Below are 56,245 nucleotides of genomic sequence, written 5' to 3'. Positions count from 1 at the left end.
TTTTGAAGCAATTGTCAAACCGCCGACACCATCGGTCAAAGCATGGGGGCATTGCGGCTGGGGTTGTCTCTTTCATCGCTGATCTTTCAACGTAAAGTGCTTACTCTTTAACGATTATACTCGATTTGATCTTTATTTGGCGTTTAAGTCCCAATAAGGCCTCGAAGGTCTGTTCGATCGCCACCCGATCCTTCTCGAAATTATAATCAGCGATGATCTGCTCGTAATGCTCTTGAAAGTTCGTCCGTTGCAGATTCTGCTCGAGCATTGTTCGGAGACGGTTTTCGATGGCGTTTTTGAGAGTTTGGACGGTGGTATTCTTACGATCGCTATTGGCGAATTCCTGTTTCAGACGCTCGAAGTTGATTTTACTGATGTCGTACAGTGGGGTATCATCGGCCCTCGCTTCGGTGGTTACATCGATCGCCCCGTCGATTACCGATCGCATTTCCAAGAGAATTTCCGCGATGTCTATTTTCTCCCGATCACCTTGAATGCATTTATAGATCAGTTTAATCGTGTCGTGAGCCGGACGGTAGTGATTAACCGATGGCTGATTAAGACAGGCCTTAAAAAGATGGAAGACCTCTTGAGAGAGGAGTCCAAAATTTTGTCGGGCCTGATCACTTCGATTGATCGCTTCCTTCGCGTCGTTAATAGCTTTATTGAAGGCAAAACTAGGTATTTTATATTCGAGGAGCGCGTCTAGGGATGCGTTACTTTCCCCCAAAAATTCTTTAACTGCCTCGATCGGGCCAATTCATCCAGTAAATTTTCTGGTGGTGATTCTGTAGTAGTGATGGCGGCTTAATCCTTTGCCAGGTGTGCATTGTAGTCATGGATAAAATACCAAACAGCCCCAACGTGATTCTCCATTTTTTTAGAGAAAGATAGACTCTCTCTCACCAACCGAGAAATCCTTTGTCGAAAGGTATTATTTAATCTTTCAATAGGATTAGTTTGACCAGTTTCTTTCCCGACTGGTCGATGACGTTTACTGGGAATTACTGTCTTATATGACTCCCAAAAGTCTGTGTAAGCAACTGCACATTGTCGGTAAACACCTGGTAAACTAGCCCAAAGTTTTTTGGCTGATTGACGACTCCTATCTCCGCGCATAGCAACCAATAATTTCCCTTGCATTTTTATCAATTAACCGCCAAATATAGACCTTTATCGTCTTAGAAAAAACAAAAGACCACATTTCATCACATTCTCTAACCAATTTACCTTTTGGTTTGTCCGAAACCTTTATTTGACGGGGGACAGCCGCCAGTTTATTGTTGACATAATTTTGTAACCATGACCAACTTACCCCTGTTACTCTAGCAATTCCTCGTCAGGAAATTCGTTCGAGCAAGAGTTTATCAATTAATTGTTTGGTTTCGTCAGAGACGGTTTTATTAGTGGGATTGATCACCAACTGACGACCACATTCTTTACCTTGACGTTTGGGTTTTCCATTATGAATAGAACCATTCTTGATCGTATGGTGAGAACCACAATTAGGACAGGGGAACGGAGGTGAAGGGGGTACTTTGTTCGGTGCTAGACTGATATTTCAGTAAGCCAGACAGGAGCCAGAAAAAGATATTTATCAGAAAAGTCATGATCAAGCTAGAGGTTTAAAGACTGATTCGAGCCAATTATTTTTATTAATAAATATTTTACACAATTCATACCAGGTAAGCAAGAGAGCTACGCCACTACTACCGAATCATTACCAATTTTCTTGCGGTTTCGTGGGGTCGAGACTAAGATGGTCTTCGCCACGTCCCTGATCGGAAATTTGGGCGAGATCGGCGAGAGCTTGACGGAGATTTTTGAGGATTCCGCAGTAATCCACGATTAAACCGTTGGTTTTGCCCTCGTTAACCCGGTTAGCACGAGCGATCACTTGCATGAGCGTATGAGCTTTCAGGGGTTTATCGAGGTAGAGGGTGGAGAGGGAGGGAACATCGAAACCGGTCAACCACATGGCGCAGACGATGGCGATCCGAAAGGGGTGATCGGCTTGTTTAAAGGCATTTTCTGGGCTGATCCTTTTACCGTCCGCCAGTTGAAAGCCGTTTTTGATCACACTGCGATGGCTGGTAATATCTAACCCGTGTTTCTGGAATTTGTCGATCTCTCCCTGTTCCTCGCTGACGATCACGGCCGTTAGCGTTGCTTCCATCCATTGAATCTGACGCTGACGATAGTTTTCCTCTTGGTCATCGGTAATTTTTTTGAGGTCTTTTTTCAGTTGTTGGATTTTTTCGCTCCAGTAACCCCGCATTTCTCACAAAAAGTACGATCACCAACCCCCGAAGCCTTACAAAATCTGGGTTTTGACTGGGTGATCGCCTTGTAGCAAAAACGACAGTGTGTTGTTAGGATTCAACTTAAGCTCATCATCAATTAGACCTTGAAAAAAGAACAAATTTAAAATGCGTATTTTTAGGTTAATTAGTTGATAAAGTCTCAATTTTAAGTAGAGAATGAAGTCAAAAGCTTGCTATAATTTAATCATTAAAACTATTTAAAGTATGTCAAGTTTATGACTCCTAGTTCAGACCAGTCTCGACTCAATCAATTAAATTTTGGAAACCTCAATGGAAGACAAGTAATCGCTAATTTTGAGGGAGGAAAAATCACCTCAGATGCAGGAATTATTTTGATGGCAGAGTTAGACCAAAAGCTAAAAATAACGGCTCGGTTTGCCGAATGTTTTCGAGATTATCGAAATTCATCATATCTAGATTATTCAGTTCATGAACTACTCGCACAAAGAGTTTATGGGATATTTTTGGGATATGAGGATGTCAATGATCATGATAAATTACGTCATGCTCCAGCTTTAGCAATAGCATTGAAAAAACTAAATTTTATTGACTCAGCCCAAGCAAATTTAGCGGGAAAAAGTACAATTAATCGACTAGAATATTGTCCGGAAACAGTCATCAATCAAGAGAACAGTCGTTACCATAAAATCGAGCCTAACCCCAAAGAAATTGAAAAAGCTTTTGTGGACATCTTTCTAGAATCCTACAAAAAGCCACCGAAACCAATTATTTTAGACATGGATGTCACCGATGACCAAGTGCATGGAAATCAAGAGGGAGCGTTTTTCAATACTTATTATAAAGGAGTGTGTTATGCTCCTTTGTATATTTTCTGTGAGCATCATTTATTAGTAGCTAAACTCCGGTCTTCTCATGTAGATACTGCTGGGGGAGCATTAGAAGAATTGCAGCGAATAATCGGTATAATTCGAGAAAAATGGTCAGATACGCAGATATTAGTACGAGGAGATAGTGCCTATTCCCGTGAAGATATCATGAAATTTTGCGAAAGTCAAGCAGGAGTTGATTATGTTTTAGCAATGGCAACGAATAGTCAATTAAAATTACGAGCGACCGATGTAATTGAGAAAGCTAAGGCAGATTACGAGCAAAGACTTCAGCCAGTTACTGAATTAATGGAGACGTTATTTTCTCCCGATGAAGAGTTAGGAGAATTGGCGAAATTGGTACCAGAATCGACTTGGTATCGTTCCCTATGTTATCAAACCCAAAAATCCTGGAGCCGTTCAAGAAGAGTGGTGACAAAAGTTTGTCCTGGTAGTGAGGGCGTAAAAATTCGCCACGTTGTGACTTCTTTACCTGCATCAAAGATTCCCCCATCTAAACTTTACACTGAAAAATATTGCCCCAGAGGTGAGAGGTCAAATCGAATTAAAGAGCAACAATTAGACTTATTTGCTGACCGGAATTCGACACAGACATTTGAGAGTAATCAATTAAGACTTTGGTTGTCATCAATGGCTTATGTTTTAACCCACATTCCGCACCCTCAACTGTCACATAAGCTGTCCCCCTCCAGAGACTTGAGTAAAAATACCTAGCTGGTGAAGGTTTTCTCGGTGGCCGCTAGGGGGGTCTTGAGACCCCTAATTATGAAAAAATAGGAATTGTTGGAAAACTGAGGCGAGTGGACTGTTCGACCATGAATCAATCAACAGAAATTGAAGTCAAAAATCTAGACCATCTGGGATTAGTAGCCGGAATTATCGATGAAATAGGAATCGTTGAAATTATCAACGAACAAGTCTCAATTGAGCGAGGAGAAATTGTCACAGCTGGGCAAGTCGTGAAAGCAATTATCCTGAATGGATTGGGATTTGTCTCCCGAGCCTTGTATTTATTTCCTCAATTTTTTGAAGATAAAGCAACCGAACATCTGCTGGGAGAGGGCATCGAACCAAAACACCTGAATGATGATAAAATTGGTCGAGTAATGGACAAACTTTATCAACTTAATGTTTCGGTCATTTTCCTACTGATTAGTTTAGCGGCCGTGAAAAAATTTGGTGTAGCAACCGAGAACTCCCATTTAGATTCGACTTCTCTATCAGTAGAAGGAGAATATAACAAGGAATACCCAACAGTAGAAATCCTGAAATCAGGAGCAGTGGGAGAAGAAATTGAAACCAGACAACAGCCAATAAAAATTACCTACGGATACTCCCGCGACCGAAGACCTGACTTAAAACAATTTATGATTGACTTAATCGTAAGTGGGGATGGAGATGTACCTTTATTCCTGAAAGTAGGGGACGGAAATGAAGCGGACAAAGCGGTTTTTGGTCAAATCGCCCGAGAATTTAAAAAACAAGTTGACTTTGACAGTTTAATAGTCGGCGATAGCGCCCTCTATAGCAAAGAGAATTTAAAACTAATGAAAGAAATGCGTTGGTTGTCTCGAGTACCATTAAGCATTAAAGAGGCTCAAGAGTTGGTTGATAGCATCTCAGAAAAAGAGTTAACCGATTCAGAAATACCGGGTTATTCCTGGCGGGAAACCATCTCTAACTATGGGGGGATAGAACAAAGATGGTTGCTAGTTGAAAGTCAAGCTAGACAAGAATCAGACTTGAAAAAATTAGAGAAAAAAATCGAGCAGGAAAAGAATTCTGCCCAAGAAAAAATCCGGCAACTATCCCGAAGAGAATTTGAGAATAGAGCGGTGGCGTTGGCGATAGCCAAAGGATTATCTGACTCCTTAAAATCTCATCAGTTAACGGAGATTAAAGTCAATCTCATTCCGCCTGAGTCCCAGGGGTCAAAACTCAAATCAAAAGACGATTTACCCTCTCAAAGCTATCAAGTTCAAGCCGAATTAGAGTTGAATTTGACCGCCATTGAGAGGCTAAAGAAACGAGCAGGACGATTCGTTTTAGCAACTAACGATTTGGAGAAACAACGATTAAGCAGTGAGGATATACTCAAAAAATATAAAGGGCAACAAGCTCCGGAAAGAGGATTTTCTTTTCTCAAAGACCCCTGCTTTTTTGCCCACAGTGTCTTTCTCAAATCTCCCCATAGAATCGAGGTCATGGCCATGCTCATGGGCTTGTGCCTGCTGGTTTATACTATTGGTCAAAGACAACTTCGTTTAAGTTTAAAACAGCAGGAGACGGGACTGAAAAATCCGTTGGGTAAGTTAACTGACCGACCGACGTTACGCTGGATATTTCAGTGCTTTCAAGGGATTCATCTCGTCCGTATTCAAGACAATCAAAAGATTAGCAACTTAACGGATGAGAGGCGCAACATTTTGAGATTTTTTCCCAAACCTTGCCAGGAATATTATCTCTTATCTTGACCAGATGGATTGACTTCAAGGGGTGACAAAACAAAGCGAGCAACTGGAACATCTCCCCCTAGATGTTAAGTCTGATTGCCTAGTCATTCTCAACAAGCACTGTTTATTGAGAATGACCGGGGGAACTCTGAAATTTTCGGCTTAGTTGCCGGCAGCTTGCCGCCAACTCACTCCTCTAGATAAGTATTTTGACTCGCGCCCCTTCCTCTTTTGAGACGTTGTGACACTTAGGGTGCGGAATGTGGGTTTTAATGCAAGCTTTTCGTCAAAATTGTTTGGCTAAAACTTCTTTTGCCAAAGCGACAGTGGGAACAATTCGCCTTAATTTCCTTAAATTAGGAGCTAGAATTACTGTTAGTGTCAGAAGAATTTTAATCGCAATTGCCAGTTCTTGTCCCTATCAAGATATTTTAGCGATAGCTTACTCTAGAATTCAAGCGATAGCGGGAACTGGATAAGTTGAAGAGTTTTCAAAGATCATTAAATAGTCTTAAAAATGGCTGCTTATAAATTCAGCTAACTTTGTCGTGAACATTTTCCCTAATTGACGGAATTTTTCCAGTAATTCAGGAATTTTTTGATTAGTTTATAGCAATTCTCTGACTTATGAGGTACAGTAGCAACAGTGAGTAAACCAATTGCGAATATCTTTTTGAGTAACTTCTAACATAGCCAATTCAATCCCTTCTATTAAGTCTTTGTAAGTTCTCGCCTTCAGTTTTCTTAACGTCGCTTTCACTTTTGACCAAAAGTTTTCAATAGGAGAGAATTCGGGAGAATAAGGAGGTAAATAGATGAGTCTAGCTTTTTCTTGTTCGATTATTTCTCTGACCATTTCTCCGAGATGAATCTTGGCGTTATCCATGATCAGACAGTCTCCTTCTTTAATTTTTGGCAGCACTTCCTTTAGAATAAATCCTTCAAATGTTACCGCATCCACTGCACCGTATATGTTGACTGATGCGACAACTTTTTCTCAGCTTATAGCACTAATTATTGAAATATTTCTCCCTCTTTTTTGTGGTTTTCTTCCCCGAGCTCTTCGGCCAATTAAGGCTCTAGCATAGAGTCTCAAAAGGGCTAAATTTACCCCCGATTCATCGATGAAAATTAGTTTTGATGCCTCAATTTCCCGAACTTCTGACCAGTATTCCACTCTTTTTTGCTGTACCCTGTCACTTTCTTTTTCCGCCGCGTGTAGTGTTTTTTTTTGAAACTGTAATTGAGTTTTTGCGTAAGCCGCCCCAGGGTGGCTCTACTGACTTTCACCTGTGTCTTTTCATACAGTAAGTCCGATAATTCTTCGAGAGTTGCATCATTGTTAGCTTCGATGATTTCTATTAAAATTATCAGTTGTTCACTATTTAACTTGGTTGGCGGACTTCCCCCTTGCGGACGAGGACGGATATCTCCTGTTTCTTTATGTTGCTTCAATAACTTCTGAATAAAGCTTTTAGCCACGTCAAATCTCTGGGCTAGTCCTCGAATGGAAATTTTTTCTTTCTTCCAGACATCGATAATTTTTTGGCGAAAATCTACGGAATAGGGTCTCATAGGAAGCTGGTAAGTTCTATTATTTGTCTATTTACTTTCTATTGTACCTCATAGCTCCAAGAATTGCTATATTCAGATTATTCCTTGATAACTAAGCGGGTTTCTCTTATTTTTGAAAAACACCAACTTTTAACCTCCAAATTAGGTTCTTAATTCAGTTTGTGAGAAATGCGGGATTAACTACAGGAACAGGTGAAGTAACGATTGGAATAGGGTTAGTAGGAGGCACAAAACTCCATTTAGCTCCTGTGTAATTGTTGACTAAATTTTCAAGAGGTTGTAGGTTTTCAATATTTGATTGTTGACAAAATTTCTCTAATTCTTGGGTAAAATACACAATCTCAGGAGAAAGATTTTTAAGTTCTTTAAAAATCTTGGATGAATTAGGTTTAATTAGGTCTTTTTCGGAAAATAGTAGTCTTTCCTCTGGTTGTATTTGTTGCCAATAGTTGGGATTTTCTGATAGAACAAGCAATGATAAATAAATTACCATTTCTGAGAAATAGTCAGCTTTTGGACTTAATTTAGATAACTTATTTCTGTTAGGATGTTGATAACCAGGGAGTCCTTTAATATTGTCGGTTTCGTTGCTTAATTGAGGAACATATAAACTATCATAGTCAATTAAACATAGATCACCATTTTGGCTCTTCGTTACCCTTTATGCTAAATCAACAGACAAGATGCCAAGACAACATACTTCTAACCCAAAAATTCCGAAAGTTTCTCAAGCCATAGCCTCTCCGTTTTATTAGTTTAAGTTTATTGTTGATTCCCTCGACCACCCCATTCGTTGTCCTTCGCTCAAAATAACTAATGATTTCTCCAAACCAGTTTCGGATTGTTTGACAACTCTTGGTAAAAACACTGGAGGATTTTGCCAACCATTCCGAGATGGATAGCATTCCCTCTGTCGGATTCTCTGAGGTTTCATAAATCTTTCTGAATTCTTCCTTTAATTCCTGCATCTTTTTCAAATTTGGGAATTTTTCTTTGATAGCTTCTAGTTTAATTTTTTGGGGTTCCGTTAAATCTTCTTCATTTTTTAACAGGCTATATTTACTTCGCTTTAAAACTTCTAGCTTTGCTTCTTTTTCTGCTTTCTGTTTTTTATTTTTCTGCGCTTCTACGGCTCTTTTTTCCGCTCTTCTCTGTTCGTCTAACTCTTGATTAATTTGTTTCATGACATGGAATCTATCGGCGACTACCTCGGCCGATGGCATCAATTCTTTCACCAAATTTTTATAGGGCAACCAAAGGTCTATGCTCACTTCTTCAATTTGCTCTAACACCTCTTTTCCCCAGCCTGTAAGCGTTTCTCTCAACTCTTCTTGTGTTCGCTTCTCTAGAATAGCTATTAGTTTTCCCGTATCTAAATTTACTAAAACCGCACAGTAATTTTTTTGTCCTTTGACTAGAGCGATTTCATCAATTCCTAGTCTTTTTAATTTCGATAAATCTGGCTCTGTAATTTCTTCGGCGATGTCCTCTACCATTCTTTGAATCTCTTCTTCCGTTACGTTATTTCTTCGGCTAACATTTAAAATATCTCCTTCTTTTAATTGTTCGAGTATATTCTCGGCTAGTCTTTTCGTATAGGTTCGTTTCTTGGCGACAAAATCTAACTCTTCGCTAAAGGGTTTTCGACAATTATCGCACTTAAATTGACGACGATTAACCTGTAGGTACACTGGTTGTCCTGAGATTGGTAAATCTTTGACTAAATGTCGATGATTTTGGTGGAGTTTATCGCTTTCTAAGCCACAACGAGGACAGGTTGCTTTTTTATTTTTCGATTCGACTGGTCAAACTATACCGATATTTTCTAGGTGTCGATAGCCTTGAATACAGGTTCCTTCTAGGTTCAAAAATTTGTCAAGTATCATAAGTAAAATACTCTGGTTTTTGGCTATTATATCAAATCTTAACTCGATTGTCTATCTTTTGGTATTAACCTGTTGATGCCTTAAGTCCTTCCCTATATGGATTTCAGCTACTTTTGAGCGTAGGCGCTCTCATCGAATTTTATTTTAAGTTAATTATTTGCATAACAATTCCCGAAGAGCCACCATTTTTACGCACTATAATATTACCGTGTTGTAAGTCTCCATGAGAAATATTATTTTGATGGAAAATTTTAACCATTTCTAAGAATTTTTCGGCAAAGTTACGGATAGAAGTCGGGTTATTAATATTATTAGATATAAAGTCTTTAAAGCTAATACCATCAACCCATTCCATTCTAATAATGGGAAATCTTTGTCCATTGACTAAAATTCCTTGTTCTTGGTAAGCAAAATCAACAAAATAAGGAAGTTGAACTGTTTTAAGATAGGCATCAATCGCCTTATAACGAATTTTTAGATCCCCTAAATCTTCTATCCAACATTTAAGGGCATATTTTTTAGGATTAGTTTGAATTTCATAAACAACGGCTTTTCCGCCATTATGAGACAGTAAAAAGTTCTGATTTTGCTTTTGCTTAACGGGAGCATCTCACCTTTGCAATGAGCATAAATACTTAGTGGAAAAATAGGCTTTTCGAGGGTAATTCTTGTTTTAATTCTCCATGTACGCAGTCTTTAAAAGCCTCTATTTCGTTCCAAGACACGATTAAGAGTGGCTTTTAGGCTAAGTATAATTACTTATCGCGTAAGTGAGATGCTCCCTTGCTTAACAGGCTTTCCTTGTTGTAAAATACCATCGTATATAAATCTATCAGGGTATTTTACGACTGTTTCATAGTCAGTTATAAGCGGATATTTCATTTTTTTACATACCCCACAAATGTAAATTTAGACCAATCGGGAAGGGAATAAAATTCAAGTTTTTTAAACTTTGATGGTTCGCTTAATTGTCCAAAAACATCCCTTTCTGATTCACTAGCCAAAGTTCTCAGATTTGTCTTGGGTTTTATTTCTATTTCATCCCCTGCACAAGTAGAACATTGATTCAAGATTGCTTGATTAGCATAAAGATCAATCTGAAATTTAATCCATTTGTCTCCTTCTTCTAAAATTAAAACCTGAGATGAGTCAGATAAAGCAGGAATAATAATTTCTTGAAAAGTTTGATCTTTGTAGATTTTATTTCCTTTTTCAAGCTTCATATATTTAGGTTTATATTCAGTGACTTGACTAGATGAATTTGAATTGCTTGATTGTTCAGTTTTTATACTATTTATTTTGTTAGCTGTCTGAGAAATAAAATATAATATGGTCGCAGTGGAGAGTATAGTTAAGAATATATTTAAAGGAATAAAAACAAGGAGAAGATTACGGATTCCATCTATTCCTTTAATTACGGGTGGTTTGTCTTCTCTCACTTGAGGACTTGAAGAAGAAACTCCTCTCGAATTGCGGTGCGTCATGGGTAAAGATGGCAGAAATTTTAATAATGTTTGTAGATTGGATCTTATTTTGGCAAAACCAGAAGTAACTTCTAAATTTTCAGCAGGAGTATTGTCTTTAGGTTCTTTTTCTACTTTTGAAGAATTGTTTTGATCTTCGTTAAAAGGCTGTTTATTTTCATTACTTGAAGGTAAAATGATAGGAGGATTTTTTTGATTTTCTTTTCTGGTTTGTGTAGGCAAACTGACGATTTCACCATCACTGACTTCTAAAATCATTAAAGTGACATCATCATTTTTCATTTTTATCGTGCCATTATGTCTAGCAGATTTTACAAAATTCTCAAACTCCTGTTCTGAATTAATGGTAAGTAAAGTTGTTAAAATATCTCTTTGCTGTTCTGTATATTTAAAAATATATTCAGCTAGAGCGTCAGTTGCTAGTACAAAATAAAGCTTATCTGAATGTTGTTTGTATTTTAATTCGATGTCTAAAAACTCTGGCTCATAATCATCATTATTTTTAGAGCGACTTCCAAAATATCCAGGTCTATCATTAAAATTCGTTGATTTTTTCAATAAATAGGTTTGAATTAATTGATTTCCCTGAAAAATAAACAGACAGCTATCGCCAACAATTGAGATTTTTGCTTGATTTTCAATAAATTGTAACCCAATAAAGGTAGATGTTGCTGATTTAGAATGTTCCAAACCATTGTAAATCTCAATCCAGGCAAAATTATTACCGCTTTTTGCTTTTTCTAATTCTGCTCTAACTTCTTCTAACCATTTTTGCTGAATTAGTTCAAGCCATTCTTGCCAATTGTTTTTATCAATCTGGGGATTTTCACAAAAATAATCAACAAGAAGTTTTGACCATATACTTGAGTAAAATGATTGAGTTGCACCATCGGCGATCGCAAAACAATTCTTAGCTTCATTATAGCTAAAATTATCTTGACAACCGCTAATGGTTTCCATCTCTTTATGAGTTCTATCACTGAACCGACGGATGACTGAAACTTTATGATGAGATTCCATAATTAATGACAATAACTTTAGCGTAATGCTCCTTGAGAACCAAATTGAAGAAGTTTAATCAGTGCTTCAGCATCAGCATTAAAGATAAAACCTCTGGCATTAGGTTGAACATTAAAACCCGCATTTTTGGCACTCTCAGCAAGAGGATCAGGAAGCACACTGGAAATATCAAACAAAAAGTTAGCAAATTTATTATTGCTAAAACCAGCATTATCACTAGGTAACTCTATTTTCCCTGCTGATGCGTTAGAAATATGAGCATTCAAAACAATCACGTTACCGTCACTTGTTTTAAGTTGTGCTAGTTTTTTCGCTTCAGTAGTAGCAGCACTAGAATCATTAGGTTCTCCATCGGTTATATTAATAACAACGGGTGGAAAACTATCGGGATGATTAGAAATAAATTTTTCTACCCCAGTATAAGCCTGTTTAAAGGCTTCAGCCATTGGTGTTCCATTACTTGCAGTCGGTTTCACAAACACTCGCATTACTTCATCCACTTCAACCAACCCACCTGCACCATCAGAGACTTTTCTCTTAAGGGTTGTTGTATTGGGATTTTTAGCCAACTCTGAGGCTTTGTCTAGAAATAGTATACTAATACTTGCTCCATAGCCAACCACCGCCACAAAACATCTGTCTTTAATCTCATTACCCGATGAACAAGCTGTAATAATTTCTCCGATGACTCGATTAACGGCTAATGCGGCAAACTCTGCTTTATTTGAATTAGCGTATTTATCTGACATTGAAGCTGACTGATCAATCATAATCAGGATAAATCCAGGCTTGGCGCTACTCAGTAGTTCTTGATACATAACTTAAAGATTACTTCATTGATTTTTGAAAGGGAAAAGATGATCATGTCACCGCAAAATGGGCTATGATGACAATCTAGCAAGCAAATAGGACTAATTAGCTTGATTTACCTAACATCTCAGTATTGTAGCGTTTGATTTTAGTACCAAAGTAGGCTTTGGTACACAATTTATAGGTAGGTTATGGTACAGTCTTAGTTCCGTTTGGTATAATATATTTGATTACCCCTCTAATTTTTTAACCAGAAATGAATAATATTGACCAAGTTTTGCAATATGTTGATGATTTAATGTTTGAGAAAGTGGAGTCTCATCTGACACCAGTACAAGAAGCAATCTTGACAGGGGTTTGGCAAGGTCAAAAATATTGGCAAATTGCTCAATCTTTTAATGGTTGTAGTGAATCTCATATTAAAAAAGAGGCTGCTAACTTATGGAAAAAGTTGGGTAAGGTATTAGACGAAGATGTTAATAAAGATAATTTACGATCCAAGTTAGAAAGAAAATATCGGGTTTCTCAAACTTCTAATTTCGGTCATTGTTTACAAGTTAATCAAGGAAATATTCATATTTGCGATCAATCTTTACAAACAATTAATAATGGAAAAAAAACAAGAAAATTTTTACGCAATGACGATCAATATCCCATGATTGACTTAACAAAAGCCCCAGAATTAATGTATAACTGTGGACGTAAGTTAGAAATATCAACCTTAAAAGAATGGCTAGATAATAAAACTCGATTAATTACCATTTATGGGTTAACTGGAATTGGAAAAACAGCTTTAACCCTTAAATTAATTTCAGAAATTGCCTCACAATTTGATTATATTATTTATCGCAGTCTGGAAAATATTCCTCAATTAATCGCTCTCAAAGATGATCTAAAACAGTTTTTCAACCAATCTCTATCAACCCCCTTACCTGATATAATAGATTATCTAAGCTCCTATCGTTGTTTAATTATTCTTGATGATGTGCAGAATATTTTTAAACAGGGGGAATTAGCAGGTAAATATTTACCCGACTGTCAGGACTATCATAAATTTTTTCAGCAAATTGCTACCACATCTCATCAAAGTTGTTTGATTTTAATTAGTTGGGAACTTCCCAGAGATTTTGTCACCTTAAAATCCGATAAAATTAAAACTTTATACCTGCAAGGTTTAACAACAGAATTTGAAGAAATCTTCAAAGAATACGGTTTAAAAAATGAGGAGAAATGGACGGAACTGAGCGAACTTTATCAAGGTCATCCTAACTGGTTAAATATCATCTCCTCAACCATTATTGAACTATTTGATGGAGAAGTATCCTTATTTTTAGAACAAATGAACAATGAAATTTATTTAGGGGATATAGAAAACTCGATCGAATGTCATTTACAGCGTTTATCCGCAGCAGAAAAAAAGGTGATGCACTGGTTAGCTAATCAAACTGAAGCGGTAGAAAAGTTTCCAAAAACTGCTAGTCTTGACTTATCTACTTCTGAATTTTGGGCAACTATTCAGTCATTAATTAGACGCTGTTTACTGGATAAATTACCATCAGAAACCTCGTCCTATTTTCCTATTAATCCTGTGTTTAAATCCTATCTTCAAAGAAATCCTAACGATTAGGAAAAATTTATCTTATTATAAATATATGTGTACCGCAACGCAGAAACCCGCAGGATCGCTTTCCAGTCTATCCTATTTTCTATACACCTGATCGTGACTACCAATATCAATTAACAAGATGATAACTTCTAAATATTCTCCATCTTCCGAAAAACTAAAAATAATTCGACAATCGTAAGCTACAGTACAAGACCATAACCCTTCTAAATTACCACTTAACTTATGGGTTTTTAAAGACAGTGTAAATGGGTCTTCTGCCAGTTTTCTAAGTACATCGAAAATTTTAGGTTTTAACTGGGGATTTTTCTTGATTAGCTTCTTAAACGAACGCTTAAACCCATCACTCCATATTAGCTCCATTGTTAATCCTCATTCAAATCAGCAATCAAATCTTCTACGGTTCCCCTTCTGGCCGTTCCAGTAGCGATCGCATCTTTCAATTCCTTAAAATTAGCTAAAATTTCTCTTTCTCTTGCTTTAGCTCTATATTGACACAAAATCTCTAACAATGACTCCTGTTCATCCTCTGATAAATTCTCAAAAGATTTGATCATTTCTGGCAAAGTCATCATTTTACCTCTTAACTCTCGATAAAAACCTGTCCATTTTTATTAGAACAAAAAAATCATCTATCAACCTTTAATTATTTTCAAAGATGATTTTATGGTAAACATCTGCGATTACTATCTGAATTCCCAAAGAGTTTAAATGAATTATCCTATCAGATTCATAAGCTGTAAACAACCAGCGTTCGCCTTCTTTTTGAAAATGCTCAATATAACATTTTTCCTGAGAAATCAATAAATATTCCTGAAAAGTTGCAATGGTTCGATAAGCGGCAAACTTTTCTTCTCTGTCGTAATTTGCCGTTGAAGCAGACAAAACCTCAGCGATTAAAACAGGATTAATTAAAGTATCTTTGCGTCCTTCTTGATAAGTGAGAGGTTCAGGCATCACCATAATATCAGGATAGGTAGCTATTTGACGCTCAGGTATCCATAAACGCTGATCGGTGACAAAAACGGCATAGGGTTGATTCTTTAGTCCAGTATATAAAGCCACTAATAAATTACTAATAATGCGATTATGAGTCGGTGTCCCTCCTGTCATAGCAATAATTTTTCCATCCAGATATTCATGACGAGTTTGGGATTGTATTTCCTGCTCAAAATATTGACTAAGAGTATATTTTCCAGTGAGAGCGGTCATAATGATGATTGTTTGAGAATAAGCATTTTGCAGCGTTTTTCATTTGTACCCCGTTCCCCAATTCTAACAACAAAAAAGCACCCCCTTGCGGGAGTGCCTTTTCGTTCAGACTAGGAATTAACCATTGATAGCAGGAGCAATCAGAGCTACAGGAGCCTGTTCACCACTAGCCAAGTCTAAGGGGAAGTTGTGAGCATTGCGCTCGTGCATTACTTCCATACCGATACCAGCGCGGTTTAACACATCGGCCCAAGTACCGATTACACGACCTTGAGAATCGAGAATCGACTGGTTGAAGTTAAAACCATTGAGGTTAAACGCCATGGTGCTAACACCCATTGCCGTAAACCAGATACCGATTACCGGCCAAGCACCTAAGAAGAAGTGCAGAGAGCGGCTATTGTTGAAAGAAGCGTATTGGAAGATTAAACGTCCGAAGTAACCGTGAGCGGCAACGATATTGTAGGTTTCTTCCTCTTGACCGAATTTGTAACCGTAGTTCTGAGATTCGATTTCAGTGGTTTCACGCACTAAGGAAGAAGTTACTAGAGAACCGTGCATCGCACTGAACAAGGAACCGCCGAACACACCGGCAACACCTAACATATGGAAGGGGTGCATCAGGATGTTATGTTCTGCTTGGAACACGAACATAAAGTTAAAGGTTCCAGAGATTCCTAAAGGCATACCATCAGAGAAGGAACCTTGTCCGATGGGATAGATTAAGAATACAGCAGTAGCGGCGGATACGGGTGCAGAGTAAGCTACACAGATCCAAGGACGCATTCCTAAACGGAAAGACAGTTCCCACTGACGACCGAGGTAGCAGAAGACACCTAGTAAGAAGTGGAAAATGACTAACTGGTAAGGACCACCGTTGTATAACCACTCATCTAAGGAAGCAGCTTCCCAGATGGGGTAGAAGTGGAGTCCAATCGCGTTGGAGGAGGGAACAACCGCACCGGAGATGATGTTGTTTCCGTAAAGTAGAGAACCGGCTACAGGCTCGCGGATACCGTCGATATCTACAGGAGGAGCGGCGATAAAGGCGATGATGAAGCAGGTGGTGGCGGTGAGCAGGGTGGGGATCATGATGACACCGAACCAACCGATGTATAAACGGTTGTTGGTGCTGGTGATCCACTGACAGAACTGCTCCCACAGGGAAGCGCTCTCGCGCTGTTGTAGAGTGGTGGTCATTGGTTTATGATTCCTATTAAGTTATCGAGGTACGATTGATGATGTCTCTATCTTAGAGAGTTTGTAACGGTTTGTAAAGGGGTTTGACAAAAGTATTTCTGTTTGCTGTCATAAGTTTAAATTATGTATAGTGACCAAGCCGCATCCAGCGATGACCCCCTTCCGATTACCGTTTTCTTTTCCCCTCACCGGAAGACGACAGAAAAGGCCACAAGCTAGTAACTTTTAGACAAAGTTTTTACCCGCAAGGTTTTACGGGAGTCGGTTCGCCACCTACTCTACAATAGACCTCTTGCAAAAGTCTTAAGTCGATCCTTGTACAGCAACATTTTTGAAGATTATCAACTACTAATAAATAATTAACTGAAAGTCCCTCCCATTATTGTTTCTATCGTTTGTTTTCGGATTTATGCAAGAGGTCTAATCCAGAAAAAAACTCAAAGTGGGTACAACTGTTATGCAATCTATTTTTTGGAGTGTGGAAGAAGTCGCATATCGAGCTAAACAATTTTACGAAAGCGGTATTCGTCAAAGTGTCGAGTCTGGTGGCAATATTGGCCAGATGATTGTAATTGATGCAGAAACCGGTGAATATGGAATAGAGCCAACCGGTGTAGAGACAGCCTTACAGCGAAAACGGAAAAACCCTAACGTTAGATTGTTTACCCTGCGTATTGGTTATGATGTCGCGGTAAGTTTTGGGGTACGATGGAGCGTGTTGCTGAATAATTTAGGGAAAGGTAATCGAGGGGAAAGTCATCATTCCAGTGGTTTTTCGTTCAATTTCGCGACCCAAAATTTCCTGAGATTTTGTCGCTGACACTGGAATTAATGACCATCTTAGTTTACCACCACAGGCAGTGAGTGCGATGAATATTCCCTAACTACCCCCCGATAAATCCCCTAGTCTCACTATCCCGGTTGCTTGTGTCTAACGAAATGCCTCAGTACCATTAGCCCTATTGCCTCCACCAACCACAACATATCCCTCTGCTGATACTCCACAAAAATGTAATCTTATTGTATAGTAGAACCAAAAATATAATGAACAGTAACTGAGCATGGATTTCCTGCCGATTCTTGCCTTTGTTGAAAAAATCGTTTATACGGCTACGGGTAAATACTTAAATTTAATTCAAAAACAGATTATTTTGGGGACAATGATGGATAAAAGCTATTTTACCATTGCTGAAGAGATTGGTTACAGCGATGGTTACATTAAAGATGAAGGTTCTAAGTTGTGGAAACTTATGTCAGATAACTTGAACGAAAATATTACGAAATCTAATGCTAAATCTCGATTAAAAAGTTGGGAGTTTCACGAAGGTTCACATCAATTATATTTGGATCACTCTCATCATAGTAATTCTTTACAAAATTCTATTTTAGTTAATAACTATAATGATGTAAATATAGCAATTTATCAAGATCAGAATCCCTCTGCTTCATCTTCAAATCCTTGTGATTTGTCACAAATGCCAGCTTTAAAATTTTGTTTTGGACGAGAAAATGATGTGAATCTTTTAGCAGAAGCTATTTTAAATCAGCAATATAATTTGATAGAAATTACTGGAGTCAAAGGAATTGGGAAAACGACCTTAACCGTTCAATTAGTCGAGAAAATTAAAGATAACTTTGATTGTGTCATTTGGCGCAATTTATCATTTTATAATTCTTGGAGAGAGCTTAAATTAGCTCTATTTCAGCTTTTTAATGATAACAAAGTCTTTGAAGATGAGCCAGAAAATTTAAACTATAAATTACTGAGCTATCTACAAAAACATAAATGTCTCCTCATTTTAGATCAAGGTGAAACCCTTTTTCAAGAAGGTCAAATTTCGGGAATTTACCGCTCTGGTTATGAAGATTGCGAACAATTTCTTTATTATTCTACTAATTTGGGCTCTTCGGTAATTGTTATGCAATGGACGGGGGTTATAAGGGATGGAACCCTTATATAGAAAGGCATTTAGCGATTTTTGTCAATTGTTTTTTATCTAGAGCGAACTAATCAATTAAGTCTCTTGCCAGATAAGGATTTAGTCGATTTATGCCCCCCTATCGAACCATACCAAGTAACGAAGAACCCTAATTTGGAACATCAAAGTTGTGTTATCTTTGTCTCTGATATAATTAGGAAATCGTTGACTCAAGACGAATCAAGCTATTTCCTTAAGTTGGAGGGGTTACAAGAGTCAGCTAAGGAAATTTTCAGAATGGCCAATTTAAAAGAGGATGAAAAATGGTCATTATTGATTGATCAATATGGAGGAAATCCTCTTTATTTTAAAATAGCGACTCAATCAATTAAGACTCTATTTAATAACCAAGCATCTTCTTTTTTGAATTATAAAATTATTCCGGATGAGTTAGGAGATATTTTATTAAAGCAGTGGCAATCTTTATCAAAATTAGAACAAAAAGTAATGAGGGTTATCAGTCAAGAGGAACAGGAGATCACCTTAGAAAACTTATTGCAAAATTTATCGGAACATCCCTCTAGTTTGTTTAAAGCTATTCAGTCTTTGCTGAGAAGAAATTTATTAGAGAAACTAGAAGATGAACATTCTTGTGCTTTTAACACCTTGCCGATTATTAAACAATTTATTAATGAGTTAGCTAGTGCTGAAGTTTAAACGCAAGCAGTATTATTGAATCGTTAATTTTTCTGTATTTTAAGATACATTTTACCAAAAATCTGACTCATCTGACTTTTTACCCGGCTGTCAGTCGGCAGAATTGCCGACTTTTCCGCTTGTCAATCCTAAAAGTGACTTAGATAATTTTAGGTATAAAAATTCAAAAAATTTTGATGATTAAGGAGTTTAGACTATGGCAGACGTTTATGGTACATCAGGAAACAATCTCATTAATCGAATCGGAAGTAACTCTAATGATCGGCTTTTTGGCTTAAATGGTAATGACACCCTCACTGGAGGTAATGGTAATGACTGGTTACAAGGTGCTTCCGGAGGTGCAGGAACAACGGCACATATTGATCGAGATGTTTTACTTGGTGGCGGTGGTACAGATTACTATGTACTAGGCACAGGTAATACTAGCTTTTATATGAGTTCAGGCTATGCTACTCTCAGACAATTTGATATTCGTTATGATTGGGTTGTACTTGCTGATGGAATTAATTATCGCTCTTCTCGTATTCAGTTACAGACTGTCAATATAAGTGGAGGTAGTGCTGCTGATACCCTGATTAGTCTTGATGGAAACCTTATTGGGGTTATTGAAGATCGCAATTTTACTACTGTTGACAGAGGTCAATTATTTCTCAATTCTAATCAAGTGACTCAGGGTTGGTAGCCTTTTGTTAAAACCCTATAAGCTCACATAATATAGCTACAACAAAGAAAGTAGTGCAAGTTATCGCTCTTTTTAAAACGACGATAACTTTTTTATTGTGTAATAAAATCCAGAAAATTAGAATCAGTTTTCCCAAATCCATCCAATTTTAGCTATGTTCAAAAATGACCTTATGATCAATATCAGCGATCGCTGTCTAGTCTAGCCTATTTTCTATACACCTGATCGTGACTACCAATATCAATTAACAAGATGATAACTTCTAAATATAGCAATTCTCTGACTTATGAGGTACAGTAGCAACAGTGAGTAAACCAATTGCGAATATCTTTTTGAGTAACTTCTAACATAGCCAATTCAATCCCTTCTATTAAGTCTTTGTAAGTTCTCGCCTTCAGTTTTCTTAACGTCGCTTTCACTTTTGACCAAAAGTTTTCAATAGGAGAGAATTCGGGAGAATAAGGAGGTAAATAGATGAGTCTAGCTTTTTCTTGTTCGATTATTTCTCTGACCATTTCTCCGAGATGAATCTTGGCGTTATCCATGATCAGACAGTCTCCTTCTTTAATTTTTGGCAGCACTTCCTTTAGAATAAATCCTTCAAATGTTACCGCATCCACTGCACCGTATATGTTGACTGATGCGACAACTTTTTCTAAGCTTATAGCACTAATTATTGAAATATTTCTCCCTCTTTTTTGTGGTTTTCTTCCCCGAGCTCTTCGGCCAATTAAGGCTCTAGCATAGAGTCTCAAAAGGGCTAAATTTACCCCCGATTCCTCGATGAAAATTAGTTTTGATGCCTCAATTTCCCGAACTTCTGACCAGTATTCCACTCTTTTTTGCTGTACCCTGTCACTTTCTTTTTCCGCCGCGTGTAGTGTTTTTTTTTGAAACTGTAATTGAGTTTTTGCGTAAGCCGCCCCAGGGTGGCTCTACTGACTTTCACCTGTGTCTTTTCATACAGTAAGTCCGATAATTCTTCGAGAGTTGCATCATTGTTAGCTTCGATGATTTCTATTAAAATTATCAGTTGTTCACTATTTAACTTGGTTGGCGGACTTCCCCCTTGCGGACGAGGACGGATATCTCCTGTTTCTTTATGTTGCTTCAATAACTTCTGAATAAAGCTTTTAGCCACGTCAAATCTCTGGGCTAGTCCTCGAATGGAAATTTTTTCTTTCTTCCAGACATCGATAATTTTTTGGCGAAAATCTACGGAATAGGGTCTCATAGGAAGCTGGTAAGTTCTATTATTTGTCTATTTACTTTCTATTGTACCTCATAGCTCCAAGAATTGCTATATTCTCCATCTTCCGAAAAACTAAAAATAAATTGTTAATCCTCATTAAAATCAGCAATCAAATCTTCTACGGTTCCCCTTCTGACTGTTCCAGCAGCGATCGCCTGTTTCAATTCCTTAAAATTAGCTAAAATTTCTCTTTCTCTTGCTTCAGCCCTACATTTGTGCAAAATCTCTGCTTAATTTACTAGGTCTTCCCATCTTTTTGTGAAATGCCCTCTCGGCCGATACGACTTTGACCATTAGGGCGAAATTATCGGGATAGACTCCAGTTAAGCGTTTGAAATCTGCGGGGAGTAAATTTTATCTACGTTCGTGAGTCATGGTGCGCTCTCGAATTTTTCGTACTTTAAGTAGTCATGCAAAATTAATTACCCAAATAAAAAATTAAGAAGTATAATACATAAAAAAACGAAGCAGCAGGAAAATACAATGAGATTGATTAGAGACCTAAACCCCGAGAGCCAGAAAATGCTAGAGAGAATTTATCGAGCTAGTAAACATCATCAAGTAAGAGAGCGAGCGAAATGTATACTCTTAAGTTTTCAGGGAACCACGATAGAAGAATTGAGCGGAATATTTGGAGTTACGAGAAAGACCATCTATAATTGGTTGACGGCCTGGGAAGATAGAAAACTAATTGGTTTTTATAATCGTCGAGGAAGAGGGAGAAAACCTAAATTGACAGAAGCACAAGGTCAACAAGTTATTGACTGGGTAAAAGAAGAACCGAAAAGCTTAAAAAAAATCCAGATAAAAATTGTAGAAGAAGGGAAATTAACCGTAAGCAAAGACAAGATAAAAAGACTCATAAAAAAAATCAACATGAGGTGGAAAAGGGTGAGAAGAGGGGTCGCCAAAACCCCTGATGAGTGGGAGCTTGAGGTCAAAATACCTATTTTAGAAGAACTAAAAAAACAGGAAAAAAGAGGAGAGATTGAGATAGGATATTTGGATGAAATGGGAGGGGATTCAAAGCCTTGTCTTCCTGAGGCTTGGCAAGAAGAAAAAACCACGATAAAGTTACCACCAATTGAAGGTAAAAGACTAAATATTTTAGGAATAATGAAACGAGATAATCAATTATTTTATGAGACACAGGTCGGAACGGTTACTAGCGAGATAGTTATTAATTTTCTGGATAAATATTGCCAAAATATACAGAAAAAAACTGTCATAATAATTGACCAAGCTTCCATTCATACCAGCGAGGCATTTATGGAGAAACTTGAGGAATGGGAAAAGAAAAACTTGAAAATATTTTGGTTGCCCACTTATTCACCTCATTTAAATTTAATTGAAATATTATGGAGATTTTTAAAATATGAATGGATTGAATTTAGCGCCTATAAAGACCGAAAGAGCCTCCTCGCTTACGTTAAAAAAGTGCTGGACAATTTTGGAGGCGAGTATGTAATTAATTTTGCCTAGGTACTTATCCTAGTTTCTCCGACTTTTGCCGAAGGTCTATTCTAGATAATCCCCTAAAAAGATGAGTTGATTCTTGATATCTTCGGCAGAGCGGGTAGCGATTAAATTGGCAATAGCTTTTACCTGTTCTCCCACGGAATATCTTTGTTTCGCGGCCACGATAATTCCCGTATGGCTCATCGAGCGCATCATATATGATTTATGCAATCGACAAAAATCGCCTACATTAAAAGTATAAATTACCCGACCTTGCTGGGTTGCCCAAACCAGTTGATCGGGATCGGGTAGCTGAATGTTGTCCGCTTCCCAAGTGGTAATTACATCAATCTTCAGATTCCGCAAAGCTTGCACGACCGAGCGTTGACCCGCATCTTCATCAAGGTAGAGACGGATTTGACTCATTACAATTCACCGGCTCGATATCGGGATTCCCAGTCTTCACAATCCGCTCGGTAAGCATCGATATCGGCTTCTATCCGTTCTTTATTCGCGTGATAATACGCTAGAGCGCTATAAATTTGAGCCAGATTTAACTGAGGATACTCCCTAGCGATCGCTTCGGCACTCATTCCCGTTTTATGATCCATGACTAAACTTTGAATCGTGATTCTAGTTCCCGCAATCCGGGGACGAGCATTACAGATATCCGGACTAGCAACAATAAATTCGCCAATATCGATGCCTGTAGCCATATTTCCGCCTAGAGAAGTCCCTTTTATTGTACCCCGTTCCCCAATTCTAACAACAAAAAAGCACCCCCTCGCGGGAGTGCCTTTTCATTCAGACTAGGAATTAACCATTGATAGCAGGAGCAATCAGAGCTACAGGAGCCTGTTCGCCACTAGCCAAGTCTAAGGGGAAGTTATGTGCATTACGCTCGTGCATTACTTCCATACCGATACCAGCGCGGTTTAAGACATCGGCCCAAGTACCGATAATACTAAATCCGGTTATTAAAAACTGATTATTTATTCCCCCCTGCCCCCCGATGTCGGGGGGCAGGGGGGGTGGCCTTTTGCCTGTCCTTATAAGCAGCATATACTCAACGGATTTAGTATTAAACGTCCGAAGTAACCGTGAGCGGCGATGCTGTAATCTATTTTCGTGCTTTTTTTGTGTTAATGGATTCTTTAAATCCTTTTATAACCCCCTATTATTCGAGTTCTTGAGGTTCAATAACCAAATTAATTCCCTGAATAATTAATTTGATTTTTTCCCGAGAAAGTCTTCCGATAGACTCTGTTAAAAGACGCTTATCAACCGTGAAAACCTGCGAAACATTAACAACACTGGATTCTGGTAAATTCCCTTCACCCTCATTCAATAAAACATTACCAATAGCTTTTGCTCGTCTCAAATTGGTTGTTAATGGACACACAATAACCGTCCCAATTTGTGACTGATTCAGAGCATCATTTTGCACCACAACACAAGGACGAAGATAAGCAGGTTCAGAACCTTGTGGTTCTCCTAAATCAATCCAATAAATCTCTCCTTGAAAAATCGTCATATTTACTCAGATAATTGGCTTTGATGATGCCGTATTCGCTCTAACATTAAAGTTTCTGATTCGTCCAATCCATCACTATAAGCTTCATTCCAACTATCTATTAATCGTTGTTTAGTTGTTTTTTGATTATTCAATCCTAATTGTTGATGTAACTGCTCCAATAACCATTGTTTATCTTCAAGAGAACAGTCTCGTAACTTTTGTTCCAGTTCAATTATCAGAGAAGATAACATAAAATTGATTCCATTTAACATTGAGCTATATCATAATTCTAACAACAAAAAAGCACCCCCTCGCGGGAGTGCCTTTTCGTTCAGACTAGGAATTAACCATTGATAGCAGGAGCAATCAGAGCTACAGGAGCCTGTTCACCACTAGCCAAGTCTAAGGGGAAGTTGTGAGCATTGCGCTCGTGCATTACTTCCATACCGATACCAGCGCGGTTCAGCACATCGGCCCAAGTACCGATTACACGACCTTGAGAATCGAGAATCGACTGGTTGAAGTTGAACCCGTTGAGGTTAAACGCCATGGTGCTAACACCCATTGCCGTAAACCAGATACCGATTACCGGCCAAGCACCTAAGAAGAAGTGCAGAGAGCGGCTATTGTTGAAAGAAGCGTATTGGAAGATTAAGCGTCCGAAGTAACCGTGAGCGGCAACGATATTGTAGGTTTCTTCCTCTTGACCGAATTTGTAACCGTAGTTCTGAGATTCGATTTCCGTGGTTTCACGCACTAAGGAAGAAGTTACTAGGGAACCGTGCATCGCACTGAACAAGGAACCGCCGAACACACCGGCAACACCTAACATATGGAAGGGGTGCATCAGGATGTTATGTTCTGCTTGGAACACGAACATAAAGTTAAAGGTTCCAGAGATTCCTAAAGGCATACCATCAGAGAAGGAACCTTGTCCGATGGGATAGATTAAGAATACAGCAGTAGCGGCGGATACAGGTGCGGAGTAAGCAACACAGATCCAAGGACGCATTCCTAAACGGAAAGACAGTTCCCACTGACGACCGAGGTAGCAGAAGACACCTAGTAAGAAGTGGAAAATGACTAACTGGTAGGGACCACCGTTGTATAACCACTCATCTAAGGAAGCAGCTTCCCAGATGGGGTAGAAGTGGAGTCCAATCGCGTTGGAAGAGGGAACAACCGCACCGGAGATGATGTTGTTTCCGTAGAGTAGAGAACCGGCTACAGGCTCGCGGATACCGTCGATATCTACGGGAGGAGCGGCGATAAAGGCGATGATGAAGCAGGTGGTGGCGGTGAGCAGGGTGGGGATCATGATGACACCGAACCAACCGATGTATAAGCGGTTGTTGGTGCTGGTGATCCACTGACAGAACTGCTCCCACAGGGAAGCGCTCTCGCGCTGTTGTAGAGTGGTGGTCATGGTTGGATAATTTCTGTATGTATTAGGTTGTCAAGGTTCGTTGTTTGACATGAGTTAATACTATCGGCTTTTTATAGTTATGTAAAGGGGTTTTAAGGAATGTTTTTTTATCAATGTCATAACTTTTACTTATATAACTGATGTTCAGGTAAACTAGAAGCAGACAAATTCTGCAAAAATAAGCAATGATACCCGAAATTACCGCAAAACTATTGGAAGCGAAGAAGGAAAAAGGCCTCAGTTTCGCTGACCTAGAAGCGATTCTAGGACGAGATGAGGTGTGGATTGCCGCTGTTTTTTACCGGCAAGCGAGCGCCTCCCTAGAAGAAGCAACGAAAATTGTGGCAGCTTTGGGACTGGGAACCGAAATCGTCGCATCCTTAACCGAGTATCCTGTCAAGGGATTGGGTCCTGTTGTCCCCACCGACCCCCTGATTTATCGTTTCTACGAGATCATGCAGGTGTATGGAATGCCACTAAAATCGGTGATTCATGAAAAATTCGGCGATGGTATTATGAGTGCGATCGATTTTACCCTCGACGTGGATAAGGAGGAAGACCCTAAAGGCGATCGCGTTAAAATTACTATGTCGGGTAAGTTTTTACCCTATAAGAAGTGGTGAGTCCGGCCAAAGTCAACGGTAAGGGATTTCTATTCCTTGCCGCTCTTGCTATTTTTCTTAACAAAACTTAACAATTGACGGCAAAATTTTGCTTGCTTTTTTTGGCAGATTTTGGGACAGTATTTTTAAAAGAGTTTAATAATAATGGAAATATAACCACTTAACCATAAACACAACAGTCCCATTATAAGAAAATCATAACCCAAGCCGCCGCAAAAGTCAAGGGATCTCTCCTAATTCAGTGATCAGTAAACAGTAAACAATGAAAAGACAGTAGAAAACTGCTATTTTCAGTAAACAGTAATCAGTAATCAGTAATCAGTAATCAGTAATCAGTAAAAAGACAGTAGGAAACTGCTATTTTCAGTAAACAGTAATCAGTAAACAGTAATCAGTGAAAAGACAGTAGAAAACTGGCATTTGATGAGGCTCACCTAATCCATACTGCACACTTAAAACTCAAATCTGAAAACTGAAAACTGAAAACTGATAACTGAAAACTGAAAACTGAAAACTTAAAACTGATAACTGATAACTGATAACTGATAACTGATAACTGCCTAACCTAAATCTCGGTCTTTAGTGACAGTAATTTCCTTAGATAAGTGGCGATACCAAGTAAAATAGAGACCGATGGAAAGTAAAAGAAAAACCAAAGCCAAAATCTTCAAACTTTGCCACTGCTTGATGATTAAAACAATCCCCATCATAAAGAGGACTAATTGCCAAGGAACAGTGAGAAAAGCGGCAATGATATCCCGTTGATTTTCCGCTTTAATTTTTGCCTGTAGATTAGGTTTAACACTGTGACGGACTTCTCCCCAAAAGCCAAAAGGTCGGGTAACATTATAGAAATTTTCCATAACTAAACTATCGGTGGGAGGAGTTAACAAAGTAGCGATAATACAGCCAGCTAAAGCGAACAAACTCGGCACAAGAAAGAGAATATATTCCTGATATTGACTGTGACGAAAGAAAGGTAAAATTATCACTTGTGAGGCAATAGCCGCAATCATTCCCGCTAAAGTTCCCACAGCAAAACCATAACCATTAAAGCGCCACCAATACCAACGTAATAGGAGAGGAACTGCTAATCCCACCCCTAATCCCGTGGTTAACCAACCCCAAATATCATTGACATTTTGGATATTAAAACTCAAAACTAAGCCAATTACTACCACAAAAACCGAGGCCAAACGACCTTGAAAAACTAACTCCTGTTCTCCCGCATTCGGTTTCAAAAAAGCTTGATAGATATCTTTTACCCAATAGGCAGCACTAGCGTTAATAACTGCGTTAAAAGTGGACATAGCTGCCGCTAAAAAAGCAGCAATTAATAACCCTTTCATCCCCACGGGAATGTATTGAGTAATGACCGTGGCCAGAATTCTTTCTGGATCTGTAATCGTGCCTTCGGTTAAACCGTAGTGAATGCCTAAAACAGCAAAAGCTGTGACTAGAGGCCAACGGAAAGAAAGCAGAACAATCCAGAATAAAGATAATAAACCGGCATCTCGATCGCTTTTGGCGGCTAGGTATCGTTGTAACATATAACCACCGCTGCCGCTGCAACCTTCGATGATGGTTTTAACTAAATAAAAGAAAATCACCCCACCAAACAAATTAAAGATGGCATAATCTCCGGGTAAATCCAAAGTCATCGAAGGAAAAATACTAGCCCAGTCGCTTAAATTCCAAGTTTTTGGCTCCGCTGCCCCCGGAATTGCTACCGTGAAACTATCAGGAAGATTGACAGTAAAAAAAGCCACTGTCGATACATAAATTACCGCCACAAAAATCAGAAATCCTTGAAATAAATCGGTAATTACCCCACCATAAAAACCACTGGCCACCGTATAAATTAAGGTTAGAAGAATTAATATCACCGAAGCAAGACGATCATCCATGCCCAAAAACTGCCCTAAAAATTTCCCCCCCGCAACGGAGAAATAACTCATCGCACCGATAGAGAATAAGAGAGTGGCGACGGCGCTAATAATTCGGGCAAAATTCCCCTGTTTTCCAGTTCCAAAGCGAAATTGCATCCATTCCGCCATGGTCATAACTTGGGCGCGGCGATTCCATTTGCCCATAAAAGCCATGAGAAAGGCCATAATTAGGACAACACCGCCGCGGATTTCGATAAATAATCCTTTGGGGCCGACGGCGTAAATTAGGGCAGAAATGACCATAGTTCCCGCTAAATCGGTGTTAGCCGCCATTCCCGACACCCCTAACATCCACCAGGGCAAATTGCGATTACCTAAAAAGTAGGATTCTAGACCTTGAGAAGCTTTTTTCTCGGCTATAATCCCGATTATTAGGGTTCCTGCCAGATAAAGCAGGATAATTACATAATCAATTAACTGCATAGTTGAGATCAATTTAACTTTCGATCGTTATAGCATCAATTGACTACGATTTCTGGCTAACGGTTTCTTTTTCTAAGATTTGCACCCGTTGCTCTAGCTTTTTTAAATCTTCCTTTAGTTCAATTACTAAAGTGGCTAAACGCTGGAACAGTGGGTCACTTTCCCCGACTACTTCCCCATTTACTATACCCGTTCCCGATCGCCGTTGGGGAATCGGAGCGGCATTTTCCCCGCGGATGGATATTCCTCGAATCTGACTTTCAAGGCGCTCGACTCGATTGCGGAGACTAATTAACTCCGATCTTACCGCCGTATCCGATTGTGCTTTGCTGGCATTAACAAAACTCAGTATTAGCAAAAGGGAGATAATCAGAGTTAAAAAGCCATAAAAAGAGATTTTAGCTAATTTCATCGATTTTACCTCCTATCTATCTTACCCAACTTAATAGACCTCCTGCAAAAGTAAGTTATCGAGCCGCCATCGGGTCAAAATACCCAAAAAAATAGATAAATTTGACATAATCTTAGGTTTTATGAATGGGATAGTTGTCTATTGTCTTTTTTCTCCTCCTGGCGACCGTCTCCTATCTCAGAGTCTCCTCACCTAACGGAAGATTTTTGATTTTTGCAGCAGATCTAATGTTAAGAAACGTGGCTAAATCTAAAGCTTAATTGCAATTCCGCTCCCGGGTGATTAGTTGCTCAAAAGAGGATGATAAGGTAAAAAACACGATTTTGTCGAAATTTGGCCTTATCTCTATGTATAAAAACTCGGATAAAGATTTTCTCGGAGCGGCAATCACAGCCGGTTTAGGTGCGGGAATCGTCACTTCTTTTGCTGTCAATCAAGGACAAGACATCGGTACAGCTTTAGGAATTACCGCTTTAGCGGCTCTTTGCGGTGTCATCTGCCGTCATTTTGACCTAATGTGATGCAATCTTCCTCACACATCCAATTCTGCCGAAAAATCCCGTTTTTTCTCGTATTGATAGGGACCGAGCAGAGCGCCCCAAATTCCCTTACCAGTGCCGGGATCTAGGCCTTTATCGTAGGTTTTTAGGCTATGACTCGTCACCTCGAAACCTAAAGCCACCTGATAGGTTGTACCCTCATAGGTGAATTGACAGCGCTGTTCCGGTTGCGGTTGGGCGATAAACTGGTATTGATTATCAGCGAGAGTATTGACTTTGACCGCTAAAGTGCAGGTAGGCAGGAAAGTTAGGTCTTCTAAGCTAATTTTTCGCAAAATATCGGGATTTTTGCCCGCACCTTGCACGGATTTCAGGTCATTAAACATATAGTGCCTAACCTCTAACCCTCCCGATTCCGAGTGCGTTAATCGCCACAGTCGCGGTCGGTAGGGTTGGTCTAAATTGATGATACTGGCCTGTTCGGCAAAAAGCGCGATGCTGTCTTCCCGAAATAAAGGCAGCGGACGCAACCATAAACGCAGGTGAACGTACCACACCGGTTCTGCTTGCGCTTGCCGTTGATTTTCAAATTCACCCGCGAGATACCGACCGAAAGTGATTAATTCAGGGGTCATAGCTCAAAAAACTCTCCGTATTGCCTCAAAATTTATCCTAAAACCCATAGAAATCACTTTTTTGACAAAAATGAACTTCAGGCTACTGGAACCCGCTTAAACCCAGCTATTCCCCCTTTAGTGTACCAATATTCCCAGCGACCGCCAGCAGCACTAGACCAATCCTTGAGGTCAAATTTACCGCTGCCGGAGGGAGTTCCTGCGATGCGGTAGACTTTCACCGCTTGACCGTTATTATTCCAGATTAAAGGCCGATCCGGCTCCATCTGTTCGGGTAGAGTCCCGTTAGTTTGCAGAAAATAGGCATCTTGTCCTTTATCGGTGCCGTTGCCGTAGACTTTGGCGATACCATGCTCATCAATCGCCAGAAAAGCACCTTCTTCTAAACCGATAGCGTAGGCGGGCAGTTGATTGTGATTATCGTGTACATTGCGGGCTAAAAAACCAAAAAGGCGACCATATCTTGTTTCGGGATGATCTTGATTGAGTCGATCCAAATGGGTATCTGTCACCACTTTTTTGAGAAAAGGAACCCGAATAAAATCACTCCGATAGAAGTCTTTAGTGTTGAAGTGAAAGGGATTATTTAATATTTCCGAACTCAGTACCCCTTCGTGAGTGGGCGCATAGTAAAAATCACCCAGAATAGCCATTCCTGCGCTGGTTCCCGCCACGGGAACTTTTTTCTCATTGATCAGATAATTGATCGCTGTTTCCACCTTTGTGCTTTCCCACAAATCCTCGTACTGATTTTGATCACCACCGGCAAAAAAAAGAATATCGGCATTACTAATATATTCGATAACATCAGGATGATTCGCCGCTTCACGACTATCAATTGATAGTTCCGCCGCCGAGCCGATCAGGGAGCGGTAATTGTCGCAAATCCAATCGGCTTGACCGCCAAGATCACCAAAGCGCAGCACTAAGTAATTACCGCCTTTATACTTTGCACGGCTACAACTTGCATTTTTTACTCAAGGACAATAATATAGTTTAAGAGTCATAATTAGAAGCAAAGCACTCATTAAAAACATGATTAACCTAGAATTCACGGAAGAAGAAAAGAACTCACTGTATTATGAAAGATTTCATCATCCCCATCCCCGGGTTCAACTGAAGATGGAAGTTCTCTGGTTAAAAAGCCAAAAGATACCGCACCAAAAAATTTGTCAGTTAGCAGGAATCTCGCCAAATACCTTATTAACCTATCTTCGAGATTATCAAGAGGGCGGAATAGAAAAATTAAAAGAAATCAACTTCTATCGCCCTAAAAGTGAATTAGAGTCTCAAAGAGAAACGCTCAAAAAATATTTCGAGAAAAATCCACCAGCCACAATAAATGAAGCTGTATATAGAAGAGAAGAATTGACAGGAATAAAACGAAGTCCTACCCAAGTGAGAAAATTCTTAAAATCCTTGGGAATGAAATGTTTAAAAATAGGTTCTCTTCCTTCTAAAGCTGACCCAGATGAACAAGAAGAATACAAAGAAAAAAAGCTAGAACCCAGACTAAATGAGGCTAAAGAAGGAAAAAGGGCTGTTTTTTTTGTTGATGCCGCTCACTTCGTCATGGGAGCATTTCTCGGTTTTGTTTGGTGTTTTGAGAGACTTTTTGTTAAGTCACCGAGCGGGCGTAAACGCTTCAATGTTTTAGGAGCATTAAATGCAATAACTCATGAAGTTATTCTGGTTACGAATGACACTTATATTACGGCAACTCAAGTCTGTGAACTCCGGTCAAAAATAGCTGCTTTAGGACTAATGATTCCCATCACTCTAGTCTTAGATAATGCCCGCTATCAAAAATGTCAAATTGTTGAAGAATTAGCTCTTTCTTTGTCAATAGAACTGCTCTATCTGCCGTCTTATTCACCTAATCTAAATTTAATTGAAAGGCTGTGGAAATTTGTCAAAAAGAAATGTTTATATGGTAAATATTATGAAAACTTTTCTGACTTTTCTTCAGCCATTTATGAATGTTTGAATGATGCCCATTTGAAACATAAAAAAGAACTGGATTCCTTGCTGACTCTACGATTTCAGAAGTTTAATAAATCTCAGATTATGAACGTCTAAAGTATAGCTCGATTTAATAACCATGTGGTCGCTTGATCTTCTCCTAACTTACCTTCTTCCGCTCCCCCGATTAATAAAATACCCGATCGATGTTTTACCGACTGAAAATTGGCTTGTCCACAACGACAAGAATAACGAAAATCTCGATTATGATTGTCGAACATAGTCTTATACCCTCGCCTCTTAGCTTACTCTTTCTATCCTAGCTTTAACTAGGACAAAATCAGAGTTTTCTACCATAAAAGTTAACAACAAAGCCGATCTATAGCTGAAATCGGTAGCGGCAAAACTCCCTAGTTTACATTCTGTTAAAAATCGTCCTATAATAATTTAAGGCTAGAAACTGGCAATTATTACTGTTGAAGTTGAAAATCGGCGGGCGATATGTTAAACAGACGTTCTTTTTTGCAAGGATTAGGTACAATCGCCTTGGCAGGAGGTTTAAGTGGCTGCGCTTCCGGAAGCGGCGAGCCGAGCATTTTTCTCCTCTCCGGTTCGATTCCGCCGCGATTACTAACAGACTTTCGGAAAACTATTGCCGAAAAAACAGTCAATTTTCAGTCGGAAAGGCAGCTGAAAGAGCTATTAAAATTGTTGGAAAAATGGTTAAAAAATCAGGGGCAACCAGCCTCACAATTTTCGATTTCTATCCCTTTTAGGGAACAAAACCCAGCGATGGGTAATTTAGTCACCCTAGGGGATGCTTGGCTAGGAAAAGCGATTACCAACGGCTTAATTCAACCCCTAGATACTTCTCAACTCTCTAATTGGTCAAAACTGCCCCCCCGTTGGCAAGAAAACATGACTCGCAATGCCCAAGGACAACCGCAAACAGAGGGTAAAGTCTGGGGTGCGCCCTACCGTTGGGGAATGACAGTAATTGCCTATAATGAGGAAAAATTCGCTCAATTTGACTGGCGACCACAGGATTGGTCTGATCTATGGCGACCGGAATTAACCGGTAAAATTGCCCTAATTGATAATCGTCGCGAAGTCATCGGTTTAACCCTAAAAAAAATGGGTTATTCTTATAATTCTAGTGATTTAAAACAAGTAATGGGACTAAAAGACCAGCTATTCGCTTTACAAAAACAGGTAAAATTTTATAGTTCTCAACATTATTTACAACCCCTGATACTCGGTGATGTCTGGCTATCTGTGGGTTGGTCTAATGATATTTTACCAGTGAGCGATCGCTATAATAAAATTAAAGTTGTTGTCCCCAAATCTGGGACTTCTCTCTGGTCAGATGTGTGGGTAAAACCGGTTTTAACTACTCCTAATTCTCTTGTCGAGCAATGGATTGATTTTTGTTGGCAACCAGAATCCGCCACTAAAATTTCTTTATTTACCTCCGGATTATCACCCCTAATTCTCACTCAAAATCCCGACCAAATTTCCCCAGATATTAGAAATAATCCTTTACTTGTTAATCCAGAAGCGATCAAAAAAAGCGATTTTTTAAACCCTTTATCCCCAGCAACCGAGCAAGAATACGAGCAATTGTGGCAAGCAATGCGACAGTTAGTATAGTCAGGAGATACTAGACAAAATTATGCGAGAATATTGAGGTGAAAATTACATTTACCTAACTGATAACTGATAACTGATAACTGATAACTGATTAAGCGGCTTGACTTTGGGTTTCTTGGGCGAGAAAAGTAAGGATAGAAGCTTTCTCAATTAATCCCAAAACTGTGCCGTTTTCTTCTACCACTGTCACTTGAGATAAATTTTCGCCTTCCAAAATTTTCACCACATCTAAGAGAGAAGTATCAGACAAAACCAGTTTAAGACTTTCGCTAGTTTGTAATAACTGGCCGATATTTACCTCTGTCCATTGGGAAGTGGGAATCGTTTTCAGAGCCTCTACATTAATCACCCCCAATAGTTTACCTTCGCTATCGGTAACTAGGAATTTAGACCATTGTTGTTTACCGATAACATAATTATTAGCAAACTCGCGCAGGGTTAAATTAATCGGCACTACAGGACTATTAGGAGAGATAACATCTTTAGCGGTGTAGCGACTTAGGAAATCTTGAACCTTAGCTGATTGAGCGGAAAAGCCAGCATTTTGTAGAAGGAAAAAGCCAATTAATAGCGTCCAAGCACTGCCAAATTGACTGATTCCGAGAATTGATAGCGCACCGATGACAATCGCTAACCAACCAAAAAATTGACCGAAACGACTAGCGAATAAAACCCCTTTATTGGGATTACCCGTTACTTGCCAGACGATGGCTTTAAGGATATTACCACCATCTAGAGGTAAACCGGGGATCAGGTTAAATAACCCTAGGGCGAGGTTGATATAGGCCAGGAGAGAAAGAATCGCCGCCAGGGGCGCATTTAAGCTAATATTGGAACCAATAATTAGGAAGATACCGAAGAGCAGTAAACTAACTAAAGGGCCGGCAATTGCTACTAGAAAAGCTTCTAGGGGAGTTTTCGATTCTCTGCCGAGAGTTGCCAACCCACCGAATAAAAAGAGGGTAATTGATTTGACTTCAATACCTTGGGCGATGGCAACAAAACTATGACCTAATTCGTGGGCAACCACGGAGGCAAATAGGAGAATAGCGGCAAAAAATCCTAATAGCCAGGGCATGATTCCCGTTAACTGGGGAAACTGACTTAAATCTCCCCCATAGGTCAAGGTAATTAACCCCAGAACAAAGAACCAAGAAGGATTAATATAAAAGGGAATTCCAAAGAGATTCCCGACTCTAATGTTGCCATTCATTTTGTATCTTCTCCAATTATTGGGGACTAACGCCAAGAAGATTAGGTTATCAATTACGCCATTCACTTCTGTTAACAATTGTAACAAAAATGAAAATCTCCCCGGCATTCCTTCAGGGAGTAAAAACCGTCATCCCTGTGGTTCGGTTATTTTCGTAGGAGAATTAAATCAATGATTAATTATTTACGGGGACAAGCGATCGAGGTGATCAAAACCCCTAATAACCGACTGATCTTGATTTTAGACGTAAACCAGATCGGTTACGAAATCCAAATTCCCTCGCGATTAGCCCTAGACATCGGCAACAATAACAATGATAGTTGTCAGATTTTTACTCACCTACTCCTTCGCGAGGAGCAGCCTTTATTGTACGGTTTCGGCACCGCCCCAGAGCGAGAGCTGTTTCGTCAACTGCTTTCCGTCAATGGAGTTGGAGCGCAATTAGCCCTAGCTTTAATCGATACCTTGGGGATTGAGGAACTTGTGGTGGCGATAGTGACAGGAAATACCAAAATTTTGAGCAAAACCCCCGGAGTCGGCTTAAAAACAGCAGAGAGAATCGCTTTAGAGTTAAAAACTAAATTGGCAGCATGGCGACAGCTAAGAGAAGCGACGACGACAATCACGGCAATACTACCGGCAGCGGCAATCCTTGAAGATGTGCAGATGACCCTTTTAGCTTTAGGATACAGCCAGGAGGAGATCGATCGAGCTATGGCAGTCCTCAGTCAAGATGCTTTATTTAGTAAAAATACTCAGCCGGAAGACTGGATTAAAGGGGCAATTAATTGGCTAGGTTAAATCAGTCGTCGGTCGTCGGTCGTCGGTCGTCAGGAGATTATTTTTATTTATTCTCCCCACACCCCACACCCCACACCCCACACCCCACACCCCACACCCCACACCCCACTCCGGTGATCCTTTCTCAGGGCAAATGTTAAAAAGTATTACGAAAATAGTGAGAAGGTGAACCAGATGCCGCAAAATAGTTGCGTTAGGTCGCTCTAGCTAGGGAAGTCTTGAGACGCTGAGGCGGAAACGAGATAACTTGAGCGTAGTGACCACAACTGCTATAAAATGTCAGATTAAGTTTATTAATCTCACTTAGTTGGGAGGAATCCATCAATGAGTATCGTCACGAAATCGATCGTGAATGCTGATGCTGAAGCTCGTTACCTCAGCCCCGGCGAACTAGACAGAATTAAAGCCTTCGTTGGCAGTGGTGCCGCTCGTTTACGCATCGCCGAAACCCTGACCGGCGCTCGCGAAACCATCGTCAAACAAGCTGGCGATCGCTTATTCCAAAAACGTCCTGACATCGTTTCCCCCGGTGGCAACGCTTACGGCGAAGAAATGACCGCTACCTGTCTGCGTGACATGGACTACTACCTACGTTTAATCACCTACGGAGTAGTTGCTGGTGATGTCACCCCGATTGAAGAAATCGGTTTGGTCGGTGTGCGTGAAATGTACAAATCTTTAGGAACCGACATCGGTGCCGTAGCTCAAAGCGTTCGCGAAATGAAAGAAGTTGCTACTGGTCTTATGTCTTCTGACGATGCTTCTGAAGCTTCTTCCTACTTCGATTACGTGATCGGCTCTATGTCCTAGAATAATTCCTTTGTGAATTGTTCTAGACACACCCCTCGTAAACCTCTTAAGATTAAGCAAAACCCAAGGAAGAACCACCATGCAAGACGCAATTACTTCTGTTATCAACTCTGCTGACGTTCAAGGCAAATACCTTGACGCTTCTGCTCTCGGCAAACTGAAAGGCTACTTCGCCACCGGTGAACTGCGCGTGCGCGCCGCTAGTGTCATTAGCGCCAACGCTGCTGGTATCGTTAAGGAAGCTGTGGCTAAGTCCCTGTTATACTCTGACGTAACCCGTCCCGGTGGTAATATGTACACCACCCGTCGTTACGCCGCTTGTATCCGTGACCTCGACTACTATCTCCGTTATGCTACCTACGCTATGTTAGCTGGAGATCCTTCTATCCTCGACGAGCGCGTTCTCAACGGCCTGAAAGAAACCTACAACTCTTTAGGTGTACCCATCTCCTCCACCGTTCAAGCTATCCAAGCGATGAAAGAAGTCACCGCTAGTTTAGTCGGTGCTGATGCGGGTAAGGAAATGGGGATTTACTTCGACTACATTAGCTCTGGCTTAAGCTAGAAGTAACGAACTCGGACAAAATAGGGTTCGGGAAGCCGAGGATGAGTGCTAGGTCTTTAAAGGCTGAATCTGGCCAAGATAGGTTTTGACGAGCTAGTATTGATCCTTGACTCCCGACCTTTGTTATCGAAAATTTGGGTTGAAAACCCCGCCCCTTTTAGGGCGGCTTTGTGTTAAAATCTTACTGGTCTAAAAAACCCGCCCTATCATAGATACGACCGAATAAATATACTAGGTTGAAATTCCTGCAACGGGTTGACGATGAGTAAGGGTAAGCTGACGGCCGCTGGGAACTCCATGCTAGAGGCAAAACATACCCTGTGTCGGTATGTATAAACCAAAATTAAATCAGTCGCCGAAGGGCATTCGGAGACTTTAAATGGACGTGGAGAAAGTGTCAGACTTAAGCAATTAAGCGTTTTTCGGTGAAGCGTCAACCCCATTCAGCGACCACCCTAAAAAGGTGGCGTGGTGAGGAATCACCGTCCGTTTACGGCGGTGAGGATGTCAATTTAGGAAAAAGCCTTCATTAGTTTGAGCGACAAGTTTTTCAGCGATTAGGAGAAATCAATCCATGCGGATGTTCAAAATCACCGCTTGTGTTCCTAGCCAAAGCCGCATTCGGACACAACGGGAATTACAAAATACCTATTTCACCAAACTCGTTCCCTACGATAATTGGTTTCGTGAGCAACAACGCATCATGAAAATGGGCGGCAAAATTGTCAAAGTGCAGTTAGCTACTGGCAAACCGGGGACTAATACAGGTTTACTGTAATTGGCTGCCACTGGAACTTAAAAAAAGAGGTCTTTCCAGACCTCTTTTTGCTTTAGGGATTTTTTTCAAACTGCAAAGCGGCAGAGTTGAGACAATAGCGTTTTCCCGTCGGGGGTGGACCATCATTAAAAACGTGACCAAGATGAGCATCACAGGCGGCACAAACAATCTCTGTCCGCACCATGAAAAAACTAACATCTCGCTCGTACTTAATATTAGCCTCGTTAGCAGCAGTCCAGAAACTCGGCCAACCAGTACCCGAATCATACTTGCTGTCAGAAGTAAATAACTCCGTACCACAGCAGACACATTTGTAAATACCTTTTTCTTTATTATCGTGATATTTACCTGTAAAAGCCCGTTCTGTTCCCTTTTTGCGAGTAACTTGGAACTGTTCGGGAGTTAGCTGGGCCTGCCATTCCGCCTCGGTTTTACGAACTTTTTCTACCATAGTCATGACAACCGCCATTATGATTAAATTTCCCTTTTTAGTCTAACCTGAGTTCGAGATCTAGGGTTTTTCATAACCTCAGCTTATCAATGGTATAAGTAACAATAGTTTCAAACCCCTTTACAAACCGTTACAAACTCTCTAAGATAGAGACATCATCAATCGTACCTCGATAACTTAATAGGAATCATAAACCAATGACCACCACTCTACAACAGCGCGAGAGCGCTTCCCTGTGGGAGCAGTTCTGTCAGTGGATCACCAGCACCAACAACCGTTTATACATCGGTTGGTTCGGTGTCATCATGATCCCCACCCTGCTCACCGCCACCACCTGCTTCATCATCGCCTTTATCGCCGCTCCTCCTGTAGATATCGACGGTATCCGCGAGCCTGTAGCCGGTTCTCTACTTTACGGAAACAACATCATCTCCGGTGCGGTTGTTCCCTCCTCCAACGCGATTGGACTCCACTTCTACCCCATCTGGGAAGCTGCTTCCTTAGATGAGTGGTTATACAACGGTGGTCCTTACCAGTTAGTCATTTTCCACTTCTTACTAGGTGTCTTCTGCTACCTCGGTCGTCAGTGGGAACTGTCTTTCCGTTTAGGAATGCGTCCTTGGATCTGTGTAGCTTACTCTGCACCCGTATCCGCCGCTACTGCTGTATTCTTAATCTATCCCATCGGACAAGGTTCCTTCTCTGATGGTATGCCTTTAGGAATCTCTGGAACCTTTAACTTTATGTTCGTGTTCCAAGCAGAACATAACATCCTGATGCACCCCTTCCATATGTTAGGTGTTGCCGGTGTGTTCGGCGGTTCCTTGTTCAGTGCGATGCACGGTTCTCTAGTAACTTCTTCCTTAGTGCGTGAAACCACTGAAATCGAATCTCAGAACTACGGTTACAAATTCGGTCAAGAAGAAGAAACCTACAATATCGTTGCCGCTCACGGTTACTTCGGACGTTTAATCTTCCAATACGCTTCTTTCAACAACAGCCGCTCTCTGCACTTCTTCTTAGGTGCTTGGCCGGTAATCGGTATCTGGTTTACGGCGATGGGTGTTAGCACCATGGCGTTTAACCTCAACGGTTTCAACTTCAACCAGTCGATTCTCGATTCTCAAGGTCGTGTAATCGGTACTTGGGCCGATGTGCTGAACCGCGCTGGTATCGGTATGGAAGTAATGCACGAGCGCAATGCTCACAACTTCCCCTTAGACTTGGCTAGTGGTGAACAGGCTCCTGTAGCTCTGATTGCTCCTGCTATCAATGGTTAATTCCTAGTCTGAACGAAAAGGCACTCCCGCAAGGGGGTGCTTTTTTGTGGCTAAATATTTTATGGTATGTCTAGCCTGGATCGTTCATCCGGTGAGTTTAGCTTCGGGGAGTAACAATTATCATTCAACTGCTCTTATCGATAACCGTCTTCTTTTTAAGTGCCTTCGGTACTCTGTTCTGGTTGTCTATCCCCTTAGTCATTCAGGTGATTATCGATAAGGTCATCATCCAGAACTCGCCTGAGGCTCTCAACTTTTGGGGTGTTTTCTTGATAGTGACGACTCTCTTTGCCAGTGCCTCGGAGATCGGCCTAGCCGCTCTCACCGCCGCCATCATAGGCAACGGTCTGGCTAGGAACCTCTTTCTCAAAGTCGCTGTCACACTCCCTAAAGTCTTGGCCATGCTATCATTAATGGCTATTTACAGTCCTCAACTTGCCTTTGCTTCCACTGGACTAACTGCCCTAGCCTGTGGAACCTATTACCTTCTCAAAAGAAACAGATTGGTAGCCGAGTCTGGTTCAGAACCTCTTCCTCTTTCTTTCCGCTTGCCTTTGACCCTAATCGTACTCTTCCTTTTCTGGTATGGGGCTTCCCCAGTCCTCGCCGCTCAATTATCGCTGGGTCAGTTGATAGCATTTATTATTTTCAGTATCCAGTTCGTGGCTTTCTTATTGAGCGTGACGGCGGCTGCTACTAAGCCTATTTATTGAAGGCCGCTCTCATTTGGAGATGTTAATTAACGGTATCTGCATTAGGAAGCCCGTATAGCTCCTTGACGGACTGGCGGGAGAGAACAATAATCGTGAAGACTCCGAGGATTGTCCCCAAGGGAGTGAATAAGCAGAGGATGCAGGCCATAACGAAGGAAAACCAGTATCTCTGGCGGCGTTTGAGGAATCGCCCCGATACAATGGTAGCAATAGCAAAAACTTCTCCTAATTTGACATCCTCACCGCCGTAAACGGACGGTGATTCCCAAACCTCACGATTTAGGTTTCTGCTTCTTTCCCTTGCGGGGTTCCGCACCTGCCTTAACAGATTTACTCTGTTCTGGTCTTATGGTCGCTCTACAGACTGACACCGCAAGCCCTGCGGCCAAAATATTTTTACTAGCGTTAATATCTCGGTCGTGGTGAGTCCCACAGTCTGGACAGTCCCATTCTCGAACATTTAACGGCATTTTCAAGGGCAATATACCCGCAATTACTACACCTTTTAGAGCTAGGAAACCATCTATCTATTTCGATGTAATTTCTCCCATACCAACGGCATTTATAGGCTAATTGTCGGGTGATTTCACCCCAGCTTACATCAGATATTGCCTGAGATAACTTGGGGTTTTTGACCATATTCTTGACGGCTAAATTCTCAACCACAATCGTTTGGTTTTCACGAACTAATTGAGTGGTTAGCTTGTGTAAATGGTCTTTTCTGTTATCGGTGATTCGAGCGTGAATCTTGGCTACTTTGATTCTCGCTTTTTCCCGATTTTTTGACCCTTTCTGTTTTCGAGAAAGACTTTTAGATGCTCTTCGCAGTCTCCGATAATGTTTCTTAAAATGCTTAGGATTAGATACTTTGTCACCATCGCTGGTAATCACGAGGCTACTAATTCCTAAGTCAATTCCAATGGCTTTATCTGTTACTGGTAGAGGCTTAATCGTTGGGTCATCAAATCTTATTGAAATATGCCAACGTCCAGAAGGATGTAATCTGACTGTTACTGTGCTTGGTTCACAGCTTTCTGGGATTTGTCTTGACCATCGAATAGGTAAAGGTTCTGTGCATTTGGCTAAATAGATTTGTTTGTCTTTAAATTTAAAAGCAGACTTGGTAAATTCGGCACTTCCTCCCTGATGTTTTTTCTTAAAGTTAGGATACTTAGTACGACCAGCAAAGAAATTAGTAAAAGCTGTTTGTAGGTGTCTTAACCCTTGTTGTAAAGGTACACAGCTAACTTCGTTTAAAAAGTCTAATTCTTCTTGCTTTTTCCAATCGGTCAACATTGAAGAAGTTTGAGCGTAGCCTACTCTTTCTTGTCTTTCATACCAAGCTTGTGTTCGTTCGTGGAGAGCTTTATTGTAAACCAATCTTACACAGCCCAAAGTGCGCCGCAATAGCGACTCTTGTTCTGGTGTTGGGTAAAATCGGTAAGAATAGGCTTTTTCCATACCTCACATTTTAGCATATATTTCGTAAACGATGCTCATATTTAACGGTAAAGCCGTCGTAGAACGACGGGGTTTCAGACCCAAATTTTCGATGAATGTACTGAAATAGATTCGGTAATGATGAGTAAACCGATAGTAAAGTGGATAAGTGGAAAGAGAGAGAAAAAGGCAAGAATCCCTCCCACAATATAGTGGAAGATTGATAATAATTTGAGATGTTGTCTATCGTTATTCGTATTCATGGCTCTTCTCGACTTTGTGTGATAATTTTTGCTTATGGAATCGTGAAATGTTTATCGGGTAAGACTTTTAGGGCTATTTTGCCGAAGAAACTATCAGTATAGACCTCGTTGCCACCTGAGAGGGGGACAAGCGAGCTAGAAGGTAGATAGGGCAAGCGATATAGCTCTTTGTCCCTTGATGTAATCCTTCAACCGATAGCGGCTAATTTGCATTAGCTCTTCTATATTTTTTGGGAACATTTGATGTAGCTGGAGCCAATGATAGAGATGTTGACCCACATAAAAACTGCTGTGTCTGCGTTGACCTTTATATCTTTTTTCAGGTCTTGTGACATATTTTTGGATTCCCATATTCTTAATTTTTTTACCTTGTAGTGTGGCACTTGTATAGGCGATAGCTATAACAATTATAGCAATTCTTGGAGCTATGAGGTACAATAGAAAGTAAATAGACAAATAATAGAACTTACCAGCTTCCTATGAGACCCTATTCCGTAGATTTTCGCCAAAAAATTATCGATGTCTGGAAGAAAGAAAAAATTTCCATTCGAGGACTAGCCCAGAGATTTGACGTGGCTAAAAGCTTTATTCAGAAGTTATTGAAGCAACATAAAGAAACAGGAGATATCCGTCCTCGTCCGCAAGGGGGAAGTCCGCCAACCAAGTTAAATAGTGAACAACTGATAATTTTAATAGAAATCATCGAAGCTAACAATGATGCAACTCTCGAAGAATTATCGGACTTACTGTATGAAAAGACACAGGTGAAAGTCAGTAGAGCCACCCTGGGGCGGCTTACGCAAAAACTCAATTACAGTTTCAAAAAAAAACACTACACGCGGCGGAAAAAGAAAGTGACAGGGTAGAGCAAAAAAGAGTGGAATACTGGTCAGAAGTTCGGGAAATTGAGGCATCAAAACTAATTTTCATCGAGGAATCGGGGGTAAATTTAGCCCTTTTGAGACTCTATGCTAGAGCCTTAATTGGCCGAAGAGCTCGGGGAAGAAAACCACAAAAAAGAGGGAGAAATATTTCAATAATTAGTGCTATAAGCTGAGAAAAAGTTGTCGCATCAGTCAACATATACGGTGCAGTGGATGCGGTAACATTTGAAGGATTTATTCTAAAGGAAGTGCTGCCAAAAATTAAAGAAGGAGACTGTCTGATCATGGATAACGCCAAGATTCATCTCGGAGAAATGGTCAGAGAAATAATCGAACAAGAAAAAGCTAGACTCATCTATTTACCTCCTTATTCTCCCGAATTCTCTCCTATTGAAAACTTTTGGTCAAAAGTGAAAGCGACGTTAAGAAAACTGAAGGCGAGAACTTACAAAGACTTAATAGAAGGGATTGAATTGGCTATGTTAGAAGTTACTCAAAAAGATATTCGCAATTGGTTTACTCACTGTTGCTACTGTACCTCATAAGTCAGAGAATTGCTATATCAGCTTTGATAGGTATTTCGGTGCTAATTGAGAACCTTCTAAGCTATAGCCTCCCGACTTAAAATCTCGGAACATCTCCTCAATATCAAATCTTTTTTGATAGGCCATTATTGCCGTCTCTAAATCTCCAAAGTTAGTCAGAATATACCAAGGCTCTTTTGTTTGAAAACCCCGATAAGTTTTTTTCCACTTACCCGCTAAGTTAAACTCGCCAAATCCCTTCTCTTTTGTAATATTTACATCATGCAAAAATAATTGAGTTCCTGGACTTAAACCTAACTCTCTCATTTCTTGATAAATCCCTTCCTTCGTCTTCACATTTGTGCTTTTTTTTTGTCTTAAACAAAAGTATAAACTCTGCTTCTGAAGCCACTTCCCAAGACTGACCGAGCAAAATTCTCTATCTCCTAACACCACTATTTTATGACCTGATAGCACGGTCAATGTTTTTTCTAATACTCGCTGCTGTTCTTCGAGATTACTACTTCCTTTTTTATCTAATATCTCCCAATAGATTGGCATGGCTCTCTTGTCATAAATCAGACTCACCATCAAGATATTAATTGCTCCCAAAATCGTTCGGTCTATGGCAATATATACTAATCCTTTTATTGTGAATCTCTCCTGCTGTTTTAACATCTCTTTTAGGCAGGGAAACCAGATTCTTTCAATATTCAGAATTTCCAGCTTTAAAAATCTTTTTAGTTTTTTTCGCCGACTCTCAAACAGGATTGGTATTGGTAGTGCTTCTGCTAATATCTCTAACTTGGCTTGCTTTAGTATTTGCCAGGTTCCAACTATCATTAACAACAGTAGATATCTGGCTCGCCCCAGTTCATTTTCTAACACTTTCTGGTATAGTTCACTTATCATTTTTGTTCTCTAGGTCATATTTACTATATATGACTTATCTTTTTTGGAAGTCTGTGTCTGTATTCCATGCTACATAAGCTTTTCAGCTGGCTTGTCCCCCTGTCAGGTGCTTGTGCCAAAACCTCTCATCAACAGGCCGAAGAAGATTTATAGCATTTCCTAAGCTAGTGAGGTACACCTATTTTTCTTCCCTTTTGCCTTCTGCCTCTTGCCTTTTGCCTAAAACCCATCACTTTTGTACCTCAGCAGACTGAAAAACGCTATATATTCGAGTTCTCGGAGCATCAAGATAAACTAAGACGCATTTTAAGCGTTTATAGGTCAGTACGAATGCTACGATAGCGTTGGGCGAGGATGCGAAGTCGGTCCTTGAATTGATCAGAGAAAAGGAGTTTAAAGGATGAAAATGACTTATCTGGAAGCTACTGCCAAATTTTACAGCGAAGTAGCCCAAACTCCCGAAGTGGGGCTATGTTGTGTCCACAGCAGTCCTTTGCAACTACCGGGGTTAAAAATCCCTGCCATTATGCAAGAGATGAACTATGGTTGTGGCACGACGGTGCAGGCCAATGAATTAGGCAATTCTCCCAGGGTTTTGTATGTGGGTGTGGGTGGTGGTTTAGAAGCACTGCAATTCGCCTATTTTTCCCGTCGTCCAGGGGGAGTCATTGCGGTGGATCCAGTGCCAGAAATGCGTTGGGCAGCCCAAAGAAATCTCAGCGAAGCGCTGCTGGAAAATCCCTGGTTTAGTCTCGATTTTGTGGAAATTAGAGATGGTTCCGCCTTTGAATTGCCGGTGGAGGATGCCTCCGTCGATGTAGTGGCGCAGAATTGTCTTTTTAATATCTTTAAACCAGCCGACTTACAGTTAGCTTTACGGGAAGCTTTTCGCGTCTTAAAACCGGGAGGACGTTTACTGATGAGCGATCCGATCGCCACTCGTCCAATCCCCGAACATTTGCAAGAAGATCAGCGTTTACGAGCTATGTGTCTATCGGGGGCCTTGACCTACGATGATTATATTAAACAGTTGCTCGATGCTGGTTTTGGTCAGGTAGAAATTCGGGCCCGTCGTCCCTATCGTTTACTGGACTGTCAGAGTTATAATTTAGCCGATCCGCTCCTATTAGAAAGTTTGGATTCCGTTGCTTTTAAACTAGCTATTCCCGAAGATGGGGCCTGTATTTTTACGGGCAAAACTGCTATTTATACTGGTACGGAGGCAATTTTCGATGATGGTGCCGGGCATATTTTAGCCAAAGGATTGCCGGTGGCCGTCTGTGATAAAACTGCGGGCAACTTAGCTCGCTCCTCTCCCCAAGATATCCTCATCACCGAGTCCACTTGGCACTATAACGGGGGCGGTTGCTGTTAAAAAAGCAGCGTCGAGACAAGTTCGATCCCTCAGTTATCAGTTACCAGTTACCAGTTATCAGTTACCAGTTATCAGTTATCAGTTACCAGTTACCAGTTATCAGTTATCAGTTACCAGTTATCAGTTATCAGTTATCAGTTATCAGTTATCAGTTATCAGTTATCAGTTATCAGTTATCATTGATTAGTTATTGGTCACTGTTTACTGTTTACTAATTACTGTTTACCGTTTACTGTTCAATGTTTACCGTTCACTGATTACTGTTTACTGATTACTGTTTACTGATTACTGTTTACTGATTACTGTTTACTCTCCCATGACTCCTTTTGTTGAGAAACTAAAAACTCCTTTAACTAAGCAAAAAATCTCGGTTCTGCAAATTAATTTGGGGAAAAGATGTAACCTTGCCTGTAGCCATTGTCATGTGGAAGCTAGTCCAGGTCGTTCCGAAGAAATGACTCCAGAAGTGTGCGAACAAATTATCGAACTGATCGAAAGATTTCCCCAAATTAAAACCGTCGATCTGACCGGCGGTGCCCCGGAAATGCTCTACGGTTTTAAGCCGATTGTGGAAATCTCTAGAAAAGCTGGGAAACAGGTAATTGTGCGCTCGAATTTAACTATTTATTTCGAGAAAGGATTTACTGATATTCCTGAATATTGCGCTGGCCATCAGTTGCGGGTGGTGGCTTCTTTACCCTGTTATCTTGCCGATAATGTGGATAAAATGCGCGGTCTGGGAGTCTATGACCGATCAATCGCCGCTTTACAATGGTTAAACCGTCTCGGCTACGCTCAAGAGCCGAATTTGATTGTGGATTTAGTCTATAATCCCCAGATTCCTAAGTCAGATAATTTTTCTCTCACACCGGATCAACTATCCCTAACACGGGATTACAAAAAGTTCTTGCAAGAACATTTTAATATTTCTTTTAACAATCTATTTACTATCACTAACCTACCCGTCGGAAGGACACGCTTCCATCTGGAACACCGGCAACTCTATCAACCCTATCTTCAATTCCTCGAAGACTATTTTAATGGCGATACTATCGAGCATTTGATGTGTCGTAATCAGCTTTCCATTGATTATTTGGGTAATATCTATGACTGCGATTTTAATCAGATGGAGGATCGGGCCGCTTGCACCAGTCAAGGCCAAAAATTAACCCTGCCGGATTTATTACAAGCGGGTACTTTAGAGCTAATTGCAGAGGTACAAACCGCTTCCTATTGCTACGGTTGCACTGCTGGCAGCGGTTCCAGTTGTGGAGGAGCTTTGATTTCAAGCTGAACAAGTGTACTGGATTGACAGCGTGTCTTGGAAAATTTAGTACAAATGCTCGGACTAGCTCTCCCTGCCGCCAACTCCGGCGCTGTCTTAACGGGGTAGGGTGTAGGGTGTGGTGCGATTCGTTGGCTAGAAACTAGACAGTAAGACGTTTAGAGGATTAGCCGCTTGGTAAATGTAGTACCTTGATAACTTTATAACCCTACAGGTGCGGGTTAGTAATAACCTTAGTCCTGTCCTCTAGATGCCTAGAGTGACGGCATTTCCTGCTGCTTTAGACTTGGTACATCTGAGGTAGTGAGCGAGGAAAAAAAAGCGGTATCTGATAGCCTAAATCAGAAACCCGTTGAGCCAGAACCTATGGATAGCCCTGGGGCGAAGATACGAATTAACCATCGTCAACACCCACGAGCCAAAAGGCTGACAGGCTCGAAACAAAAGTTAACAGAGTTGGGGCTGATAGCTCATACCACTATCAGTAAGGCATTCCCGTTACTCTGTTGTGGACAGTATCATCCTAAGGGTTCAACCAATGGTTATAGGGAACGAAGTAACCCTGATTGACTCTGCCCGTTCGGGGCAGTAGGAAACCATCCGCAAGTCAATAGAGGGAGAGGATGTCCTTAAAAGCCAAGGCTTTGAGTAATATCAAAGATATGCTGACAAAGGACGGGTAACTAGGAAGTCTAAGCAACAATCAACGGTCATATACGCCCTAAAACCAACAATCTTGTCTGGTGGGGATACAGCCAAGAGGGTTGAATAGACAAGGAAATAATAATTCCCATTATTATTCTACTAATGACAGTAGCCTAGTTACTCAGGAGCCGGATACGGCGAAAGTCGTAAGTCCGGTTTTGAAGCAGGGGGTGGGAAGGCGACTTCCTGCTCTACTGTAACGGGTGTGGGGTTTGACCGATTTTGAGGGGGTCAATTAGCCAATTTTCAGGGAAAAAGTCCCTGAATTCTCCCCCCGATCGCTCCAATCGCTGGCACTTTTTAGTCAAAAGTTGGACTAATGATTAGGGACCAGAAAAAACCGCCGATTCTATATCTTGGCGACTAAGGGAGTATTTAAAAGCGCGATTGATGTCACTGCCGTCATTGGCTGCCCGAAAGTAACGAACGGTGATTTCTTCGATATCGAGGCAGATTTCCGCTTTCCATGTTGGTTTTTCGACGATCCAACAGTGGATATTCTCGGTATTTTTCCGACAACCTAATTTAACTAGCCATGCTTCGATCGCCGGTAAGGGATGATTATAGAGGGGAGTATCAGCAGTGGGAATCTTCATCGCATCTAAATCAAAAATAATTGGGCTACAGTGACGGCATTCTCTCCTCGAAGCATAGCAATAATCACCGCTACTAACAAGCAGCCGAGCAGGGTGAGTGCCAAGATAAACAAAGCAAAAATCTCTCCCGAAGATAGGGGACGATCGGTCGGATCGAGATAGGCGCTACGATTAGCTATGGGTTCATCGCTATCCGGGATAGTTTGGATGACATTCCAGCGCGAGTAACCTATCTGTAAATCATACAGGGAACGGCGATCGGGATTACTCAGGGTGGCATAAGCTTCGTTAAGACGCTGGAATTTAACCGTTGCCACTTCGGGGCTGAGTTCGGTAGTATCGGGGTGGTATCGTTTACTTAGTTCTCGATAGGCGCGTCGCACTTCGATCACCGAGGCACTCGGATGTAGTCCTAGAATGGCATAATAAGTATCGGCAAAGCGCGAGTTAGCGGCAATGACTCGCGAGGTGGTTTGGGAATTATCGCGCTCGAAGGTCACAAGATTTTTTACACTAAAAATTGTCTTAATATTTTAACCCTGTTGATCATGAAATCTCGTTATCGGCTGCGTCTTCAGATCTGTCTTGTCTTTCTTATTGTTGCTCTGACGAGTTTGTCTCCTTGGCTAACCCCTGGCGCCTATGCGGGGATCGATGATGATCGCCTTGATGGTAATATTTTTGTGGTCTATGCGGGTAATGGTTCCCTCGTACCACCGCGTTTAAATTTAGCGGAAACTTTTCAACGGAAAATTCCGGCTATTATTGTCTATTATCTGGATGATAGTAGTGATTGTAAGCAATTTGCGGCGATTGTCTCCCGTTTTCAAGAGTTTTACGGTCGCGCCGCCAGTATTATCCCCGTTACTGTCGATTCTATCCCCTTAAAGTCTTCCTATCGTCCCGATGAACCGGGTTACTATTATCGCGGTGGGGTTCCCCAAACGGTGGTTTTAGACCAACAAGGTAAAGTGGTTTATGATGGTTTGGGCAATGTTAAATATGAAGATGTGGATGATGTCTTAAGAAAGGTTTTTGAGCTTCTGCCTCGATCAGAATCGGTAGAGTTAAAAAGACGCTCTTTTAACGAGTTTAACGCTGAATTGCGCTAGTTACCTCTTTTTTATCCTCAATTGAACCAAAAATAATCATTTAGAGATGCTGTCAGCAGCGTCTCTATCTTGTTTTTAGGAACAATAAAATTATTTAGGGTTGGCTGAATAAATCTAAAAACCTTACAGGAAAGGGCTTTTAGCTTGATTGAGAGCTTCCCAAATGCACTTAAATCTGCTAGAATCTCTTAAAACCCTTGCATCACCCTTGCATCACCCTTGCATCTTCTCTAATTAGTGCTAATGTACCGTAAAAGCGAGTTACCCTCAACCCCACCAGAAAACTTCGAGCTGCCCTTTGAGGGGAAATTATCCCAAGACAATCGTTGGGTAATTATGGCCAACCTCATTCCCTGGTCAGAATTTGAAGCGGAATACGCATCACTTTTTTCAGAAGAAATGGGCACACCCGCCAAAACATTCAGGACAGCACTCGGAGCATTAATTATTAAAGAAAAATTAGGAACAAGCGATAGAGAAACGGTAGAACAAATCAAAGAAAATCCTTATTTACAATACTTCTTGGGGTTTTCATCCTACAGCAATGAACCCCGGTTTGAAGCGTCAATGTTGGTTCACTTTCGAGAAAGAATCACTCGGGAACTAATTAATAAAGTGAATCGCTTTATGGTCAAAAATTCGAGAGAAATAAAAGAAGAAGAAAACACCGAAAAAAAGTTAGAGAGCGAAACCCAAAGTCAACCAGAAAATCGAGGTAAATTAATTTTAGATGCCAGTTGTGCGCCCGCAGATATTAGTTATCCTACGGATTTAAACCTGTTAAATCAAGGAAGAAAACAAACCGAAAAAATTATTGATATTCTCTAGGAAACTTGAAAAGGAAAACTTGTTCAAAAACCGAGAACCTATCGTCTTCTAGCCAGAAAAAGTTATTTAGAAGTAGCGAAAAAAAGAAAACCTACCGTCAAACAAAGACGAAAAGCCCTGAAAAAACAGCTGCAATATCTGAAAAGAAATCTCGACCATATTGAACAACTTTTAGCAGAAGGAGCCTCTCTACAAAGCTTGAAAAAAAGAGACTATAAACTGTTGTTAGTAGTCACAGAAGTTTATCGTCAACAACTCTGGATGTACCAAAATAACAAACAGAGTATTGAAGACAGAATTGTCAGCTTAACTCAACCCCACATCCGTCCGATAGTCAGAGGAAAAGCTGGAAAACCCGTAGAATTTGGGGCTAAATTCTCAGCAAGCTGTATAGATGGTTACATATTTTTAGACCGAATTAGTTGGGATAACTTTAATGAATCAGGAGATTTAAAAGCACAAATAGAAGCTTATTATGACTATACAGGATACTATCCAGAATCAGTTCATGTGGACAAAATTTATCGAACCAGAGAAAACCGAGCTTGGTGTAAAGAAAGGGGAATCAGAATCAGTGGTCCCCCATTAGGAAGACCAGCCAAAAATGTTAGTAAAGAACAAAAGAAACAAGCTACTGATGATGAGAGGATTCGGAATTGTATAGAGGGCAAATTTGGACAGGGGAAAAGAAGATTTAGCTTAGGTAAAGTGATGGCTAAACTTCCTCATACTTCCTTTTCAGCGATTGCTATTACTTTTTTAGTCATGAATCTTTCTAACCTGTTGAGGCAGGTTTTTTGGGCTTTTTTATGTCTGAAATGGAAAAACAGCACTTTTTCTCGGTCAATGATTAGGATAAGTTATAATTTAAAAATTAATCAACAACTAAAGCTTATGCTTGTAGCTAAGTGAAATCATTGATTAAGAGACCTGTACTTTTCAATGACTTTTTCAGCAAACCCTACTTAGGGTCTGCTGAATAAATCTAAAAACCTTGTTGGCTAAGACTTTTAGACTTTTTGGAAACCAAAAAGTGCCAGATCCCGGAGTGATCGGGTGGAAAATTCCGGGACTTTTTCCCTGAAAATTAGGTAATTGACCCCCTCAAAATCGCTAAAACCCTACACCCTACACCCTACACCCCACACCCTGCCCCCAGGAAAAACTTTTTGCCGCAAACCCTACTTATTGCTTTTATTATCATTTAAGATTTATGTTAACCAATAAATGCTAGGCAATTCAGATTTTATCTGGAGTAATATTTGAAAAATATTTGCAATAGTGCCAGACTGAAAAAAGTTTGCTAACCTGATTATACTGAGAACAATAATCATTCTTGTAGGTGTGGGAGACAGCAATGAAAATCAAGCAAAATTTCCTAACAGCAGTGATATTACTGGGTTTTTCTAGTCCTGTACTGGCTAATAGTCTCGAAAACCTCTCTAGTAACCCCATGGCACAGGTAACAAGTGTCAATCAATTGCGGGATGTTTCTCCCACCGCCTGGGCTTTTGAGGCCTTAAGAAGTCTCGTGGAGAGGTATGGTTGTATAGTAGGTTATCCTGACCGTACTTTTCGCGGTGAACGCGCTTTAACTCGTTGGGAATTTGCCGCGGGGTTGAATTCCTGCTTAAATACCCTAGAAAGATTGATTCAAGAAGGAGTAGCGGTATTAAAAGAAGATCTAGACAGAATCAAGCGATTAGTCAGGGAATTCGAGACAGAATTAGCGGCCTTAGGGGCTAGGGTTAATAACTTAGAAAATCGAGTCGCTTTTCTGGAAAATAATCAATTTTCCACCACTACTAAATTAACTGGGGAAGTGGTGATGGCATTATATGGGGTAGCCACAGGAGAAAAAAACGGTGATGAAGGGATTCCCCAAGTACCAGCTTTTGGTTATCGGGCCCGTTTAGAATTAAATACTAGCTTCACAGGCAAAGATTTACTCTATACCCGTCTAGCAACGGGAAATATTGCCGATTTAGCCGATACCACCGGAACTTTTCAAAGTACCTTAGCCTTTACCCAACCCGACGGCAATGATTTATTGCTAGAAGTTTTAAACTACAGTTTCCCCGTAACGGAAAATATCCACCTCTGGTTAGAAGCGACGGGAGGTGCTAAAGATGACTTTACCAATACCCTCAACTTTTTGGATGGAGATGGTGCTAGTGGGGCACTTTCCGCTTTTGGTACCCGCAATCCCCTTTATTTTGCCCCCGGACAAACTGGACTCGGTTTACAGGGTAATTATGGGTCTTTCCAGTTCAGTGCCGGTTATCTTGCCGGAGATGCTAACGATCCTAACCCGGGAGGGGGTTTATTTAACGGCTCCTATACTGCCCTAGGGCAGCTGGGTTATGTTCCAAACGATAATTTTGGCATTGCTTTATCCTACTTTCATGGTTATAACCAATTAGACACGGGGACGGGAAGTCAGCGCTCGAATTTCCAATTTTTCACCGAAGAACTATTCGGGGAGGCTGTCCCGACAATTAATAATAGTTTGGGTTTACAATTTAGTTGGCGAATTGTCGATGGTTTTGTCCTCGGTGGTTGGGGGGGTTACACAAAAGCTATCACCCTTAGCACCTTAGATGGACAACTAGAACGCGGGGATTTAGATATCTGGAATTGGGCGGTAACTTTGGCTTTTCCTGATTTATTTAAGGAAGGAAATACCGCTGGTATTATTGTTGGTATGCAGCCCTGGGTGTCTAGTTCTAGTATTAGATTAAATGATGGTAGTTCCACTAATGATCCCGATACTTCCTTTCATATCGAAGGATTTTATGAGTGGAAACTCACCGATAATATTGCCCTTACTCCGGGGGTAATCGTGATTACTTCTCCCAACTCAAATAACAACAATTCCACCTTAGTTATCGGTACTATCCGAACGACTTTTACTTTCTGATTTGTCCAGGCAGCCGGTCAGAAATAAAGATAAAGTATGACGGGATTTGACATCATTTCTCGACGGCTGGCTGCTGTTCCTGCGTTTCGCACTCTAAACTAACTGAATTAAGGGGCATTTATGGTATTTTTAGAGGCAATTTAGCCTACTTTTGTGGTTTCCTTTTCATGGCGATACAATGAAGTTACTGCCACTTAATGAAACCTCTATGAACCTCATCCTTCCCTCTAAACTTCTGCAAACAGTACAAATGACTGAAGCTCAAATGCTCACGGAAATCGCTGTCATGCTTTATCAGCAGCAACGCCTTCAATTTGAACAAGCAGCCGAACTAACGGGAATGGCACTCGATGATTTCTACCAATTGCTAGTATCGCGTAATATCCTCACTCCACCCACTGACCCTGACGACGAACCAAAAGAACTCATCCTCACCAGTCTTTGTATTTCTCTTCAGCAAGCTAAAGAAGGCAAAGTACATCCCATCTCTGAACTCTGGGATGGCATAGATGACTGAAGAAATTCCCTCTATTAAGCTCCTTTTCTCTGATGAATTCAAGGATCGACTTCGCACCCTCGCCAAACGCTATCGGAGCATTCGTACTGACCTACAACCTCTAATTGATGACCTTCAGATAGGCAAATTCATCGGCGATCAAATACCAGGAATAGGCTACACTGTCTTTAAAGTTCGCCTCAAAAACAGCGATATTCAAAAGGGCAAAAGTAGCGGCTATCGTGTTATCTATCAACTTAAAGACAATGGTTGTGTTTTGATGCTCCTCATCTATGCCAAATCTGACCAAACAGACATCACAGCGCAGCAAATTCAAGACATCATTAATAAGTTTGACAATTTTTAGAAGTATTAATAGATGCCAAAAATAAACCCTCTCAAGATTGAATGAAGGGACATCGATGGTATTTTTACTAAACAATTTAGCCTATTTTTGTGGTTTCTTTTTCGGTAGATTGGGAGGGTTTTAGTTTGCTTTTGAGGTTTGAAGCTGCGCCGAAGCCGAAAGGGATGATAATTAACACATACCGCTCAAACTGTTATCATTTGATGATGACTAATTTGTTTAGCTTGCTCTTGCTGCTAAATCGGTAGTGATACTGGCATTATATCTGGATAATGTTATGCTCCCGACAGGGGTAAATTTTATTGCGATTGCGTTAGCGCAAATACAATGTTGATAAAAATTAATGTAGTAACCATAATATAGCTACATTTGGAGAGTAGAATTGAAGTGGACATGGGACGACAACAAAAATCGGACAAACAAGCGCGATCACGGCTTGAGCTTTGAAGCCGCTCAATATGTTTTTGCCGATCCTCTCGCTGTCAGCCGTCCTGATCCATACCCAGAGGAAGAACGCTGGCAGACTATCGGACTGATCGGTAAATTGACTGTGTTTGTGGTGCATACTTGGCCGGAGTCTGATTCAGTGACAGGAGAGGAAACGGGACGAATTATTAGCGCACGCAGGGCAACAGCCCATGAAAGGAGGGCTTATGAAGAAGGGAGATTCTAATCCAGTACCGCCAGAGATACAGGCTGAAATTGACGCTCTAGCCACGTCACAAGAGCTTATCCGCACAGATCTGATCCCGGAGGCTACGGGAGATTGGAGCAGGGCGCAGCGTGGTGTATTTTATCGTCCGCTCAAACAGCAGATCACCCTAAGCCTTGATGCTGACCTGATAGACTGGTTCAAAACCCAGGCCACACAAGAGGAGGGGTATCAGACCAGTATTAATCGCGCCCTGCGAGAATATGTAGAAACACGGGCAAAAAAATAAACCCCTTCAAGATTGATTGAAGGGGTATTTATGGTATTTTTAGAAACAATTTAGCCTACTTTTGTGGTTTCCTTTTCATGGCGATACAATGAAGTTACTGCCACTTAATGAAACCTCTATGAACCTCATCCTTCCCTCTAAACTTCTGCAAACAGTACAAATGACTGAAGCTCAAATGCTCACGGAAATCGCTATCATGCTCTATCAGCAGCAACGCCTTCAATTTGAACAAGCAGCCGAACTAACGGGAATGGCACTCGATGATTTCTACCAATTGCTAGTATCGCGTAATATCCTCACTCCACCCACTGACCCTGACGACGAACCAAAAGAACTCATCCTCACCAGTCTTTGTATTTCTCTTCAGCAAGCTAAAGAAGGCAAAGTACATCCCATCTCTGAACTCTGGGATGGCATAGATGACTGAAGAAATTCCCTCTATTAAGCTCCTTTTCTCTGATGAATTCAAGGATCGACTTCGCACCCTCGCCAAACGCTATCGGAGCATTCGTACTGACCTACAACCTCTAATTGATGACCTTCAGATAGGCAAATTCATCGGCGATCAAATACCAGGAATAGGCTACACTGTCTTTAAAGTTCGCCTCAAAAACAGCGATATTCAAAAGGGCAAAAGTAGCGGCTATCGTGTTATCTATCAACTTAAAGACAATGGTTGTGTTTTGATGCTCCTCATCTATGCCAAATCTAACCAAACAGACATCACAGCGCAGCAAATTCAAGACATCATTAATAAGTTTGACAATTTTTAGAAGTATTAATAGATGCCAAAAATAAACCCTCTCAAGATTGAATGAAGGGACATCGATGGTATTTTTAGAGGCAATTTAGCCTACTTTTGTGGTTTCTTTTTCAGTGGATTTAGGGGGTTTTAGTTGGCAACTGATAATAAAGCTTCTTCTATTGGCTTTGGTAACTCAATAGCATGAAACCGATTCACAGAAAAAGCGTAATCTTCACCACTTTCATCAATAACCCGAATTAGACTGTTTATTTCTGTTGTCTCATCAGGGATAACGCGGTATATTTTGCCCACCTCTAGTGAAGCTTCGTAGCCTTCATTATTGAGACAAACTGCGAACTTATTTGTTGGAGATGACTCTATGTTCATGGTCAATCGAGAAACGGTAGCTTGAGCTTAAATTCTTTTTTGCCGATGCCATGAGCTTCATACCAATGGACTTCGGCTAACCTTACTATACCATTGGGAAGCTGAACTTGGGCTATGCCCTTTAATTTTCTCCATTTACCTTTGCCATACTGTTTTTGCAACCGTTCCCGATTACGAATTCCTGTTCCTGTGGCAATAATCTCGATATTCGTAATATCGCTGATAATCTCAAAGTCCACGATCGATCAAGCAATCTTCAAGAGTGGCCTTTCATTATAGCATCTATTGCCAAAA

General features: G+C 40.6%; 58 protein-coding genes and 13 pseudogenes (1 of these 71 cut by a window edge). 31 read left to right on the top strand and 40 right to left on the bottom strand.

Features of this window, described 5'->3' with window-relative positions; all coding sequences use genetic code 11:
• The 4 genes and pseudogenes from MAE_RS33150 to MAE_RS04685 form a co-directional block, all read right to left on the bottom strand.
• On the bottom strand, positions 1–76 hold the 5' portion of the coding sequence (locus MAE_RS33150) for a hypothetical protein (protein WP_012263821.1). Its footprint begins 74 nt before the window's first position; the window shows 76 of its 150 coding nt (coding positions 1–76); the start codon lies at positions 74–76; its stop codon lies off the left edge, out of view.
• Positions 77–100: 24 nt separating this feature from the next.
• Positions 101–730, bottom strand: a complete 630-nt coding sequence (locus tag MAE_RS04700; protein ID WP_041803811.1) for a type I restriction enzyme endonuclease domain-containing protein — start codon at positions 728–730, stop codon at positions 101–103.
• Positions 731–807: 77 nt separating this feature from the next.
• Positions 808–1,558, bottom strand: a pseudogene (locus MAE_RS28510) (IS1 family transposase).
• A 162-nt stretch (positions 1,559–1,720) separates the two neighbouring features.
• Positions 1,721–2,278 carry a type I restriction enzyme subunit R domain-containing protein gene (locus MAE_RS04685; protein WP_012264544.1) on the bottom strand — a complete coding sequence of 186 codons (558 nt, stop codon included), beginning with the start codon at positions 2,276–2,278 and terminating at the stop codon, positions 1,721–1,723.
• A 261-nt stretch (positions 2,279–2,539) separates the two neighbouring features.
• Between MAE_RS04685 and MAE_RS04680 the strand changes: the two are divergent.
• The 3 genes and pseudogenes from MAE_RS04680 to MAE_RS04670 all read left to right on the top strand — a co-directional run.
• Positions 2,540–3,817: pseudogene (locus MAE_RS04680) on the top strand (IS1380-like element ISMae9 family transposase); the annotation flags it as partial.
• A gap of 170 nt (positions 3,818–3,987) precedes the next feature.
• Entirely contained in the window at positions 3,988–5,646 is a 1,659-nt protein-coding gene (locus MAE_RS04675; protein ID WP_012264542.1) for an IS1634 family transposase, read from the top strand.
• Between the two features lie 242 nt (positions 5,647–5,888).
• A pseudogene (locus tag MAE_RS04670) lies at positions 5,889–6,104 on the top strand (transposase); the annotation flags it as partial.
• Positions 6,105–6,250: 146 nt separating this feature from the next.
• On the opposite strand, the pseudogene MAE_RS28505 reads toward MAE_RS04670, so the two are convergent.
• From MAE_RS28505 to MAE_RS04635, 6 genes and pseudogenes are all read right to left on the bottom strand, one after another.
• Positions 6,251–7,200, bottom strand: a pseudogene (locus tag MAE_RS28505) (IS630-like element ISMae26 family transposase).
• A 154-nt stretch (positions 7,201–7,354) separates the two neighbouring features.
• Positions 7,355–7,693, bottom strand: a complete 339-nt coding sequence (locus MAE_RS04655) for a hypothetical protein (protein ID WP_012264540.1) — start codon at positions 7,691–7,693, stop codon at positions 7,355–7,357.
• Positions 7,694–7,871: 178 nt separating this feature from the next.
• A pseudogene (locus MAE_RS04650) lies at positions 7,872–9,086 on the bottom strand (ISL3 family transposase).
• Between the two features lie 139 nt (positions 9,087–9,225).
• Positions 9,226–9,441, bottom strand: coding sequence for an AarF/UbiB family protein (locus MAE_RS34710; protein WP_070108814.1), 216 nt, complete (start codon positions 9,439–9,441; stop codon positions 9,226–9,228).
• A gap of 523 nt (positions 9,442–9,964) precedes the next feature.
• Positions 9,965–11,590, bottom strand: a complete 1,626-nt coding sequence (locus MAE_RS04640) for a PP2C family serine/threonine-protein phosphatase (protein ID WP_012264538.1) — start codon at positions 11,588–11,590, stop codon at positions 9,965–9,967.
• Between the two features lie 17 nt (positions 11,591–11,607).
• On the bottom strand, positions 11,608–12,408 hold the full coding sequence (locus MAE_RS04635; RefSeq protein WP_012264537.1) for a vWA domain-containing protein: 801 nt from the start codon (positions 12,406–12,408) through the stop codon (positions 11,608–11,610).
• A gap of 248 nt (positions 12,409–12,656) precedes the next feature.
• On the opposite strand from MAE_RS04635, the gene MAE_RS04630 reads away from it, so the two are divergent.
• Positions 12,657–14,027 (top strand): AAA family ATPase, encoded by a 1,371-nt coding sequence (locus MAE_RS04630; protein WP_012264536.1) that lies wholly within the window; start codon positions 12,657–12,659, stop codon positions 14,025–14,027.
• 72 nt (positions 14,028–14,099) lie between these two features.
• Here the strand turns inward: MAE_RS04630 and MAE_RS04625 are convergent, their stop codons facing one another.
• The 4 genes from MAE_RS04625 to psbA (MAE_RS04610) form a co-directional block, all read right to left on the bottom strand.
• On the bottom strand, positions 14,100–14,387 hold the full coding sequence (locus MAE_RS04625; RefSeq protein WP_012264535.1) for a type II toxin-antitoxin system RelE/ParE family toxin: 288 nt from the start codon (positions 14,385–14,387) through the stop codon (positions 14,100–14,102).
• A gap of 2 nt (positions 14,388–14,389) precedes the next feature.
• On the bottom strand, positions 14,390–14,596 hold the full coding sequence (locus MAE_RS04620; RefSeq protein ID WP_080506934.1) for a hypothetical protein: 207 nt from the start codon (positions 14,594–14,596) through the stop codon (positions 14,390–14,392).
• A gap of 70 nt (positions 14,597–14,666) precedes the next feature.
• Positions 14,667–15,236, bottom strand: a complete 570-nt coding sequence (locus MAE_RS04615) for a Uma2 family endonuclease (RefSeq protein WP_012264533.1) — start codon at positions 15,234–15,236, stop codon at positions 14,667–14,669.
• A gap of 117 nt (positions 15,237–15,353) precedes the next feature.
• Positions 15,354–16,436, bottom strand: coding sequence for a photosystem II q(b) protein (gene psbA / locus MAE_RS04610; protein ID WP_012264511.1), 1,083 nt, complete (start codon positions 16,434–16,436; stop codon positions 15,354–15,356).
• Positions 16,437–16,893: 457 nt separating this feature from the next.
• On the opposite strand from psbA (MAE_RS04610), the gene MAE_RS04605 reads away from it, so the two are divergent.
• The 4 genes from MAE_RS04605 (at position 16,894) to MAE_RS27635 (ending at position 19,754) form a co-directional block, all read left to right on the top strand.
• Positions 16,894–17,256 (top strand): hypothetical protein, encoded by a 363-nt coding sequence (locus tag MAE_RS04605; protein WP_012264532.1) that lies wholly within the window; start codon positions 16,894–16,896, stop codon positions 17,254–17,256.
• Positions 17,257–17,497: 241 nt separating this feature from the next.
• Positions 17,498–18,397 (top strand): ATP-binding protein, encoded by a 900-nt coding sequence (locus MAE_RS04600; protein WP_012264531.1) that lies wholly within the window; start codon positions 17,498–17,500, stop codon positions 18,395–18,397.
• A gap of 18 nt (positions 18,398–18,415) precedes the next feature.
• Positions 18,416–19,072, top strand: a complete 657-nt coding sequence (locus MAE_RS33145) for a hypothetical protein (RefSeq protein WP_041803807.1) — start codon at positions 18,416–18,418, stop codon at positions 19,070–19,072.
• 196 nt (positions 19,073–19,268) lie between these two features.
• Positions 19,269–19,754: a hypothetical protein gene (locus MAE_RS27635; RefSeq protein WP_050766273.1), complete on the top strand. Its 486-nt coding sequence runs from the start codon at positions 19,269–19,271 to the stop codon at positions 19,752–19,754.
• 284 nt (positions 19,755–20,038) lie between these two features.
• Here MAE_RS27635 and MAE_RS28500 read toward each other — a convergent pair.
• Together MAE_RS28500 and MAE_RS35590 are read right to left on the bottom strand one after the other, a co-directional pair.
• Positions 20,039–20,988, bottom strand: a protein-coding gene (locus MAE_RS28500) for an IS630-like element ISMae26 family transposase (RefSeq protein ID WP_148204726.1) whose coding sequence is annotated in 2 segments (ribosomal slippage) — positions 20,039–20,646 and positions 20,646–20,988 — 951 coding nt in all. Because the reading frame shifts where the segments join, the coding sequence is not laid out codon by codon here.
• Between the two features lie 104 nt (positions 20,989–21,092).
• The gene (locus MAE_RS35590; RefSeq protein ID WP_269453966.1) at positions 21,093–21,227 is read right to left on the bottom strand and encodes a hypothetical protein; all 135 of its coding nucleotides are present in this window, start codon (positions 21,225–21,227) and stop codon (positions 21,093–21,095) included.
• 262 nt (positions 21,228–21,489) lie between these two features.
• Here MAE_RS35590 and MAE_RS04575 point away from each other — a divergent pair, with 262 nt between their 5' ends.
• Positions 21,490–22,488, top strand: a complete 999-nt coding sequence (locus MAE_RS04575; RefSeq protein WP_012264527.1) for an IS630-like element ISMae24 family transposase — start codon at positions 21,490–21,492, stop codon at positions 22,486–22,488.
• 36 nt (positions 22,489–22,524) lie between these two features.
• Here MAE_RS04575 and MAE_RS04570 read toward each other — a convergent pair whose 3' ends face one another.
• From MAE_RS04570 to psbA (MAE_RS04545), 6 genes and pseudogenes are all read right to left on the bottom strand, one after another.
• Positions 22,525–22,890, bottom strand: coding sequence for a DUF5615 family PIN-like protein (locus tag MAE_RS04570; RefSeq protein ID WP_012264526.1), 366 nt, complete (start codon positions 22,888–22,890; stop codon positions 22,525–22,527).
• Complete coding sequence (locus MAE_RS04565; protein ID WP_041803805.1) at positions 22,890–23,180, bottom strand: DUF433 domain-containing protein; 291 nt, start codon at positions 23,178–23,180, stop codon at positions 22,890–22,892. Before MAE_RS04565 ends, MAE_RS04570 begins: the two co-directional genes overlap by 1 nt.
• 100 nt (positions 23,181–23,280) lie before the next feature.
• A pseudogene (locus MAE_RS34705) lies at positions 23,281–23,463 on the bottom strand (hypothetical protein); the annotation flags it as partial.
• Between the two features lie 178 nt (positions 23,464–23,641).
• The gene (locus MAE_RS04555; RefSeq protein ID WP_012264523.1) at positions 23,642–23,998 is read right to left on the bottom strand and encodes a type II toxin-antitoxin system PemK/MazF family toxin; all 357 of its coding nucleotides are present in this window, start codon (positions 23,996–23,998) and stop codon (positions 23,642–23,644) included.
• A 2-nt stretch (positions 23,999–24,000) separates the two neighbouring features.
• Positions 24,001–24,252 carry a hypothetical protein gene (locus tag MAE_RS04550; RefSeq protein ID WP_002796481.1) on the bottom strand — a complete coding sequence of 84 codons (252 nt, stop codon included), beginning with the start codon at positions 24,250–24,252 and terminating at the stop codon, positions 24,001–24,003.
• Positions 24,253–24,323: 71 nt separating this feature from the next.
• Positions 24,324–25,406, bottom strand: a complete 1,083-nt coding sequence (psbA, locus tag MAE_RS04545) for a photosystem II q(b) protein (protein ID WP_012264511.1) — start codon at positions 25,404–25,406, stop codon at positions 24,324–24,326.
• A gap of 185 nt (positions 25,407–25,591) precedes the next feature.
• On the opposite strand from psbA (MAE_RS04545), the gene cynS reads away from it, so the two are divergent.
• Entirely contained in the window at positions 25,592–26,029 is a 438-nt protein-coding gene (gene cynS / locus MAE_RS04540) for a cyanase (protein ID WP_012264521.1), read from the top strand.
• Positions 26,030–26,589: 560 nt separating this feature from the next.
• Here the strand turns inward: cynS and MAE_RS04535 are convergent.
• Entirely contained in the window at positions 26,590–28,401 is a 1,812-nt protein-coding gene (locus tag MAE_RS04535) for a sodium:solute symporter family protein (RefSeq protein ID WP_012264520.1), read from the bottom strand.
• Between the two features lie 43 nt (positions 28,402–28,444).
• A complete protein-coding gene (locus tag MAE_RS04530; RefSeq protein ID WP_004163447.1) occupies positions 28,445–28,813 on the bottom strand; it encodes a hypothetical protein in 369 nt (122 codons plus the stop codon).
• A gap of 347 nt (positions 28,814–29,160) precedes the next feature.
• Here MAE_RS04530 and MAE_RS33955 point away from each other — a divergent pair, with 347 nt between their 5' ends.
• Positions 29,161–29,334 carry a hypothetical protein gene (locus MAE_RS33955; protein WP_002791720.1) on the top strand — a complete coding sequence of 58 codons (174 nt, stop codon included), beginning with the start codon at positions 29,161–29,163 and terminating at the stop codon, positions 29,332–29,334.
• Between the two features lie 11 nt (positions 29,335–29,345).
• On the opposite strand, the gene MAE_RS04525 is transcribed toward MAE_RS33955, so the two are convergent.
• Complete coding sequence (locus MAE_RS04525) at positions 29,346–29,948, bottom strand: chromophore lyase CpcT/CpeT (protein WP_012264519.1); 603 nt, start codon at positions 29,946–29,948, stop codon at positions 29,346–29,348.
• A 77-nt stretch (positions 29,949–30,025) separates the two neighbouring features.
• Positions 30,026–30,892 (bottom strand): annotated as a pseudogene (locus MAE_RS04520) (cyanophycinase); the annotation flags it as partial.
• A 91-nt stretch (positions 30,893–30,983) separates the two neighbouring features.
• Between MAE_RS04520 and MAE_RS04515 the strand changes: the two are divergent.
• Positions 30,984–32,027, top strand: coding sequence for an IS630-like element ISMae22 family transposase (locus MAE_RS04515; RefSeq protein ID WP_012264517.1), 1,044 nt, complete (start codon positions 30,984–30,986; stop codon positions 32,025–32,027).
• Positions 32,028–32,032: 5 nt separating this feature from the next.
• Here the strand turns inward: MAE_RS04515 and MAE_RS31590 are convergent.
• Positions 32,033–32,191: pseudogene (locus MAE_RS31590) on the bottom strand (peptidase S51); the annotation flags it as partial.
• 220 nt (positions 32,192–32,411) lie between these two features.
• Between MAE_RS31590 and MAE_RS04510 the strand changes: the two are divergent.
• Positions 32,412–33,560 (top strand): substrate-binding domain-containing protein, encoded by a 1,149-nt coding sequence (locus MAE_RS04510; protein WP_012264516.1) that lies wholly within the window; start codon positions 32,412–32,414, stop codon positions 33,558–33,560.
• A gap of 91 nt (positions 33,561–33,651) precedes the next feature.
• Here the strand turns inward: MAE_RS04510 and MAE_RS04505 are convergent, their stop codons facing one another.
• A complete protein-coding gene (locus MAE_RS04505) occupies positions 33,652–34,881 on the bottom strand; it encodes a site-2 protease family protein (RefSeq protein WP_041803804.1) in 1,230 nt (409 codons plus the stop codon).
• 63 nt (positions 34,882–34,944) lie between these two features.
• On the opposite strand from MAE_RS04505, the gene ruvA reads away from it, so the two are divergent.
• Positions 34,945–35,574 (top strand): Holliday junction branch migration protein RuvA, encoded by a 630-nt coding sequence (ruvA, locus tag MAE_RS04500; protein ID WP_012264514.1) that lies wholly within the window; start codon positions 34,945–34,947, stop codon positions 35,572–35,574.
• Here ruvA and MAE_RS33140 read toward each other — a convergent pair.
• Complete coding sequence (locus MAE_RS33140; RefSeq protein WP_158303491.1) at positions 35,566–35,757, bottom strand: hypothetical protein; 192 nt, start codon at positions 35,755–35,757, stop codon at positions 35,566–35,568. The genes ruvA and MAE_RS33140 overlap by 9 nt on opposite strands.
• Positions 35,758–35,898: 141 nt before the next feature.
• On the opposite strand from MAE_RS33140, the gene MAE_RS04495 reads away from it, so the two are divergent.
• The 3 genes from MAE_RS04495 (at position 35,899) to MAE_RS04485 (ending at position 37,727) form a co-directional block, all read left to right on the top strand.
• Entirely contained in the window at positions 35,899–36,384 is a 486-nt protein-coding gene (locus tag MAE_RS04495; RefSeq protein WP_002739012.1) for an allophycocyanin subunit alpha, read from the top strand.
• Between the two features lie 79 nt (positions 36,385–36,463).
• Complete coding sequence (gene apcB, locus MAE_RS04490; protein ID WP_002738786.1) at positions 36,464–36,949, top strand: allophycocyanin subunit beta; 486 nt, start codon at positions 36,464–36,466, stop codon at positions 36,947–36,949.
• Positions 36,950–37,523: 574 nt separating this feature from the next.
• Complete coding sequence (locus tag MAE_RS04485) at positions 37,524–37,727, top strand: phycobilisome linker polypeptide (RefSeq protein WP_002739162.1); 204 nt, start codon at positions 37,524–37,526, stop codon at positions 37,725–37,727.
• A gap of 52 nt (positions 37,728–37,779) precedes the next feature.
• On the opposite strand, the gene msrB is transcribed toward MAE_RS04485, so the two are convergent.
• On the bottom strand, positions 37,780–38,196 hold the full coding sequence (msrB, locus tag MAE_RS04480; protein WP_004163453.1) for a peptide-methionine (R)-S-oxide reductase MsrB: 417 nt from the start codon (positions 38,194–38,196) through the stop codon (positions 37,780–37,782).
• A gap of 179 nt (positions 38,197–38,375) precedes the next feature.
• Here msrB and psbA (MAE_RS04475) point away from each other — a divergent pair, with 179 nt between their 5' ends.
• Both psbA (MAE_RS04475) and MAE_RS04470 read left to right on the top strand, forming a co-directional pair.
• Positions 38,376–39,458 (top strand): photosystem II q(b) protein, encoded by a 1,083-nt coding sequence (psbA, locus tag MAE_RS04475; protein WP_012264511.1) that lies wholly within the window; start codon positions 38,376–38,378, stop codon positions 39,456–39,458.
• A 182-nt stretch (positions 39,459–39,640) separates the two neighbouring features.
• Positions 39,641–40,171, top strand: coding sequence for a hypothetical protein (locus MAE_RS04470; RefSeq protein WP_231859719.1), 531 nt, complete (start codon positions 39,641–39,643; stop codon positions 40,169–40,171).
• Between the two features lie 22 nt (positions 40,172–40,193).
• Here MAE_RS04470 and MAE_RS31585 read toward each other — a convergent pair whose 3' ends face one another.
• The 3 genes and pseudogenes from MAE_RS31585 to MAE_RS04460 form a co-directional block, all read right to left on the bottom strand.
• A complete protein-coding gene (locus tag MAE_RS31585; protein ID WP_125731867.1) occupies positions 40,194–40,487 on the bottom strand; it encodes a hypothetical protein in 294 nt (97 codons plus the stop codon).
• Positions 40,444–41,632 (bottom strand): annotated as a pseudogene (locus MAE_RS04465) (RNA-guided endonuclease InsQ/TnpB family protein). Before MAE_RS04465 ends, MAE_RS31585 begins: the two are co-directional and overlap by 44 nt.
• A gap of 377 nt (positions 41,633–42,009) precedes the next feature.
• A complete protein-coding gene (locus MAE_RS04460) occupies positions 42,010–42,225 on the bottom strand; it encodes a hypothetical protein (RefSeq protein ID WP_012264505.1) in 216 nt (71 codons plus the stop codon).
• Positions 42,226–42,353: 128 nt separating this feature from the next.
• Between MAE_RS04460 and MAE_RS28490 the strand changes: the two are divergent.
• A pseudogene (locus MAE_RS28490) lies at positions 42,354–43,303 on the top strand (IS630-like element ISMae26 family transposase).
• A gap of 12 nt (positions 43,304–43,315) precedes the next feature.
• On the opposite strand, the gene MAE_RS28485 reads toward MAE_RS28490, so the two are convergent.
• Both MAE_RS28485 and MAE_RS36325 read right to left on the bottom strand, forming a co-directional pair.
• Positions 43,316–44,170, bottom strand: coding sequence for an IS4 family transposase (locus MAE_RS28485; RefSeq protein WP_231859718.1), 855 nt, complete (start codon positions 44,168–44,170; stop codon positions 43,316–43,318).
• A 341-nt stretch (positions 44,171–44,511) separates the two neighbouring features.
• Positions 44,512–44,595, bottom strand: a pseudogene (locus tag MAE_RS36325) (type II toxin-antitoxin system RelE/ParE family toxin); the annotation flags it as partial.
• Here MAE_RS36325 and arsM point away from each other — a divergent pair.
• Both arsM and arsS read left to right on the top strand, forming a co-directional pair.
• Positions 44,595–45,569, top strand: coding sequence for an arsenosugar biosynthesis arsenite methyltransferase ArsM (gene arsM / locus MAE_RS04435; protein ID WP_002763796.1), 975 nt, complete (start codon positions 44,595–44,597; stop codon positions 45,567–45,569). The pseudogene MAE_RS36325 and the gene arsM overlap by 1 nt on opposite strands.
• A 316-nt stretch (positions 45,570–45,885) precedes the next feature.
• The gene (gene arsS / locus MAE_RS04430; RefSeq protein ID WP_004163457.1) at positions 45,886–46,863 is read left to right on the top strand and encodes an arsenosugar biosynthesis radical SAM (seleno)protein ArsS; all 978 of its coding nucleotides are present in this window, start codon (positions 45,886–45,888) and stop codon (positions 46,861–46,863) included.
• Between the two features lie 1,019 nt (positions 46,864–47,882).
• Here the strand turns inward: arsS and MAE_RS04425 are convergent.
• Positions 47,883–48,155 carry a DUF3143 domain-containing protein gene (locus tag MAE_RS04425; protein ID WP_004163459.1) on the bottom strand — a complete coding sequence of 91 codons (273 nt, stop codon included), beginning with the start codon at positions 48,153–48,155 and terminating at the stop codon, positions 47,883–47,885.
• A 5-nt stretch (positions 48,156–48,160) separates the two neighbouring features.
• Positions 48,161–48,655, bottom strand: a complete 495-nt coding sequence (locus MAE_RS04420; protein ID WP_004163460.1) for a J domain-containing protein — start codon at positions 48,653–48,655, stop codon at positions 48,161–48,163.
• 48 nt (positions 48,656–48,703) lie between these two features.
• Between MAE_RS04420 and MAE_RS04415 the strand changes: the two genes are divergently transcribed.
• The 5 genes and pseudogenes from MAE_RS04415 (at position 48,704) to MAE_RS04395 (ending at position 53,878) form a co-directional block, all read left to right on the top strand.
• Positions 48,704–49,267 (top strand): thylakoid membrane photosystem I accumulation factor, encoded by a 564-nt coding sequence (locus MAE_RS04415; protein WP_012264502.1) that lies wholly within the window; start codon positions 48,704–48,706, stop codon positions 49,265–49,267.
• 243 nt (positions 49,268–49,510) lie between these two features.
• A pseudogene (locus MAE_RS04410) lies at positions 49,511–51,007 on the top strand (IS5-like element ISMae6 family transposase).
• Between the two features lie 445 nt (positions 51,008–51,452).
• Positions 51,453–53,015 (top strand): iron uptake porin, encoded by a 1,563-nt coding sequence (locus tag MAE_RS04405; RefSeq protein WP_012264499.1) that lies wholly within the window; start codon positions 51,453–51,455, stop codon positions 53,013–53,015.
• Positions 53,016–53,193: 178 nt separating this feature from the next.
• The gene (locus MAE_RS04400; protein ID WP_012264498.1) at positions 53,194–53,532 is read left to right on the top strand and encodes a UPF0175 family protein; all 339 of its coding nucleotides are present in this window, start codon (positions 53,194–53,196) and stop codon (positions 53,530–53,532) included.
• Entirely contained in the window at positions 53,525–53,878 is a 354-nt protein-coding gene (locus MAE_RS04395) for a type II toxin-antitoxin system RelE/ParE family toxin (RefSeq protein ID WP_012264497.1), read from the top strand. The genes MAE_RS04400 and MAE_RS04395 overlap by 8 nt, the downstream gene beginning before the upstream one ends.
• 76 nt (positions 53,879–53,954) lie before the next feature.
• Here MAE_RS04395 and MAE_RS34700 read toward each other — a convergent pair.
• Positions 53,955–54,029, bottom strand: a pseudogene (locus MAE_RS34700) (PEP-CTERM sorting domain-containing protein); the annotation flags it as partial.
• Between the two features lie 231 nt (positions 54,030–54,260).
• Here MAE_RS34700 and MAE_RS04390 point away from each other — a divergent pair.
• The 4 genes from MAE_RS04390 to MAE_RS04375 all read left to right on the top strand — a co-directional run bounded on the left by MAE_RS04390 (position 54,261) and on the right by MAE_RS04375 (position 55,592).
• A complete protein-coding gene (locus MAE_RS04390) occupies positions 54,261–54,551 on the top strand; it encodes a BrnT family toxin (RefSeq protein WP_041803799.1) in 291 nt (96 codons plus the stop codon).
• Positions 54,532–54,819, top strand: a complete 288-nt coding sequence (locus MAE_RS04385; protein ID WP_125731861.1) for a BrnA antitoxin family protein — start codon at positions 54,532–54,534, stop codon at positions 54,817–54,819. Before MAE_RS04390 ends, MAE_RS04385 begins: the two co-directional genes overlap by 20 nt.
• An 88-nt stretch (positions 54,820–54,907) precedes the next feature.
• Positions 54,908–55,246, top strand: coding sequence for a UPF0175 family protein (locus MAE_RS04380; protein ID WP_012264493.1), 339 nt, complete (start codon positions 54,908–54,910; stop codon positions 55,244–55,246).
• The gene (locus MAE_RS04375; RefSeq protein ID WP_012264492.1) at positions 55,239–55,592 is read left to right on the top strand and encodes an addiction module antitoxin; all 354 of its coding nucleotides are present in this window, start codon (positions 55,239–55,241) and stop codon (positions 55,590–55,592) included. Before MAE_RS04380 ends, MAE_RS04375 begins: the two co-directional genes overlap by 8 nt.
• Positions 55,593–55,711: 119 nt before the next feature.
• On the opposite strand, the gene MAE_RS04370 is transcribed toward MAE_RS04375, so the two are convergent.
• A complete protein-coding gene (locus MAE_RS04370; RefSeq protein WP_012264491.1) occupies positions 55,712–55,951 on the bottom strand; it encodes a hypothetical protein in 240 nt (79 codons plus the stop codon).
• A 2-nt stretch (positions 55,952–55,953) separates the two neighbouring features.
• Positions 55,954–56,190, bottom strand: coding sequence for a hypothetical protein (locus MAE_RS04365; protein WP_004161776.1), 237 nt, complete (start codon positions 56,188–56,190; stop codon positions 55,954–55,956).
• Between the last annotated feature and the right edge of the window lie 55 nt (positions 56,191–56,245).

The sequence above is a fragment of the Microcystis aeruginosa NIES-843 genome (genome assembly GCF_000010625.1).
Taxonomy (GTDB): Bacteria; Cyanobacteriota; Cyanobacteriia; order Cyanobacteriales; family Microcystaceae; genus Microcystis; species Microcystis aeruginosa.
Note: the sequence above shows the minus strand (reverse complement) of the source record. Positions and strands in the feature narration are given on the sequence as shown.

Excerpts from the sequence above, each read along its gene's own strand:
- MAE_RS04625 (WP_012264535.1), bottom strand. The coding sequence starts at position 14,387 with ATGGAGCTAATATGGAGTGATGGGTTTAAGCGTTCGTTTAAGAAGCTA.
- psbA (WP_012264511.1), top strand. The coding sequence starts at position 38,376 with ATGACCACCACTCTACAACAGCGCGAGAGCGCTTCCCTGTGGGAGCAG.
- MAE_RS04605 (WP_012264532.1), top strand. The coding sequence starts at position 16,894 with ATGCAATCTATTTTTTGGAGTGTGGAAGAAGTCGCATATCGAGCTAAA.
- MAE_RS04425 (WP_004163459.1), bottom strand. The coding sequence starts at position 48,155 with ATGAAGATTCCCACTGCTGATACTCCCCTCTATAATCATCCCTTACCG.
- arsM (WP_002763796.1), top strand. The coding sequence starts at position 44,595 with ATGAAAATGACTTATCTGGAAGCTACTGCCAAATTTTACAGCGAAGTA.
- MAE_RS04505 (WP_041803804.1), bottom strand. The coding sequence starts at position 34,881 with ATGCCGGGGAGATTTTCATTTTTGTTACAATTGTTAACAGAAGTGAAT.
- MAE_RS04485 (WP_002739162.1), top strand. The coding sequence starts at position 37,524 with ATGCGGATGTTCAAAATCACCGCTTGTGTTCCTAGCCAAAGCCGCATT.
- cynS (WP_012264521.1), top strand. The coding sequence starts at position 25,592 with ATGATACCCGAAATTACCGCAAAACTATTGGAAGCGAAGAAGGAAAAA.
- MAE_RS04395 (WP_012264497.1), top strand. The coding sequence starts at position 53,525 with ATGACTGAAGAAATTCCCTCTATTAAGCTCCTTTTCTCTGATGAATTC.
- MAE_RS04415 (WP_012264502.1), top strand. The coding sequence starts at position 48,704 with ATGAAATCTCGTTATCGGCTGCGTCTTCAGATCTGTCTTGTCTTTCTT.
- MAE_RS04630 (WP_012264536.1), top strand. The coding sequence starts at position 12,657 with ATGAATAATATTGACCAAGTTTTGCAATATGTTGATGATTTAATGTTT.
- MAE_RS04495 (WP_002739012.1), top strand. The coding sequence starts at position 35,899 with ATGAGTATCGTCACGAAATCGATCGTGAATGCTGATGCTGAAGCTCGT.
- MAE_RS33955 (WP_002791720.1), top strand. The coding sequence starts at position 29,161 with ATGTATAAAAACTCGGATAAAGATTTTCTCGGAGCGGCAATCACAGCC.
- MAE_RS27635 (WP_050766273.1), top strand. The coding sequence starts at position 19,269 with ATGGCAGACGTTTATGGTACATCAGGAAACAATCTCATTAATCGAATC.
- MAE_RS04370 (WP_012264491.1), bottom strand. The coding sequence starts at position 55,951 with ATGAACATAGAGTCATCTCCAACAAATAAGTTCGCAGTTTGTCTCAAT.
- apcB (WP_002738786.1), top strand. The coding sequence starts at position 36,464 with ATGCAAGACGCAATTACTTCTGTTATCAACTCTGCTGACGTTCAAGGC.
- MAE_RS34710 (WP_070108814.1), bottom strand. The coding sequence starts at position 9,441 with ATGGAATGGGTTGATGGTATTAGCTTTAAAGACTTTATATCTAATAAT.
- MAE_RS04460 (WP_012264505.1), bottom strand. The coding sequence starts at position 42,225 with ATGGGAATCCAAAAATATGTCACAAGACCTGAAAAAAGATATAAAGGT.
- psbA (WP_012264511.1), bottom strand. The coding sequence starts at position 25,406 with ATGACCACCACTCTACAACAGCGCGAGAGCGCTTCCCTGTGGGAGCAG.
- MAE_RS04615 (WP_012264533.1), bottom strand. The coding sequence starts at position 15,236 with ATGACCGCTCTCACTGGAAAATATACTCTTAGTCAATATTTTGAGCAG.
- MAE_RS04600 (WP_012264531.1), top strand. The coding sequence starts at position 17,498 with ATGGATTTCCTGCCGATTCTTGCCTTTGTTGAAAAAATCGTTTATACG.
- MAE_RS04565 (WP_041803805.1), bottom strand. The coding sequence starts at position 23,180 with ATGGCTACAGGCATCGATATTGGCGAATTTATTGTTGCTAGTCCGGAT.
- MAE_RS04400 (WP_012264498.1), top strand. The coding sequence starts at position 53,194 with ATGAAGTTACTGCCACTTAATGAAACCTCTATGAACCTCATCCTTCCC.
- MAE_RS04525 (WP_012264519.1), bottom strand. The coding sequence starts at position 29,948 with ATGACCCCTGAATTAATCACTTTCGGTCGGTATCTCGCGGGTGAATTT.
- psbA (WP_012264511.1), bottom strand. The coding sequence starts at position 16,436 with ATGACCACCACTCTACAACAGCGCGAGAGCGCTTCCCTGTGGGAGCAG.
- MAE_RS04515 (WP_012264517.1), top strand. The coding sequence starts at position 30,984 with ATGATTAACCTAGAATTCACGGAAGAAGAAAAGAACTCACTGTATTAT.
- MAE_RS04685 (WP_012264544.1), bottom strand. The coding sequence starts at position 2,278 with ATGCGGGGTTACTGGAGCGAAAAAATCCAACAACTGAAAAAAGACCTC.
- MAE_RS04535 (WP_012264520.1), bottom strand. The coding sequence starts at position 28,401 with ATGCAGTTAATTGATTATGTAATTATCCTGCTTTATCTGGCAGGAACC.
- ruvA (WP_012264514.1), top strand. The coding sequence starts at position 34,945 with ATGATTAATTATTTACGGGGACAAGCGATCGAGGTGATCAAAACCCCT.
- MAE_RS04405 (WP_012264499.1), top strand. The coding sequence starts at position 51,453 with ATGAAAATCAAGCAAAATTTCCTAACAGCAGTGATATTACTGGGTTTT.
- arsS (WP_004163457.1), top strand. The coding sequence starts at position 45,886 with ATGACTCCTTTTGTTGAGAAACTAAAAACTCCTTTAACTAAGCAAAAA.
- MAE_RS04570 (WP_012264526.1), bottom strand. The coding sequence starts at position 22,890 with ATGAGTCAAATCCGTCTCTACCTTGATGAAGATGCGGGTCAACGCTCG.
- MAE_RS04510 (WP_012264516.1), top strand. The coding sequence starts at position 32,412 with ATGTTAAACAGACGTTCTTTTTTGCAAGGATTAGGTACAATCGCCTTG.
- MAE_RS04555 (WP_012264523.1), bottom strand. The coding sequence starts at position 23,998 with ATGACGATTTTTCAAGGAGAGATTTATTGGATTGATTTAGGAGAACCA.
- MAE_RS04635 (WP_012264537.1), bottom strand. The coding sequence starts at position 12,408 with ATGTATCAAGAACTACTGAGTAGCGCCAAGCCTGGATTTATCCTGATT.
- MAE_RS04640 (WP_012264538.1), bottom strand. The coding sequence starts at position 11,590 with ATGGAATCTCATCATAAAGTTTCAGTCATCCGTCGGTTCAGTGATAGA.
- MAE_RS04380 (WP_012264493.1), top strand. The coding sequence starts at position 54,908 with ATGAAGTTACTGCCACTTAATGAAACCTCTATGAACCTCATCCTTCCC.
- msrB (WP_004163453.1), bottom strand. The coding sequence starts at position 38,196 with ATGGCGGTTGTCATGACTATGGTAGAAAAAGTTCGTAAAACCGAGGCG.
- MAE_RS04675 (WP_012264542.1), top strand. The coding sequence starts at position 3,988 with ATGAATCAATCAACAGAAATTGAAGTCAAAAATCTAGACCATCTGGGA.
- MAE_RS04385 (WP_125731861.1), top strand. The coding sequence starts at position 54,532 with ATGAAGAAGGGAGATTCTAATCCAGTACCGCCAGAGATACAGGCTGAA.
- MAE_RS04655 (WP_012264540.1), bottom strand. The coding sequence starts at position 7,693 with ATGGTAATTTATTTATCATTGCTTGTTCTATCAGAAAATCCCAACTAT.
- MAE_RS04375 (WP_012264492.1), top strand. The coding sequence starts at position 55,239 with ATGACTGAAGAAATTCCCTCTATTAAGCTCCTTTTCTCTGATGAATTC.
- MAE_RS04575 (WP_012264527.1), top strand. The coding sequence starts at position 21,490 with ATGAGATTGATTAGAGACCTAAACCCCGAGAGCCAGAAAATGCTAGAG.
- MAE_RS04550 (WP_002796481.1), bottom strand. The coding sequence starts at position 24,252 with ATGTTAAATGGAATCAATTTTATGTTATCTTCTCTGATAATTGAACTG.
- MAE_RS04530 (WP_004163447.1), bottom strand. The coding sequence starts at position 28,813 with ATGAAATTAGCTAAAATCTCTTTTTATGGCTTTTTAACTCTGATTATC.
- MAE_RS04620 (WP_080506934.1), bottom strand. The coding sequence starts at position 14,596 with ATGACTTTGCCAGAAATGATCAAATCTTTTGAGAATTTATCAGAGGAT.